At 59.5% G+C, this 57,671-nt stretch carries 45 protein-coding genes and 1 pseudogene; 20 read left to right on the forward strand and 26 right to left on the reverse strand.

The window, feature by feature from the left end; genetic code table 11:
* Positions 1-77 precede the first annotated feature (77 nt).
* Both FOY56_RS21675 and istB read left to right on the forward strand, forming a co-directional pair.
* Positions 78-881: pseudogene (locus FOY56_RS21675) on the forward strand (Mu transposase domain-containing protein); the annotation flags it as partial.
* Positions 878-1,630, forward strand: a complete 753-nt coding sequence (gene istB, locus FOY56_RS21680; protein WP_146348247.1) for an IS21-like element helper ATPase IstB — start codon at positions 878-880, stop codon at positions 1,628-1,630. The pseudogene FOY56_RS21675 and the gene istB, both read left to right, overlap by 4 nt.
* A gap of 338 nt (positions 1,631-1,968) precedes the next feature.
* Here istB and FOY56_RS21685 read toward each other — a convergent pair whose 3' ends face one another.
* Positions 1,969-4,245 carry an adenosylcobalamin-dependent ribonucleoside-diphosphate reductase gene (locus tag FOY56_RS21685; protein ID WP_146348248.1) on the reverse strand — a complete coding sequence of 759 codons (2,277 nt, stop codon included), beginning with the start codon at positions 4,243-4,245 and terminating at the stop codon, positions 1,969-1,971.
* Positions 4,246-4,312: 67 nt separating this feature from the next.
* Here FOY56_RS21685 and FOY56_RS21690 point away from each other — a divergent pair, with 67 nt between their 5' ends.
* Positions 4,313-4,771 (forward strand): DUF1489 family protein, encoded by a 459-nt coding sequence (locus FOY56_RS21690; RefSeq protein WP_425468382.1) that lies wholly within the window; start codon positions 4,313-4,315, stop codon positions 4,769-4,771.
* A gap of 16 nt (positions 4,772-4,787) precedes the next feature.
* On the opposite strand, the gene hisG is transcribed toward FOY56_RS21690, so the two are convergent.
* From hisG to FOY56_RS21710, 4 genes are all read right to left on the reverse strand, one after another.
* Positions 4,788-5,477, reverse strand: a complete 690-nt coding sequence (hisG, locus tag FOY56_RS21695) for an ATP phosphoribosyltransferase (RefSeq protein ID WP_146348250.1) — start codon at positions 5,475-5,477, stop codon at positions 4,788-4,790.
* The gene (locus tag FOY56_RS21700; protein ID WP_146348251.1) at positions 5,474-6,559 is read right to left on the reverse strand and encodes an ATP phosphoribosyltransferase regulatory subunit; all 1,086 of its coding nucleotides are present in this window, start codon (positions 6,557-6,559) and stop codon (positions 5,474-5,476) included. Before FOY56_RS21700 ends, hisG begins: the two co-directional genes overlap by 4 nt.
* Positions 6,559-8,031 (reverse strand): histidine--tRNA ligase, encoded by a 1,473-nt coding sequence (hisS, locus tag FOY56_RS21705; RefSeq protein WP_146348252.1) that lies wholly within the window; start codon positions 8,029-8,031, stop codon positions 6,559-6,561. Before hisS ends, FOY56_RS21700 begins: the two co-directional genes overlap by 1 nt.
* Before the next feature lie 94 nt (positions 8,032-8,125).
* Positions 8,126-8,929: a crotonase/enoyl-CoA hydratase family protein gene (locus FOY56_RS21710; protein WP_146348253.1), complete on the reverse strand. Its 804-nt coding sequence runs from the start codon at positions 8,927-8,929 to the stop codon at positions 8,126-8,128.
* Between the two features lie 105 nt (positions 8,930-9,034).
* On the opposite strand from FOY56_RS21710, the gene FOY56_RS21715 reads away from it, so the two are divergent.
* The 3 genes from FOY56_RS21715 (at position 9,035) to FOY56_RS21725 (ending at position 11,563) form a co-directional block, all read left to right on the forward strand.
* Positions 9,035-9,229 carry a SlyX family protein gene (locus tag FOY56_RS21715; RefSeq protein WP_146348254.1) on the forward strand — a complete coding sequence of 65 codons (195 nt, stop codon included), beginning with the start codon at positions 9,035-9,037 and terminating at the stop codon, positions 9,227-9,229.
* 377 nt (positions 9,230-9,606) lie between these two features.
* Positions 9,607-9,993: an NUDIX hydrolase gene (locus FOY56_RS21720; RefSeq protein ID WP_246139560.1), complete on the forward strand. Its 387-nt coding sequence runs from the start codon at positions 9,607-9,609 to the stop codon at positions 9,991-9,993.
* 85 nt (positions 9,994-10,078) lie between these two features.
* Positions 10,079-11,563 (forward strand): inorganic phosphate transporter, encoded by a 1,485-nt coding sequence (locus tag FOY56_RS21725; RefSeq protein WP_146348256.1) that lies wholly within the window; start codon positions 10,079-10,081, stop codon positions 11,561-11,563.
* A gap of 83 nt (positions 11,564-11,646) precedes the next feature.
* Here the strand turns inward: FOY56_RS21725 and FOY56_RS21730 are convergent, their stop codons facing one another.
* From FOY56_RS21730 to dnaE, 3 genes are all read right to left on the reverse strand, one after another.
* Positions 11,647-11,988 (reverse strand): EF-hand domain-containing protein, encoded by a 342-nt coding sequence (locus FOY56_RS21730; RefSeq protein ID WP_146348293.1) that lies wholly within the window; start codon positions 11,986-11,988, stop codon positions 11,647-11,649.
* Positions 11,989-11,993: 5 nt separating this feature from the next.
* Positions 11,994-12,230 carry a glycine zipper 2TM domain-containing protein gene (locus tag FOY56_RS21735; RefSeq protein WP_246139561.1) on the reverse strand — a complete coding sequence of 79 codons (237 nt, stop codon included), beginning with the start codon at positions 12,228-12,230 and terminating at the stop codon, positions 11,994-11,996.
* A 111-nt stretch (positions 12,231-12,341) separates the two neighbouring features.
* Positions 12,342-15,866, reverse strand: coding sequence for a DNA polymerase III subunit alpha (gene dnaE, locus FOY56_RS21740; RefSeq protein WP_146348258.1), 3,525 nt, complete (start codon positions 15,864-15,866; stop codon positions 12,342-12,344).
* Between the two features lie 380 nt (positions 15,867-16,246).
* Between dnaE and xdhA the strand changes: the two genes are divergently transcribed.
* The 7 genes from xdhA to FOY56_RS21775 are packed head-to-tail and all read left to right on the forward strand — an operon-like array spanning position 16,247 to position 25,558.
* Positions 16,247-17,620 carry a xanthine dehydrogenase small subunit gene (xdhA, locus tag FOY56_RS21745; RefSeq protein ID WP_146348259.1) on the forward strand — a complete coding sequence of 458 codons (1,374 nt, stop codon included), beginning with the start codon at positions 16,247-16,249 and terminating at the stop codon, positions 17,618-17,620.
* A complete protein-coding gene (gene xdhB / locus FOY56_RS21750; RefSeq protein WP_146348260.1) occupies positions 17,617-19,962 on the forward strand; it encodes a xanthine dehydrogenase molybdopterin binding subunit in 2,346 nt (781 codons plus the stop codon). Before xdhA ends, xdhB begins: the two co-directional genes overlap by 4 nt.
* Positions 19,952-20,884 carry a xanthine dehydrogenase accessory protein XdhC gene (gene xdhC, locus FOY56_RS21755; protein ID WP_146348261.1) on the forward strand — a complete coding sequence of 311 codons (933 nt, stop codon included), beginning with the start codon at positions 19,952-19,954 and terminating at the stop codon, positions 20,882-20,884. The genes xdhB and xdhC overlap by 11 nt, the downstream gene beginning before the upstream one ends.
* Positions 20,881-22,398, forward strand: coding sequence for an ABC transporter ATP-binding protein (locus FOY56_RS21760; RefSeq protein WP_146348262.1), 1,518 nt, complete (start codon positions 20,881-20,883; stop codon positions 22,396-22,398). Before xdhC ends, FOY56_RS21760 begins: the two co-directional genes overlap by 4 nt.
* 57 nt (positions 22,399-22,455) lie before the next feature.
* Entirely contained in the window at positions 22,456-23,535 is a 1,080-nt protein-coding gene (locus FOY56_RS21765; protein ID WP_146348263.1) for an ABC transporter permease, read from the forward strand.
* 1 nt (position 23,536) lies between these two features.
* Complete coding sequence (locus FOY56_RS21770) at positions 23,537-24,457, forward strand: ABC transporter permease (RefSeq protein ID WP_146348264.1); 921 nt, start codon at positions 23,537-23,539, stop codon at positions 24,455-24,457.
* Positions 24,458-24,487: 30 nt separating this feature from the next.
* Positions 24,488-25,558 (forward strand): BMP family ABC transporter substrate-binding protein, encoded by a 1,071-nt coding sequence (locus FOY56_RS21775; RefSeq protein ID WP_146348265.1) that lies wholly within the window; start codon positions 24,488-24,490, stop codon positions 25,556-25,558.
* 71 nt (positions 25,559-25,629) lie between these two features.
* On the opposite strand, the gene FOY56_RS21780 is transcribed toward FOY56_RS21775, so the two are convergent.
* The 3 genes from FOY56_RS21780 to FOY56_RS21790 form a co-directional block, all read right to left on the reverse strand.
* Positions 25,630-26,574: an FkbM family methyltransferase gene (locus tag FOY56_RS21780; RefSeq protein WP_146348266.1), complete on the reverse strand. Its 945-nt coding sequence runs from the start codon at positions 26,572-26,574 to the stop codon at positions 25,630-25,632.
* Between the two features lie 320 nt (positions 26,575-26,894).
* Positions 26,895-28,130 (reverse strand): HlyD family secretion protein, encoded by a 1,236-nt coding sequence (locus FOY56_RS21785; protein WP_146348267.1) that lies wholly within the window; start codon positions 28,128-28,130, stop codon positions 26,895-26,897.
* Complete coding sequence (locus FOY56_RS21790; protein ID WP_186766427.1) at positions 28,123-28,578, reverse strand: hypothetical protein; 456 nt, start codon at positions 28,576-28,578, stop codon at positions 28,123-28,125. Before FOY56_RS21790 ends, FOY56_RS21785 begins: the two co-directional genes overlap by 8 nt.
* A 169-nt stretch (positions 28,579-28,747) precedes the next feature.
* On the opposite strand from FOY56_RS21790, the gene FOY56_RS21795 reads away from it, so the two are divergent.
* From FOY56_RS21795 to FOY56_RS21805, 3 genes are all read left to right on the forward strand, one after another.
* The gene (locus tag FOY56_RS21795) at positions 28,748-29,407 is read left to right on the forward strand and encodes a DUF938 domain-containing protein (protein ID WP_146348268.1); all 660 of its coding nucleotides are present in this window, start codon (positions 28,748-28,750) and stop codon (positions 29,405-29,407) included.
* A gap of 79 nt (positions 29,408-29,486) precedes the next feature.
* The gene (locus FOY56_RS21800; protein ID WP_146348269.1) at positions 29,487-29,825 is read left to right on the forward strand and encodes a carboxymuconolactone decarboxylase family protein; all 339 of its coding nucleotides are present in this window, start codon (positions 29,487-29,489) and stop codon (positions 29,823-29,825) included.
* A gap of 38 nt (positions 29,826-29,863) precedes the next feature.
* A complete protein-coding gene (locus tag FOY56_RS21805) occupies positions 29,864-30,310 on the forward strand; it encodes an EF-hand domain-containing protein (RefSeq protein WP_146348270.1) in 447 nt (148 codons plus the stop codon).
* Positions 30,311-30,346: 36 nt separating this feature from the next.
* Here the strand turns inward: FOY56_RS21805 and FOY56_RS23705 are convergent, their stop codons facing one another.
* The 4 genes from FOY56_RS23705 to FOY56_RS21825 form a co-directional block, all read right to left on the reverse strand.
* The gene (locus FOY56_RS23705) at positions 30,347-31,183 is read right to left on the reverse strand and encodes a hypothetical protein (RefSeq protein ID WP_186766428.1); all 837 of its coding nucleotides are present in this window, start codon (positions 31,181-31,183) and stop codon (positions 30,347-30,349) included.
* Entirely contained in the window at positions 31,146-33,638 is a 2,493-nt protein-coding gene (locus tag FOY56_RS21815; protein ID WP_146348272.1) for a GcvT family protein, read from the reverse strand. Before FOY56_RS21815 ends, FOY56_RS23705 begins: the two co-directional genes overlap by 38 nt.
* A 155-nt stretch (positions 33,639-33,793) precedes the next feature.
* Positions 33,794-34,318 carry a DUF4166 domain-containing protein gene (locus FOY56_RS21820; RefSeq protein ID WP_146348273.1) on the reverse strand — a complete coding sequence of 175 codons (525 nt, stop codon included), beginning with the start codon at positions 34,316-34,318 and terminating at the stop codon, positions 33,794-33,796.
* Complete coding sequence (locus FOY56_RS21825; protein ID WP_146348274.1) at positions 34,315-34,776, reverse strand: thiol-disulfide oxidoreductase DCC family protein; 462 nt, start codon at positions 34,774-34,776, stop codon at positions 34,315-34,317. Before FOY56_RS21825 ends, FOY56_RS21820 begins: the two co-directional genes overlap by 4 nt.
* A gap of 560 nt (positions 34,777-35,336) precedes the next feature.
* Between FOY56_RS21825 and FOY56_RS21830 the strand changes: the two genes are divergently transcribed.
* The gene (locus FOY56_RS21830) at positions 35,337-36,893 is read left to right on the forward strand and encodes a sialate O-acetylesterase (RefSeq protein ID WP_186766429.1); all 1,557 of its coding nucleotides are present in this window, start codon (positions 35,337-35,339) and stop codon (positions 36,891-36,893) included.
* Between the two features lie 45 nt (positions 36,894-36,938).
* On the opposite strand, the gene glpD is transcribed toward FOY56_RS21830, so the two are convergent.
* Positions 36,939-38,525, reverse strand: coding sequence for a glycerol-3-phosphate dehydrogenase (gene glpD / locus FOY56_RS21835; RefSeq protein ID WP_146348276.1), 1,587 nt, complete (start codon positions 38,523-38,525; stop codon positions 36,939-36,941).
* Positions 38,526-38,787: 262 nt separating this feature from the next.
* Here glpD and FOY56_RS21840 point away from each other — a divergent pair, with 262 nt between their 5' ends.
* Both FOY56_RS21840 and FOY56_RS21845 read left to right on the forward strand, forming a co-directional pair.
* Positions 38,788-39,546, forward strand: coding sequence for a DeoR/GlpR family DNA-binding transcription regulator (locus tag FOY56_RS21840; protein ID WP_146348277.1), 759 nt, complete (start codon positions 38,788-38,790; stop codon positions 39,544-39,546).
* A 348-nt stretch (positions 39,547-39,894) separates the two neighbouring features.
* A complete protein-coding gene (locus FOY56_RS21845; protein ID WP_146348278.1) occupies positions 39,895-42,876 on the forward strand; it encodes an H-type lectin domain-containing protein in 2,982 nt (993 codons plus the stop codon).
* Between the two features lie 156 nt (positions 42,877-43,032).
* On the opposite strand, the gene FOY56_RS21850 is transcribed toward FOY56_RS21845, so the two are convergent.
* The 6 genes from FOY56_RS21850 to FOY56_RS21875 form a co-directional block, all read right to left on the reverse strand.
* A complete protein-coding gene (locus FOY56_RS21850) occupies positions 43,033-43,983 on the reverse strand; it encodes a LysR family transcriptional regulator (RefSeq protein WP_146348279.1) in 951 nt (316 codons plus the stop codon).
* 500 nt (positions 43,984-44,483) lie between these two features.
* On the reverse strand, positions 44,484-46,154 hold the full coding sequence (locus FOY56_RS21855) for an amidohydrolase (protein ID WP_146348280.1): 1,671 nt from the start codon (positions 46,152-46,154) through the stop codon (positions 44,484-44,486).
* A gap of 62 nt (positions 46,155-46,216) precedes the next feature.
* Positions 46,217-47,248, reverse strand: a complete 1,032-nt coding sequence (locus FOY56_RS21860; RefSeq protein WP_146348281.1) for an ABC transporter substrate-binding protein — start codon at positions 47,246-47,248, stop codon at positions 46,217-46,219.
* Positions 47,249-47,280: 32 nt separating this feature from the next.
* Positions 47,281-48,084: an ABC transporter permease gene (locus FOY56_RS21865; protein ID WP_146348282.1), complete on the reverse strand. Its 804-nt coding sequence runs from the start codon at positions 48,082-48,084 to the stop codon at positions 47,281-47,283.
* Positions 48,077-48,988 (reverse strand): ABC transporter permease, encoded by a 912-nt coding sequence (locus FOY56_RS21870; protein ID WP_146348283.1) that lies wholly within the window; start codon positions 48,986-48,988, stop codon positions 48,077-48,079. Before FOY56_RS21870 ends, FOY56_RS21865 begins: the two co-directional genes overlap by 8 nt.
* A 3-nt stretch (positions 48,989-48,991) precedes the next feature.
* Positions 48,992-50,071, reverse strand: a complete 1,080-nt coding sequence (locus FOY56_RS21875; RefSeq protein WP_146348284.1) for an ABC transporter ATP-binding protein — start codon at positions 50,069-50,071, stop codon at positions 48,992-48,994.
* A 120-nt stretch (positions 50,072-50,191) separates the two neighbouring features.
* Between FOY56_RS21875 and FOY56_RS21880 the strand changes: the two genes are divergently transcribed.
* Positions 50,192-50,839 carry a TetR/AcrR family transcriptional regulator gene (locus tag FOY56_RS21880; RefSeq protein ID WP_146348285.1) on the forward strand — a complete coding sequence of 216 codons (648 nt, stop codon included), beginning with the start codon at positions 50,192-50,194 and terminating at the stop codon, positions 50,837-50,839.
* 22 nt (positions 50,840-50,861) lie between these two features.
* Here FOY56_RS21880 and FOY56_RS21885 read toward each other — a convergent pair whose 3' ends face one another.
* From FOY56_RS21885 to FOY56_RS21900, 4 genes are all read right to left on the reverse strand, one after another.
* Entirely contained in the window at positions 50,862-51,800 is a 939-nt protein-coding gene (locus FOY56_RS21885) for a carbohydrate kinase family protein (RefSeq protein WP_146348286.1), read from the reverse strand.
* A 4-nt stretch (positions 51,801-51,804) separates the two neighbouring features.
* The gene (locus tag FOY56_RS21890) at positions 51,805-53,031 is read right to left on the reverse strand and encodes an ROK family transcriptional regulator (protein ID WP_146348287.1); all 1,227 of its coding nucleotides are present in this window, start codon (positions 53,029-53,031) and stop codon (positions 51,805-51,807) included.
* Between the two features lie 227 nt (positions 53,032-53,258).
* The gene (locus FOY56_RS21895) at positions 53,259-56,180 is read right to left on the reverse strand and encodes a FecR family protein (protein WP_146348288.1); all 2,922 of its coding nucleotides are present in this window, start codon (positions 56,178-56,180) and stop codon (positions 53,259-53,261) included.
* A 3-nt stretch (positions 56,181-56,183) separates the two neighbouring features.
* Positions 56,184-57,479: a tetratricopeptide repeat protein gene (locus FOY56_RS21900; protein ID WP_146348289.1), complete on the reverse strand. Its 1,296-nt coding sequence runs from the start codon at positions 57,477-57,479 to the stop codon at positions 56,184-56,186.
* Between the last annotated feature and the right edge of the window lie 192 nt (positions 57,480-57,671).

Consider the following 57,671-nt stretch of genomic DNA (forward strand, 5'->3'; position numbering starts at 1 on the left):
CATAAACCACAACGCATAACTAACGGTGGGTCAAATCTCGGTGAAAATACCGGGTCAGTTCTCAGTGACATTCAACAGGTAATGACAAAGGCAATGTCGAAGGGGTGATCGGCTACGGGCGGCGGAACTTCCTCGTGCCCGCTCCCCGGTTCAACAGCTTCGATGATCTCAACGCACCGCTGGAAGAACGATGCCTGAAGCGTCAGGAAGATACCGTCCGTGGCCACGCCGAGCCCATCGACGATCGCCTGATGCGCGACCTGGATGCGCTGATGGCTCTGCCGCCCACGCCTTATGATGCCTGCGACAAGGTCAGTACCCGGGCGACGTCAATCTCGATGGTCCGATACCGCAACAACGATTATTCCGTCCCGGTCGCCTACGCACACCACGAGGTTCAGGTCCGGGGCTATGTCCATGAGGTGGTCATCGGCTGCGGCGCAGAGGTGATCGCCCGCCACAACCGGTGCTACGAGAAGGCCGACATGGTCTTCGATCCGATGCATTACCTGCCTTTGCTGGAGCAGAAGGTCGGGGCATTGGATCAGGCGGCGCCGCTACAGGGCTGGGAGCTGCCAGATGAGTTCGCCACCCTGCACCGGTTGCTGGAAGCGCGGATGGGAAAGAAGGGCAAGCGGGAGTACGTGCAGGTTCTGCGCCTGCTGGAGACCTTTGAGATGGCCCATGTCCATGGTGCCATCAAACAGGCGCTCGATCTCGGCGCCATCGGCTACGACGCGGTCAAGCATCTTGTGCTGTGCCGGATCGAGAAGCGGCCACCGCGGCTTGATCTCGACATCTATCCCTATCTGCCCAGGGCACAGGTCAAGACGACGGACCCGGCCAGCTACAAGGTGCTGATGTCCGGGGCAGCGTCATGACAGATACCCCACAGGTCCTGTTGCAGCATCATCTCAAGAAGCTGCGGCTGCCGACCTTCAACAGCGAGTACGACAAGCTGGCCCGGCAGTGCGCGGCAGAGAACAAAGATCATGTGCAGTATCTGCTGCGGCTCTGCGAACTGGAACTGATCGAACGCGAACGCCGGATGATCGAACGCCGGATAAAAGCCGCGAAGTTCCCGGCGACCAAAAGTCTTGACAGCTTTGACTTCAAGGTCATCGCCTCTCTCAACAAGACCCTGCCTATGGAACTGGCCCGCTGCGCCTTTGTGGAACGGCGCGAGAACGTCATCGCTCTGGGTCCAAGCGGCACCGGCAAGACCCATGTCGCTCTGGGGCTCGGACTGGCGGCCTGCCAGAAGGGTCTGAAAGTGCGTTGCACGACAGCTGCCGCCCTGGTCCACGAACTGATCGAAGCTGCCGACGAACGGCGCCTTCAGCGTATTCAAAAACTACTGGCCAGTCAGGACCTTCTGATCATCGATGAACTGGGCTTCGTTCCCCTCAGCAAAACCGGCGCCGAGTTACTGTTCGAGGTCATCTCCCAGAGATACGAGCGTGGTTCAATCATCATTACCTCGAATTTGCCATTTGACGAATGGACAGAGGTCTTTGGCTCAGAACGTCTCACGGGGGCCATTCTCGACCGTCTGACCCACCATGTGCACATCCTGGAGATGAACGGCGAAAGCTTTCGTCTACGACAGAGCCGCAAAGCCCAAAACTGAAATCCCCGAAAATACGGCAGACGTGCCGGCCTCCGGCCAGCGCGCCTTGGCACGCGTCAGCTCTATGGAAAGCACGCGCGCAAAGGCGCGGCTCAAACTGAAAACTGGCCAATATCTCTCCGGGAAACTGACCGATTTTATACCGGGATTGACATATCCCGTCAACAGCTTTTCAAAATGAGGGGGGCGCCAGATCCTGAAATCTGGCGCCCCCTCATATCATTTAAAAACAAAGACTTAGGGACTCATGGGCACTAATGACCTTGTTTTTGGGCGTTAAAACCGCCCAAATGGGTCTCAATTACCTTGCGGATCACACACAAACACACCCGGTCCAATCACCCACACTTGGAATGTCCGCAACTGGCGCAGGTCATGCAACCTTCGATCATCCGCATCTCGAACTGACCACAACTGGGGCACGCTTTACCGAGCGGCACATCCAGATTCACCACTTGCGCTTTCGGGTCAGATTTCAATCCCATGCCTTCCCCCTCGATGAAGTCAATGGCGATCATGTGCTGTTCGATCACCCCGCCGATGGCGGCAAGAATTGACGGGATGTACTTCCCTTTCATCCAGGCGCCGCCGCGCGGATCAAACACGGCTTTGAGCTCTTCGACGACGAAAGACACATCGCCCCCGCGCCGGAAAACTGCCGAGATCATGCGGGTCAACGCCAGCGTCCACGCATAGTGTTCCATGTTCTTGGAATTGATGAACACTTCGAACGGGCGCCGATGCCCGCCCATGACGATGTCATTGATCGTCAGATAAATCGCATGTTCACTGTCCGGCCATTTCAACTTGTAGGTATTGCCTTCCAGCGATTGCGGCCGGTCCAGCGGTTCGGACATATACACCACCTCGGCCCCGTTTCCAGCCTCGGTCGCGATGTGCTCGGGCGGCACGCTCTCTGTCTCACTCACACTCAGCACCGACCCGGTCACGTCATTGGGGCGATAGGTTGTGCAGCCTTTGCAGCCCAGATCCCAGGCTTGCATGTACACATTCTTGAAATCGTCGAACGAGATATCCTCGGGGCAGTTGATGGTCTTGGAAATCGAACTGTCGACCCATTTCTGGGCGGCCGCCTGCATCTTGACGTGATCTGAGGCCGGCAAAGTCTGCGCGTTGACGAAGTAGTCCGGCAGGTCGACGTCACCAAACTTGTCGCGCCACATCTGAACCGCGTAATCCACGACTTCTTCTTCGGTCCGCGATCCGTCTTTCTGCAAAACCTTGCGCGTATACGCATAGGCAAACACCGGTTCGATCCCGGACGACACGTTCCCGGCATACAGCGAAATGGTGCCCGTCGGCGCGATTGACGTCAAAAGCGCATTGCGGATTCCATGTTCTGCAATGGCGTCGCGCACATCGGCGTCCATCTCGCGCATGGTGCCGCTGTCCAGGAATTTCTCGGCGTCGAACAACGGGAACGCCCCCTTTTCCCTGGCCAGTTGAGCCGACGCCAGATACGCGGCGCGGGCGATCGCGTGCAGCCAGTCTTCGGTTTGACGCGCCGCCCGGTCGGACCCATAGCGCAGCCCCAACATCAACAGCGCATCCGCCAGCCCGGTCACTCCCAGCCCGATGCGTCGCTTGGCCTGCGCTTCGGCCGCCTGTTCCGGCAGCGGGAATTGCGAGGTGTCGACGACGTTGTCCATCATGCGCACCGAAGTGGCGACCAGTTTGTTCAGCACATCCAGATCCAGTGCTGCCTCAGCACCAAACGGGTCTGTGACCAGCCGGGCCAGGTTGATCGACCCCAGCAGGCAGGCGCCATAGGGTGGCAACGGTTGTTCCCCGCAGGGGTTCGTCGCGGCAATGGTCTCGCAATAGCTGAGGTTGTTCAGCTGGTTGATCCGATCGATAAAGATCACACCCGGTTCGGCGTAATCATAGGTCGCCTGCATGATCTTGTTCCACAAGGTCCGTGCATCAACCGTGTGATAGACCTTTCCATCAAAGACCAGTTCCCATGGGGCATCGGCCTTGACCGCATCCATGAACGCATCCGTCACCAGCACCGACATGTTGAACATGCGCAGGCGGGCGGCGTCGGATTTGGCCGTGATGAACTCTTCGATATCGGGATGATCGCAGCGCATCGTCGCCATCATGGCCCCCCGGCGCGAGCCCGCCGACATGATCGTGCGGCACATTGCATCCCAGACATCCATAAAGCTCAGCGGGCCGGACGCATCCGCCGCAACGCCAAGCACATCCGCGCCGCGCGGTCTGATGGTTGAGAAATCATAGCCGATGCCGCCACCCTGCTGCATGGTCAGCGCCGCTTCTTTCAGCATCTCGAAAATGCCGCCCATGCTGTCGGGGATCGTGCCCATGACAAAACAATTGAACAGTGTCACCCGCCGTGCCGTCCCTGCCCCGGCCGTAATCCGACCCGCTGGCAGGAACTTGAAATCCTCAAGGGCGTGATAAAACGCCTCTTCCCAAACCGATGGATCGTCCTCGACCTGCGCCAGATCACGGGCGATGCGCCGCCAGCTGTCTTCGACCGTCAGGTCAATGGGTGTTCCATCCGCTTCCTTGAAACGGTATTTCATATCCCAGATCTGTTCAGCAATCGGGGCAGCAAAGCGGGTCATGGCGCGATTCCTCGGATCAATGCGGATCACCACAATACCTTGAAGCTTGCTCCATTTCCACTACCATATGGGCCTCAATTTCGGGGGTGAGTCCGTGAGCACGTTTGTACATCTGATCAAGCTGAGCGTCGGGTCGGAAAGCATCGAAACGCTGGCCGAGTGGCAGGAAACCGGTGCTGTGAGAACGGCGGACGGCTATCCCAGTCATGTCACCCGGATGTGGCCCAAGCGCGAACCCGAGATCATCAATGGCGGTTCGATTTATTGGGTGATCAAGGGCAGCATCCAATGCCGCCAGCGTATCATTCGACTGGACGAAGTATTCGGGTCAGACGGCATCCGCCGTTGTGCCATCGTGCTGGACCCCGACGTGCATCGTACACAAAACGCCCTGAAACGTCCGTTTCAGGGCTGGCGGTATCTCAAACCAGAAGACGCGCCCCGCGACCTGCCGAAAGGCCGGGTACAGGACGACGCGATCCCGGATGAGCTGAACCAGGCCTTGGCTGAAATCGGGGTCCTCTGACCCGCCAGACAGGGTCTCAGGCCAGCCTGTCCAGCAGGTCTCTGAGCGTCGCCTTTTCGTCACTGTCACAATCAGCCACCCGGCTGCGCCACAGGGTGGCCTGTGATTTCAGGATCAGACCGTCGCTCAGGATCTTCAGGTGGTTGGCGCGCAGGGTTTCCCCGGTCGACGTGATATCGGCGATGGCCTCGGCCGTTTCGTTCTTGACCGTGCCCTCGGTCGCGCCCTGACTGTCGACCAATTGGTAATCCGCCACGCCGCCATAAGTCAGAAATTCGCGCACCAGCCGATGATACTTGGTCGCAATCCGCAAGCGGTGGCCGTGGCGCGCCCGAAACGCCGCCGCCGCCGCGTCCAGATCGTCAAGCACATCGACATCAACCCAGAATTGCGGCACGGCAAGGATCAGATCGGCCTGACCAAACCCCATCAGCGCAACTTCCTCGACCTGTTGTTCCCAGCGCGGCAGCTTTTCCTGCACCAGATCGGTTCCGGTGACGCCAAGGTGAATGCGCCCGGCGGCCAGTTCCCGCGGAATTTCACCCGCAGACAGCAACACCAGCGACACGCCGTCGATCCCGGCGACAGCGCCGGAATACTCCCGGTCAGACCCGGTGCGCGCAAGCTGAATGCCGCGCTTGCCGAACCAGTCAAAGGTCTTTTCCATCAACCGGCCTTTGGACGGAACTCCAAGTTTCAGGCTCATTGCGCGGCCTCCAGTTCCAGCATAAGGCCCGGACGCAGCACGCCACCAACAGCCGGAATTTCGACCCCGCGCCCCAGTTCGCGGGTCAACGCATCGTATCGCCCGCCCGTCGCTACGGGCGGCAGATCGGCGCGCGAGGCTGCATAGAATCCGAACACGAACCCATCGTAATACTCCATCGATGTGCGGCCATAACTGGTTTCAAACTCAACGTTCTCAACGTCGACGCCACGCGCCGCAAGCGCGTCAATCCGATCATTCAAACGATCCACCGCCGGAGCGATCTGTGGCAAGTCCACGGCCACGTCCTTCAATTGCTCCAAGGCAAAAGGTAACGTCTCGCGCACCGCCAACAACGTATCCAGCCCGACCATTTCGTGATCCGAAATCGGAGGGGTTTCTGCATCCGCACGCAAAGCCTCAATCCGGGCCGCAATCTCGGCCCGGCTGCGCACTCCGATTTCGGTTGCTGTGGTGGCCAGAGGGTCAGCTGACGCCAGCAAAGCCGTGCGTGTGGCCGGGACCGGAGTCCGCCCCGCAAACCGATCCAGCAAAACCCGGAACCGGCGCGGGCGCCAGATATGGCGCATCAGGGCCGCCTTGCGACGCTCGGTCGTTTTCAATCCCCGCACCGCGGCCATCAGAATGCCGATATCTCCGGTCGAGGACCGCACATGCAGCCCGGACAGGATCTCTGCGATCAGGGCATAGACCTCGGCGTCGGCAGCGGCCGGGTTTTCGCGGTCAAACACCTCGTACCCGACTTGCAGGTATTCGTTGGCGCGGTCCGGATCGTGTTCCTGACGGCGAAACACTTCACCGGAATAGGTATAGCGGGCGGGTTCAGCCCCCTGTTCCATATGCATCTGGACAACCGGAACCGTGAAATCCGGGCGCAGCACCTGTTCACCGCGCAGCGCGTCCGAGGTGACATAGGCGCGGCCCCGGATGTCTTCACCGTAGAGGTCCAGCAACGTGTCGGCGGGTTGCAGAATGGGCGTTTCAACGGGGATAGCCCCCTGCCCTTCGAAGAAGCCCCGCAGCCTTGCGGCGCGGGCAAGAATGTCAGCGCGTGTTGGCATCAGCTTTGGCTTTCAAGGATGGCCCGCACACGCGCAACCAGATCACCGCGCGGCACTTCAAACTGATTGGTGCGCTCTTTCCACTCTTCAAGCGTGGCGTTTTCAGCGATCTTCGCACCCAGGATCAAATCCTTGATCTGCACGATCCCGTTGGCTTTTTCGTCACCACCTTCGATGACGGCCATCGGGCTGTTGCGGCGGTCCGCATATTTCAGCTGATTGCCGAAGTTCTTGGGATTGCCCAGATAAACCTCGGCCCGGATCCCGGCATTGCGCAGCTCGGCCACCATCGCCTGATAATCTGCCATGCGGTCGCGATCCATCACCGTAACCACGACGGGGCCATGTTCGTGCGCGGTCAGACGGCCCTTTTCGCGCAAAGCCGCCAACAGCCGATCAACGCCAATAGACACACCTGTCGCAGGCACTTCCTGACCGGTAAAGCGTTTGACCAGATCGTCATAACGCCCACCACCGGCAACCGATCCGAACTGCCGCTTGCGGCCTTTTTCGTCAAAGATTTCAAAGGTAAGCTCGGCCTCATAAACCGGGCCAGTGTAATACCCAAGGCCGCGTACTACGGAGGGATCCAGTTCGATCCGATCCGCGCCATAGCCCTGCGCGCTTAGCAGAGCCGCGATCTGTTCCAGTTCGTCGATACCCTTGCCGCCAATGTCGGACGTGCCGACCGCGTCGCGCAGGTTGGTCAGGGTCGCCGTCGCATCAGCCCCTTTTGAGGTCAGAAAGGCGACCACGGGGTCGGCCTGGGTATCGGTCAGACCAATGCCGTCGATAAATGCGCCCGACGCGTCCAGCCGACCCTTGGTCAACAACTCGCGCACGCCAGCCTCGCCGACTTTGTCGAACTTGTCGATCGTGCGCAAAACGTCGTGGCGCTGCGCCTCATCGGCCAGCCTCATTGCTTCGAGCACCCCATTCAGAACCTTGCGGTTGTTGACGCGGATCAGATAATCGCCGCGCGGGATACCGACCTCTTCCAGAGTGTCGCTCAGCAAGGCACAAATCTCGGAATCTGCGGCCATAGACGCGCTGCCGACAGTGTCTGCATCACATTGATAAAACTGACGATATCGTCCCGGACCCGGCTTTTCATTGCGCCAGACCGGCCCCATCGCATAGCGGCGATACGGCGTGGGAAGGTCGTTGCGATGCTGCGCAAACACCCGCGCCAGCGGGGCTGTCAGGTCATAACGCAGCGCCAGCCAGTCGCTTTCATCCTCTTGCCAGGCGAACACACCTTCGTTGGGGCGATCGACATCCGGCAGGTATTTTCCCAGTGCCTCCACCGTCTCCACGGCGCTGCTGTCCAAGGCGTCAAAGCCATAACGATGATAGACCCCGGCGATGGTGTGCAGCATTTCGTTGCGTTGGGTGACTTCTGCACCGAAATAATCGCGGAAGCCCTTTGGCGTCTCGGCCTTGGGGCGGGGTTGTTTTTTGACTTTGGCCATGGCGGCCTCCTGGGGGAACGGGGTTCGCGGCGGGGTCTAGCCCAAGGCCGCCGCCGGGGCAAGCAAAGCCATGGTTAACGCGAGGCCTTCTGCCTTAAATCTCGGAGAAATCACCGGAGCGACCTTTGCCAGCGGCAAAGCGCGCGGCACCCTCGCGGCCTTCTTTCACAAACGCCGAGGCCGAGACCCATTCGCGGCGCAAACCGGCGGCCAAATCGGAGGGTGCGGGTCGGGCCGAAAGATGATCCGCGCGCATACAGGCTTGTGGAAACCGTGTCAGGTCGCGGGCTAAACTTTGTGCCATTGCAAGGGCTTGCCCCTCGACGCTGATCCGGTCGGCAAAGCCCATCTGCTGTGCTTCGGACGCGTCCACGGGGCGGCCTGTGAGGATCAGATCATTGGCGCGACCCTGTCCAAGGATGCGCGGAAGTCGCACGGTTCCGCCATCAATCAATGGAACGCCCCAACGGCGGCAAAAGACGCCTGTGACGGCGGTTTCAGCCATAACGCGCATGTCGCACCAGGCTGCAAGTTCCATCCCGCCTGCGACGGCGTGACCTTCGATCGCAGCGATAACAGGCTTGGACAGCATCAACCGGCTTGGCCCCATCGGGCCGGGAATCGGCTGTGTTATCGGGTCGGTCCAATCGTCCGGTATGGCGACCTCCTGAAACCAGCCGTCCGCTGTCCCTGCGCCCGCTGCTTTCAGATCGAACCCGGCGCAGAAATAGCCATCTGCCCCGGTCAGGACCGCAACCGAGGATGCACTATCTGCCTCAAACGACTGAAAAGCCTTGAAAAGTTGGCGTGCTGCTTCCGGATCAACGGCATTGCGCGCGTCGGGCCGGTTGATGGTGATCGTGGTCACGGCATCAACGGTCTGTGATGTAACGGACATGACAAATCCTCCCTTAACTCCAGTCTGCGACGGTGGCCGTCGTCGTCGCAACCCGGTTGGCGCGGTGACGTAACGACGATATGAGCGCAGGAAAGGAGACCGAACATGCAGGTTCTGGAAGAACGCATCGCGCATCTTGTGCGCACCGTGGACGAGTTGAGCGACGTAGTTGCCCAGCAGCAAACCGAGATCGACACTTTGACGCGTCGGGTCCACATGCTGATGCAGCGCGAGGGAGAGCGCGAGCAGTCGGGTACTGGCGGTGTGGTGCTGGGCGACGAAACGCCCCCCCATTACTGAGAGCGGGTTGTGAATTGTCCGTTTTGTACAGACCGTTTCAGCCCCTTTGTCCGTTTTGTACATCGCTGAACAAGGCGGAAACAGGCGGTGACCGGTGCTGTTCTTCACAAGGCATTCCCGAGCGGGTCACAGACCTTGCGGTCCAAACTCCACGTTGGCCTGACAGCCCCTGAACGGCGGCTTAGTCGCCAGTAAAAAGCGCGTCTTGGACGTCATCAAACGCTCGTGACTGTGTGAGATTTGTAGTTTCCGACTTTATCATTTATAAACCTATGCATCAGATAAACAATTTAAGTGGAATGTTGATGAGCGTTGCCCTTCAAACAATCTGGGAGTCCTTCTTAGGACCCCTGCTAAGTCGCCCCAAAAGACTGCAGATGGCTGCCCTGTGCCATCGTGGCGAGGGGGACGGAAGGGAATACCTGCTTGTCACCAGTCGCGGCACCGCGCGGTGGATCATTCCCAAGGGGTGGCCAATCCGTGGGTTGAAGGCCAACGAAACGGCGTTGCGAGAAGCCTGGGAAGAGGCTGGCGTCAAAAAGGGCAAGGCGACACGTGATCCTGTCGGAACCTATACCTATCAGAAACGACAGGATTCCGGGTGGGAATTTCCTGTCGAAACTCTGGTCTATTCGGTTGCCGTCAATGACCTGTCGGATGACTTTCCCGAAGCCCATGAACGCACCCGCAGATGGGTCAAGGCGGATACCGCTGCCGAGCTGGTCAATGAACCCGAACTGAAGTCTATTTTCCGCAGTCAGTAAGTAAATTCTGTCGACCTGTATTGTATGGTTGATTTTATCGTCATGAGGGCTGTAGTCGTCTTCCCCGAATTGGGGGACGACACATATGACTGACCAAAAGGGCGATCCAAGCCATCTTGAAACGCTGGATCGCGATCTGGCACGGTATTCTACGCTTGAAATGGCGACCAGTTATGTGTCGAGACCGATGGTCGGTCCGGGCATTTCGCTTGTCTTTGTTGTGCTGGCCGGCCTGAGCGCAATGCTGTTTTTCGGACAGACCAGCAATTCCATGATCGTGGTCGTGGCGGCCTGTCTTGGCGCGTACATGGCGCTGAACATCGGCGCCAATGACGTGGCCAACAATATGGGCCCTGCGGTTGGAGCAAATGCACTGACCATGGGCGGGGCGATTGCCATTGCGGTGGTCTTTGAAAGCGCCGGGGCGCTGATCGCGGGCGGAGACGTGGTTTCGACCATCGCCAAGGGCATCATTGCGCCCGAAAGCATGGGCACCGCTTCGGTCTTTGTCTGGGCGATGATGGCAGCCCTTTTGTCTGCTGCGCTTTGGGTCAACCTTGCCACCTGGATCGGCGCGCCGGTTTCAACGACGCATTCGGTTGTTGGCGGTGTCATGGGGGCCGGTATCGCTGCGGCGGGGTTCGCGGCTGTCAGCTGGCCCACCATGGGCAAGATCGCGGCCAGCTGGGTGATTTCGCCCGTTCTGGGCGGGGCCATCGCTGCCGCCTTTTTGTGGCTGATCAAATCCCGGATCATCTATCGCGATGACAAGATTGCCGCTGCGCGCGTCTGGGTGCCCGTGCTGGTGGGCATCATGGCAGGCGCGTTCGCCTCATATCTGGCGTTGAAAGGCTTGAAAAAGATCATCAAGATCGACCTGCCGACAGCGTTGATGATCGGTGCCTTTATCGGTGGGCTGGTCTGGCTTGTGATGATCCCGGCGATCCGCAAGCAATCGCAGGGGCTGGAAAACCGCAACAAGTCGCTGAAAATCCTGTTCGGTATTCCGCTGGTGGTTTCCGCCGCGTTGCTGAGCTTTGCGCATGGTGCCAATGACGTCGCCAATGCTGTTGGTCCGCTGGCCGCGATTGTTCAGGCGTCGCAATCGGGCAGCTTTACCGATGCTGTCAGCATCCCGTTCTGGGTTATGGTGATCGGCGCCTTCGGGATTTCGTTTGGCCTGTTCCTTTTCGGCCCCAAGCTGATCCGGATGGTTGGTGGCCAGATCACCAAGCTGAACCCGATGCGGGCCTATTGCGTGGCTTTGTCTGCGGCGATCACGGTGATCATCGCAAGCTGGCTTGGCCTGCCCGTCAGTTCGACCCACATCGCAGTTGGCGGTGTTTTCGGGGTCGGGTTCTTTCGCGAGTGGGACGCCGAGCGGCGGATCCGCCTGGCCCGTCTGGAGATGCCGGATCGCGCAATCTATGCCCCCGAAGAACGTCGGCGTCGCAAGCTGGTCCGGCGGTCGCATTTCATGACGATCATTGCCGCATGGATCATAACCGTCCCTGCTGCGGCGATCTTGTCCGGGGTGATCTTCTTCCTGATCAATTCGGCCATGGGCTAGGCCATCGTCACGCAACATGAATGCGCCCTCATCCGATGGATAAGGGCGCATTCACAGGTCCGATGTATTTCGATCCTGAAAGGTTAGTCCAGCACACCGTTGCCGTCGGTATCCGCGCTTTGGAAATCGCGAACCATCTGCGCTGAGTATTCAGACGACGAAATCATGCCGTTGCCGTTGGTGTCTGTGGCATCGAATGTCTCAGGATCAAGAAAGGTTTCGACCTCGGCAGGGTCAAGTTGACCATTGCCGTTCGTGTCCATCGGAGCGAAGAACACGCCCATCTGCTGGACGAACTCATCCTGGGTCACCTGAGAATTTGCGTCGACATCCAGATGGATCAGTGCCGATCCCGGCATCGTATCTGACAAGGCCAGCGTTGCGGTGCAGGTCAACGCGGCGGCGCAGAGAAGGGTATGTTTCATGGCGACTACCTCACACAGTTCATGGATGTGGCTGCGGTGACCGCACCAGTTCCGGCACCGGCGGCTGTCATGATCGTATTGCCCCGACCGCCGCCGAACTGATTTCCGATTGCAGCCCCGATAACCGCGCCTGCGAGCGTGCCGCCGACACAGGCGACTTCATGCTGCGCTTCGGGGGTCGCGGTGCAGGCACCGAAACCCAGAAGAAGGGGAAGAAGGCTTAACTTTGCCAGCTTGATCATTGCAGACCTCATGTTTTTCTAACTGAAAGTTATGCGGATCAGCTGCCCGTCTGTCCAGATAGACAGCCACGGGGAAAGCGGAAGTTGGCCGAGCGATTGCTGCGCGGTGCATCACAGCTCTTCTACGGCCAGAACCCCATCCAGCGATTTGATGGCGCCCTTGATTTGCGGATTGATGGCGAAATCCTGGCCCAGATCCATCTCGACCTCGCCCGGGAGTTCGGGGTTCAACAGGCACAACTGTATCGGCCCCTTGCCTGCCCCGCGCACCGCCGTTGCGGCGTCTTCCAGAACGCGGCCCACCAGATCGACGGTGTTCAGGTCGTCAAGGAAGATGCGCAGGCCGGTGGCACCAGCTTCGGCAACGGTCAGATCGACCGGCCCGACCGAACGGCCCAGCAGTTTCAGCTGATCGCTTTCCATCGCGGCCTCTGCCATGATGACGACCTTGGCCCCGGTTTCCAGAAAGTCGCGGCTTTTCTCAAGCGCTTCCGAGAACAGGGTGACTTCGAACGCGCCGGTCGTGTCCGACATCTGCACAAAGGCGAACCGGTTGCCACGGGCCGATTTACGTTCCTGACGGCCTGCCACGACGCCGGCCAGTTTGGCCAGAAACGGTCCGCGCCGGGCTTTTTCAGTGACCTCGTCCAGTGTCAGCACGCCCTTGCGCTTGAGCGCTGTCATATAGTCATCCAGCGGATGCCCGGAGAGGTAAAAACCGATGGCGCGGAATTCTTCGGCCAGACGTTCGGCGGGCAGCCAGTCGGCAACGGGCGAGAGGCGCGGTTCGGGCAGGTCTTCACCTGCGTCGCCGAACAGCGACACCTGCGCGCTGGCTTTTTGTTCGTGGATCGCCGAGGAATAATTGACCAGCGGATCAAGGCTTTCGAACATGCGGCGGCGGTTGGGGTCAAGCTGATCGAACGCCCCGGCGCGGGCCAGCATTTCGAGAGGGCGTTTGCCGACGCGTTTCAGATCGACCCGGCGGGCCAGATCGAACACCGTGGCAAAGGGTTTGTCGACACCATCGATCTTGCGCCCTTCGGTGATCAACCGCATCGCTTCGACGCCAACGTTCTTGAGCGCGCCCAGCGCATAGACCAGCGCACCATCGACCACTTTGAAGGTCGCATCCGAGCGGTTCACGCAAGGTGGAACATAGGGCAGGCTGAGCCCTTTCCGGACCTCTTCGAAATAGGTGGCAAGCTTGTCAGTAAGGTGGATATCGCAGTTCATCACACCGGCCATGAATTCGACCGGGTGGTTCGCTTTCAGCCAGGCGGTCTGATAGCTGACCACGGCATAGGCGGCGGCGTGGGATTTGTTGAAGCCGTAGTTGGCGAATTTTTCCAGAAGATCGAAAACCTCGGTCGCCTTTTTCTTGTCGACGCCGTTTTCCTTGGCGCCTTTTTCGAACTTCGGGCGTTCGGCGTCCATCGCCTCTTTGATCTTTTTACCCATGGCGCGGCGCAACAGGTCGGCGCCGCCAAGCGAATAGCCCGCCATGACCTGCGCGATCTGCATCACCTGTTCCTGATAGACGATGATGCCCTGGGTTTCGGCCAGAATATGGTCGATGGACGGGTGAACGGATGTGATTTCCTTGAGGCCGTTCTTGACCTCGCAATAGGTCGGGATGTTCTCCATCGGGCCCGGACGATAAAGCGCCACTAGGGCCACGATGTCTTCGATACAGGTGGGTTTCATGCGCTTGAGCGCATCCATCATGCCCGAACTTTCCACCTGGAACACGGCGACAGTCTTGGCTGCGGCGTAGAGCTTGTATGACTTTTCATCATCCAGCGGGATCGCGTTGATCTGGTTGGTCGCGCCTTCGGCGGGTTCGTACAACTGTGTGCCATCGGCCGCGATATGCAGATCGCGCCCGGATTTGAAAATCTGATCCATGGCGTTCTGGATCACGGTCAGGGTCTTCAGGCCAAGGAAGTCGAACTTGACCAGCCCAGCCTGTTCCACCCACTTCATGTTGAACTGGGTCGCGGGCATATCGGATCGCGGATCCTGATAGAGCGGCACAAGCGCGTCCAGCGGCCGGTCCCCGATGACCACACCGGCGGCGTGGGTCGAAGCGTTTCTGAGCAGCCCTTCGACCTGCTGGCCATAGGTCAGCAGGCGTTCCACCACCTCTTCTTCGCGGGCGGCGTCGCGCAGGCGCGGTTCGTCTTTCAGCGCCTTTTCGATCGAGACCGGTTTGACGCCTTCCACCGGGATCATCTTGGACAAACGATCCACCTGGCCATAGGGCATTTGCAGCACCCGGCCCACATCGCGCACCGCGGCCTTGGACAGAAGCGCACCAAAGGTAATGATCTGCCCGACCTTGTCGGTCCCGTATTTGTCTTGCACATATCGGATCACCTCTTCGCGGCGATCCATGCAAAAGTCGATGTCAAAGTCAGGCATCGAGACCCGTTCGGGGTTCAGGAACCGTTCGAACAGCAGCGAATAGCGCAGCGGGTCAAGGTCGGTGATCAAAAGCGCATAGGCCACAAGGCTGCCCGCGCCCGAGCCCCGCCCGGGGCCAACCGGGATTTCGTGATCCTTGGCCCATTTGATAAAATCGGCAACGATCAGGAAGTAACCGGGGAAGCCCATCCCTTCGATAATGCCCAGTTCGAAATCCAACCGCTCCTGATATTCTTCCACCGGTACGGCGTGCGGAATCATCGACAGACGATATTCCAGCCCCTCTTGCGCCTGCCGACGCAGTTCAGCGACCTCGTCATCGGCGAATTTCGGCAGGATCGGGTCGCGCCGATACGTCATGAAGGCGCAGCGTTTGGCGATTTCAACCGTGTTTTCAATCGCCTCGGGCAAGTCGGCGAACAGCGTGACCATTTCCTGCTGGGATTTGAAATAATGCTGCGCGGTCAGGCGGCGGCGGTCTTCCTGTTGATCGACATAGGCCCCGTCAGCGATGCAGATCAGCGCATCATGCGCCTCGTACATCTCGGTTTTGGGGAAATAGACATCGTTGGTGGCCACCAGCGGCAGGTTCATGTCATAGGCGATTTCGACATGGCCGCGTTCGGTCAGACGCTCGGCCTCGGGCTGGCCGTCTTCGCCCGGATGGCGCTGCAGTTCGATATAGAGACGGTCGGGAAACGCGGTTGCGAGGCGTCGCACCAGTGTTTCAGCGTCGTCCCGCTTGCCCGATTGCAGGTGGCGCCCCACGGGGCCGTCCGGCCCGCCGGTCAGGCAAATCAGGCCATCGGCGTGTTGCTCCAACTCGGGCAGCGTGACATGGGGTGGCTTGCCGTCCTTGCGCAGATAGAGGCACGAGTTCAGCTTCATCAGGTTTTCATACCCGGCCTCGGTCTGCGCCAGCAGCACCAGACCCGCAATCGGCGGCACATAGGTCCGGCCCGGCGCGGCGACGGTCTCTTCCTCGAACATCAGATCGACCTGACAGCCGACGATGGGCTGGATGCCTGCATCGCTGGCCGTGACACTGAATTCCAGCGCCGCGAACATGTTGTTGGTATCCGTGATGGCGACGGCGGGCATATCCGCATTGGCGCACAGACCGGGCAGCTTCTTGAGGCGCATGGCACCTTCCAGAAGCGAATACTCGGTGTGGACGCGAAGGTGGATGAATCGGGGGTCACTGCTCATCCCGGCACCCTATCCTGCGGCCGGGGGCCTTCGCAATCGGGGCCAGACCCGGCACGACAAATTCAGCGGATCCACGTTTCACCTGATCGTTTGCACAGAAACTGGTCACGATTGTTCGTAAAAACCGAAAGGACCTTCTGTGGACTGAATCGGGCAAAATGGACTTACCATATTGTTAATACACGTTTTTTAAGGTCACCGAGACGGATGACCCAAAACGGAACGCCCAAAAACACCGCACTCGTCGTGTAGTTTCGCTTGCCACAGGCAAGCCGGTCTTTCTAACCTCTGGGGCGGAATGACGGCCTGCTCCTCTTTCTACGTCGCATCGAAGGGGGACATCAAAGGGCACAACGGGGTAACGCGACGGGTTTCAAAATATGGACATCACGTTTCTTCTGAATGGAGAGACCGTGGACCTGACGGGGGTCGCACCGACGGTGACCCTGCTGGACTGGCTGCGCGAAGACCGTGGGCTGACCGGAACCAAGGAAGGGTGCAACGAAGGCGATTGCGGTGCCTGTACGGTCATGGTGACGGATCAGGGCGGGCCAAAGGCGTTGAACGCCTGCATCCTGTTCCTGCCACAACTGCACGGCAAGGCGATCCGCACGGTCGAAGGTGTCAGTGGGCCAGAGGGAGATCTTCACCCGGTCCAACAGGCGATGATTGATCATCACGGGTCGCAATGCGGGTTCTGCACGCCGGGGTTCATCATGTCGATGGCCGTGGGGCACCAGACCGGTGCGACCGATCATGACACCCAACTGGCCGGGAACCTGTGCCGCTGCACGGGATATGCGCCGATCATCCGGGCCGCGAAGGCTGCGGCGGATGTTCCGGCACCCGATTGGCTGAGGGACGCCCCGGAGGCGCGAGCCGACGCGAGTGCGGAGGCGGGCCGGGCTTTGCCCGGCTCCTCCGACGCGCTCGCCCGTGCCTATGAACAGCATCCCAATGCGACGCTGGTGGCGGGGGCGACGGATGTGGGGCTCTGGGTTACCAAACAACTGCGCGATCTGGATCCGGTGATCTTCCTCAACCGCTGCGATGATCTGAAAGGTGTCGAGATCGACGCAGACTGCGTGAGGATCGGGGCCATGACCGACATGGAAGATCTGCGCGCCGTGATGGCGGATCTGCATCCGTCTTACGGCGAAATGATCCGCCGCTATGCCAGCGTGCAGGTGCGCAATGCCGCAACCATTGGCGGCAATATCGCCAATGGATCGCCCATCGGAGACAACCCGCCCGCCCTGATCGCCCTTGGTGCCAGCCTGCATTTGCGCAAGGGCGACACGCGGCGCGAAATGCCGTTGGAGGCGTTCTTTCTGGACTATGGCAAACAGGACCGCCTGCCCGGCGAATTTGTCGAGGCCATCAGTTTTCCGCGCCAGCCCGACCGGCTGAAATGTTACAAGCTGTCCAAACGGTTCGATCAGGACATCTCGGCCGTGTGTGGATGTTTCAACATCACCGTGACCGATGGCACCGTGGCTGAGGCGCGGGTCGCCTTTGGCGGCATGGCCGGCATCCCGAAACGCGCGCGCCACGTCGAGGTCGCCTTGGAAGGACAACCATGGGAGGCCGCGACAATCACCATGGCGCAGGCCGGGTTTGAACAGGATTTCACCCCCCTTGGCGACATGCGCGCCTCGGCCGCCTACCGGTTGGAGACAGCAAAGGCGATGCTGGAGCGTTACTTTGCCGAAGACATCGGCGGCGCACAATCTGTGCTGGAGATAGCCCCATGAGCGTCACCATCCCCCTGCCCCATGACGCCGCGCGCATGCATGTCACCGGGACTGCGCGCTATGTTGACGATATTCCGACACCTGCGGGGAGTTTGCATCTGGCGTTCGGGTTAAGCCCGATCGCACGAGGGCGGATTACGGGTCTTGATCTGGACGCGGTGCGCGCAGCCCCCGGGGTTGTCGCGGTGATGACCGCCAAGGATCTGCCCTTTGCCAACGATGTCTCCCCTTCTGCGCACGACGAACCGCTGTTGGCCGAGGACGAGGTGTTTTATGCCGGTCAGCCGGTGTTTCTGGTGGTCGCCACATCGCATCTGGCCGCGCGCAAGGCCGCGCGGTTGGGAGATATGCGCTTTGAAGACCTTCCCGCGATCCTGACAATCGAACAGGCGCTGGCCGCCGACAGCCGGTTCGAGGACGGGCCGCGCGTCTATGGCCGTGGCGATGTCGGCCCGGCAATTGCAGCGGCCCCCCGGCAGGTTGAAGGTGAGTTCGAGCTGGGCGGACAGGAGCACTTTTACCTTGAGGGTCAGGTGGCCCTAGCGCTGCCGCAGGAAGGTGGCGATATGGTCGTGCATTCCTCGACCCAGCATCCGACCGAGATTCAGCACAAGGTGGCCGAGGCGCTGGGTGTGCCGATGCACGGTGTGCGGGTTGAAATCCGGCGCATGGGCGGCGGGTTTGGTGGCAAGGAAAGCCAGGGCAATGCGCTGGCGGTGGCCTGTGCGGTGGCAGCGCGGGCGACGGGCCGGACCTGCAAGATGCGCTATGACCGCGACGATGACATGACTATCACCGGCAAACGGCACGCGTTTCGCATCGCGTATCGCGCCGGGTTCGAGGACGACGGGCGGCTGATCGGGGTCGATTTCACGCATTACGCCATCTGCGGCTGGGCGATGGATTTGTCGCTGCCGGTGGCGGATCGCGCGATGCTGCATGCCGATAACGCCTATTACCTGCCAACAGTGCGGATCGAGAGCCATCGGCTGAAGACCAATACCCAAAGCGCCACCGCCTATCGCGGGTTTGGCGGGCCGCAAGGCATGGTCGGGATCGAACGGGTGATGGACCATATCGCGCATGATCTGGGGCTGGACCCAGTTTTAGTGCGACAGCGGAATTATTATGCGGCTCCCGTCGGGGGGGGCGCTGCCCCCCGGCCTTCGGCCTCCCCCCGGGGTATTTCGAACAAGAAAGAAGCAGGGCGCGTGACGCCTTACGGGATGGAGGTCGAGGATTTCGAGCTGCAAGGGATGACCAACGCTTTGATGGAGTCTTCGGGCTATGCGGCACGGCGCGCGGCCATTGCGGCGTGGAATGCCGACAATGCGGTGATCAAGAAGGGAATCGCATTTTCGCCGGTGAAGTTCGGGATTTCCTTTACCCTGACCCATCTAAATCAGGCGGGCGCCCTGGTGCATGTGTATCAGGATGGGTCGGTTCATTTGAACCACGGTGGCACCGAGATGGGGCAAGGCTTGTTCCAGAAGGTGGCGCAGGTGGCGGCAGATCGGTTCGGGATTGGATTGGAGGCGGTGAAGATCACCGCCACGGACACAGGCAAGGTGCCCAATACCTCGGCCACGGCGGCGTCGTCCGGGTCGGATCTGAACGGGATGGCGGTGAAGGCCGCGTGCGATACAATCCGCGACCGCATGGCGGCGTTTCTGGCCGAGCGGGCGCAGGCGGATGTGAGCGATGTGCGCTTTGCAGATGGTCGCGTATTTGTCGGGGCGGATGAGATGAGCTTTGCCGAGGCGGCAGCGGCGGCCTATCAGGGCCGGATCAGCCTGTCGGCCACCGGGTTCTATAAAACACCCAAGGTGGCATGGGACCGGATCAAGGGTGAGGGTCGGCCGTTTTTCTATTTCGCCTATGGCTGCGCGGTGACCGAGGTGGCCATTGATACGCGCACCGGGGAAAACCGGATTCTGCGGGCCGATCTGTTGCATGATGCAGGCGCGTCATTGAACCCGGCTTTGGACATCGGACAGGTTGAAGGCGCTTATGTTCAGGGGGCCGGGTGGCTGACGACCGAAGAGCTGGTCTGGGACGACGCGGGACGGCTGCGCACCCATGCGCCGTCGACCTATAAGATCCCCGCCTGTTCGGATCGCCCCGACGTGTTCAACGTGGGTTTGTGGGGCGCTGTTAACCGGGAAGATACGATTTACCGGTCAAAAGCCGTGGGAGAGCCGCCGTTCATGCTGGGGATCTCGGCGTGGTTGGCGTTGAGCGATGCCGTGGCAGCCTGTGGCACGGCGTACCCGGCCATGGATGCGCCCGCGACAGCGGAAGAAGTCTGGCGCGCGGTTCGGAGGGTTCGGGATGGGGTTTGACCTGACCGCCTTGCGCGCGGCTGTGGCCGCGCATGGTCGCGTGGTTCGAATCGTTGTGGCCTCGGTCCAGGGATCGACACCGCGTGAGGTCGGCGCGGCGATGCTGGTCTGGGCGGACGGGCAATCGGGCACGATTGGCGGTGGCACGCTAGAGTTTGAGGCGGTTGGAACCGCACGATCGGGGGTTTTGGGGCTGTCGCGCCATGCCTTGGGGCCGGATCTGGGACAATGCTGTGGCGGTGCGGTGCAGGTGTTGAGCGAAGCCTATGACGCCGACGCGGTGGCCAGGTTGACGGGGGACGTTGTGGCCCGATCTGTGACCGGCGCGGCGGAGATGCCATTGTCGGTCAGGCGCCTGATGGCAGAGGCGCGCGGTCAGGGCGTGCGGCCCCCTTCCCGGCTGATTGAGGGTTGGATGGTGGAACCCGTGGCGCGGGCCGAGCGGCCCCTTTGGGTCTGGGGCGCGGGTCATGTTGGGCGCGCATTGGTTGATGTGCTGGCGCCGTTGCCTGATCTGGCGATCACCTGGGTCGATACCGGGTTTGATCGGTTTCCGGCGGATGTGGCGGAGGATGTGACGGTGTTGCCCGCAGCCAACCCGGCGGATCTGGTGCGCCATGCCCCTGCAGGGGCCGAACATCTGATCGTCACCTATTCTCATGCGCTGGATCTGGAGTTGTGTCATCGGCTTTTGTCGCATGGCTTTGATTTTGCCGGGTTGATCGGGTCGGCGACAAAATGGGCGCGGTTCCGGTCGCGTCTGGCAGCCCTTGGCCATGGGCCGGAACAGATTGCCCGGATCACCTGCCCGATTGGCGATCCGTCTTTGGGGAAACACCCCCGGGCAATCGCCCTTGGCGTTGGGGCTGCATTATTGCAGGGTGCCCGCGCCGCTGAAAACAGAAAGGACCGTCACGCGTGACAGATACGCTTTTGAGCATCCGGGGGCTGACCAAAGCTTATCCCGGGGTCGTCGCCAACAACGACGTGTCCTTTGATATCGGCGTCGGCGAAGTACATGCCTTGCTGGGTGAAAATGGCGCCGGCAAGTCGACGCTGGTCAAAATGATCTATGGGCTGGTCAAACCCGACACCGGCGAGATGGTGTTGCGTGGTCAGCCCTTTGCCCCGCCCGAGCCCCGTGCGGCGCGGGCTGACGGGATCGCGATGGTGTTTCAGCATTTCTCGCTGTTTGACGCGCTGAACGTGGCCGAAAATATTGCGCTGGGAATGGAGACTCCGCCCCCGATGCGGGATCTGGCGGCGCGCATTCGTGAGGTGTCAGAGACCTATGGCCTGCCCTTGGACCCGTTTCGCACGGTTGGCGATCTGAGTGCCGGCGAACGCCAGCGGGTCGAGATTATTCGCTGTCTGCTGCAGGACCCCAAGCTGCTGATCATGGACGAACCGACCAGCGTGCTGACCCCGCAAGAAGTCGAGATCCTGTTTCAGACGCTGAACAAGCTGCGCTCGGAAGGGACGTCGATCTTGTATATCAGTCACAAGCTGGAAGAGATCCGCACGCTGTGTGACACCGCGACGATCCTGCGGCTGGGTCAGAAGGTCGGTACCTGTGTGCCTGCTAAGACCACGGCGCGCGACATGGCTGAGATGATGGTGGGATCGACCCTGCACACCCCGGAACGCGCCGGGCGCGATCTGGGCGAGGTGGCGTTGGACGTCAGCGGGCTGTCGGTGCCCTCCCCGTCGGCCTTTGGTACGGCGTTGAAAAATGTGCATCTGGTGGTGCGGCAGGGCGAAGTGTTGGGCATTGGCGGCGTGGCCGGGAACGGGCAGGACGAATTGCTGAACGCGCTGTCCGGCGAAGTGCGTTCGGAAAACGGTGCGATCAAGATGCTGGGTGATCCAATCGGGAAACTGGGTCCAAAGGCGCGGCGCGGCTTGGGCCTGCTGACCGCGCCTGAAGAACGTCTGGGCCATGCGGCGGCACCGGATATGAGCCTGACCGAGAACGCCTTGCTGACCGGGTCTGTGCGCGAAAACCTGGAAACACGTGGCTTTCTGAAATGGGGCGCGGCGCAGGATTTTGCAGAGCGGATCATCAATGCGTTTGACGTGCGCACGCCGGGTCCGTCAAATGTGGCACGGTCGCTGTCGGGGGGGAATTTGCAGAAATTCGTCATCGGCCGGGAGGTGTTGCAAAACCCGAAAGTTCTGGTGGTGAACCAGCCGACTTGGGGCGTGGATGCCTCTGCGGCGGCGTCAATCCGGCAGGCCATTCTGGATCTGGCGGCTGAGGGCTGTGCGGTGGTCTGCATCAGTCAGGACCTGGACGAATTGATGGAAATCTCGGACCGGTTTGCGGCCTTGAACGAGGGCCGATTGAGCGCGCCCAAGCCGACGCAGGGGCTGTCGGTGGATGAAATCGGGTTGATGATGGGCGGCGCCCACGGGATGGAAGTGGCACATGTTTGATATGGTGCATCGCCTGCGGCGCGAGTATTTGGAAAGAGAAGAACGGGGGGCGGCATCATGATCGTGATGGAGAAGCGCCCTCAACCATCGCGCGCCTGGTCTCTGGCCACGCCTGTGGTGGCCGTGCTGGCGACCATGGTGTTTGGCGGGTTGTTGTTCGGGGTTCTCGGGACCAACCCGTTTGTGGCGATCAAGACGATCTTCTGGGATCCGATCTTTGGGGAGTTCGCGTTTTATTACCGACCGCAATTGCTGGTCAAAGGCGCGCCTTTGGTGCTGATTGCGATTGGCTTGTCGCTGGGCTTCAAGGCCGGGATCTGGAACATCGGCGCGGAAGGCCAGTACATCATGGGCGCGCTTGTGGGGGCGGGTGTCGGGCTGGCATTTTACCCGCTGGACGCCTGGTACATCTTTCCGCTGATGGTGATCGCCGGTGCCTTTGGCGGCTGGATCTGGGCGATGATCCCGGCGGTGTTGAAGGTCAAGTTCGGCACCAATGAGATCTTGGTGTCTTTGATGCTGGTCTATGTGGCCGAACAGCTTTTGGCGTCTATGTCGTTGGGGTTGCTGAAAAACCCGGAAGGATTTGGATTTCCCGGCAGCCGGAACCTGAATGAATATGCCAGCGCCAACAGCTGGATTTTACAGGATGCGGGCATGCATTGGGGCGTTGTCGCAGCGCTGATCGCGGTGATCTTTGCCTATGTGCTGCTGAACCGGCACATGCTGGGCTTTCAGATCCGCCTGACCGGTGAGGCCCCGCGCGCGGCACGGTTCGCCGGTGTCAATCCGGCGCGGCTGATCCTGTTTTGCCTGGGCACATCGGGGATGCTGGCCGGGCTAGCGGGCATGTTCGAAGTGGCGGGCCCGTCGGGTCAGGTGAGCATCGATTTCAACGTCGGCTATGGCTTTACCGCGATTATCGTGGCGTTCCTGGGCCGCTTGCATCCGGTTGGCATTTTGCTGGCCGGGGGGCTGATGGCATTGACATACATTGGTGGCGAGATCGCGCAGGGCAATCTGGGTCTGCCGGCAGCGGCGATCCAGGTGTTTCAGGGGATGTTGCTGTTTTTCCTGTTGGCGTTGGATTTGCTGACCAGCTATCGCATTCGGTTTGCCAAGAAAGAGGTGGCTTGAGATGGATCTGAGCGCAATCAATCCGATCCTTCTGATCGCTTCGCTGATGGTGGCGGCGACTCCGTTGTTGCTGGCCGCCGTGGGCGAGCTGGTCGTTGAAAAGGCCGGTGTGCTGAACCTGGGCGTCGAAGGCATGATGATCGTGGGCGCGATCAGCGGTTTCTCCATTGCGGTTGAGACCGGGTCGCCGTGGCTGGGGTTTCTGGCCTCGGCCGTGGGCGGCGCGGTGCTGTCGCTGCTGTTCGTGATTCTGACGCAGGTGGCGCTGGCCAATCAGGTGGCGAGCGGGCTGGCGCTGACGCTGTTCGGGTTGGGAATCAGTTCGCTGATGGGGCAAAGCTATGTCGGGGTGAAACCGCCTGCGACGCCCGATCTGTACATCCCGATCTTAAGCGATATTCCGGTGATCGGGCCGATCGTGTTTTCGCATGATCTGATTCTCTATCTTGGGATAATGATTGTCGCGGCGGTCTGGGCCACGCTGAAATACACGCGGGTGGGCCTGATCCTGCGCGCTGTGGGGGAAAACCACGATGCCGCCCATGCGCTGGGGTACAAGGTGGTGCGAATCCGGATCATGGCGATCATGTTTGGCGGGGCCTGTGCGGGGCTGGGTGGTGCCTATATCAGCCTGATCCGGGTGCCGCAGTGGACCGAAGGCATGACGGCCGGAATCGGCTGGATCGCGTTGGCGCTGGTGGTGTTTGCCAGCTGGAAGCCATGGCGCGTCCTGCTGGGTGCCTATCTTTTTGGCGGTATTACCGTTTTGCAGCTTAACCTTCAGGCAGCGGGCGTTGCCATTCCGGTCGAGTATCTGGCAATGTCGCCCTACATTATCACCATCCTCGTGCTGGTGATCCTGTCTGCAGATAAAAGCAGCGCACCGGCCTCGCTGGGGCGCATATTCCATGCCTCGCACTAGGGGCCAAAGAAACCAACAAAGGGGATCTTAATGAAACGCACTTCTCTTCTTGCCGGCGTCGCGCTGGCGCTGGGTCTGGCCACCGGGGCCATGGCTGACACGACCAAGGTCGGCTTTGTCTATGTCGGGCCCGTCGGCGATGGCGGCTGGACCTATGAGCACGATCAGGGCCGCAAGGCCGTTGTCGAAGAATTCGGTGACAAGGTCGAAACCGTCTATGTCGAAAACGTCGCCGAAGGCCCCGACGCCGAGCGCGTGATCACACAGATGGCGCTGCAGGGCGCGGACCTGATTTTCACCACCTCGTTCGGATACATGGATCAGACGGTCAACGTCGCTAAGAAATTTCCGAAAGTGAAATTTGAGCACGCCACCGGGTACAAGACTGCCGACAACGTGTCGGTCTATTCGGCACGCTTTTATGAAGGCCGCGCCGTTCAGGGCCATATCGCCGGAAAAATGACCAAGTCGAACATCGTCGGCTATATCGCGTCGTTCCCGATTCCCGAAGTGATCCGGGGCATCAATTCGGCCTATATCCATGCCAAGAAGGTGAACCCTGACGTTCAGTTCAAGATCATCTGGGCCTACACATGGTTTGATCCGGCCAAAGAGGCTGACGCAGCCAAGGCGTTGATCGAACAGGGCGCGGATGTCGTTCTGCAACACACTGACTCGACCGCACCACAGGCAGCGGCCAAGGCTGCGGGCAATGTCATCACATTCGGTCAGGCATCGGACATGTCCGAATACGCGCCGTTCCCGCGGGTAAGCTCGATCATTGACGACTGGGCCCCCTATTATATCGCGCGCACCAAGGCCGTCATGGATGGCACCTGGACCAGCACGAACACATGGGACGGCATCGGCGCTGGCATGGTTGGCATCGGCGAGATTTCGGATGCGGTGCCCGCAGACGTCAAAGCCGAGGCGCTGGCCCTGAAAGACGCGATTGCGTCGGGTGAGTACAGCCCGTTCACCGGCCCCCTGAAAAAGCAGGACGGCAGCGACTGGCTGGGCGACGGCGAGACCGCAGATGACGGCACGCTGGCTGGCATGAACTTCTATGTTGAAGGCCTTGAAGGCGACATCCCGCAGTAAGCTTCGGGACTGTGGAAACGAAAAAGCCCGGCGATTGCCGGGCTTTTTTTATGGGTCCGTGAGTGGTGGTGTCAGGCCGAGAACCCGGAGGGGTCGAACGTCGTCTGGTCTTTGTGCAGCCACAACAGGTCTGGTGTGCCGTCGATGGCATGGAACGCCGCAAGGTCTGGCACCGGGCCAAGGGTCAGCCGATGACCGGTCAGTGTGCTGTGAGTGGTGGCGACGTCCCAGGCTTGGTAACCGCGATCCTGCAGCCATGTGAACAAGTCGCGAACCGACGTACCGGCGCGTTTCAGATAGCGGTCTTCGACTTCCAGCAGGATGGCGGGTTTGTGGCGGGTGATGGTGTCACTCATCCCCATCATTGCAAACAATTCAAAGCCTTCGACATCGATCTTCAGCAGCACGTCGCCCGACAGATGCTGCGGCAGGACATCATCGCCCCGTGCAACCGGCACTTCGATGGTTTCGCGTATGTTGGTGTCGACTTCCGGGTCAATGGCCAGCGTTGCCATGATCGACCCTCCGCCCAGCACGTGAAGCTCAAGGCTGCCGGGCATGGCGCCAAGTGCGAGGTTGTGCAGATCGACATTGCTCAGATCGTTGATGGCAATGTGGCGGTCAATCTTGCGGCAACAGTCGGGCTGCGGTTCAAAGGCGATCACATGGCCCGTTGAGCCGACGCAGTGCACGGCATACATCGCGAAATTGCCGATATTGGCCCCCACATCGATGCAGGTGTCGCCAGGTTTCAGAAGCACGTCCAAAAGCATCTGGATTTCGATGTCGTAATAGCGGCCCAGAAAATAGGACTCGCGTTCGACGTCATCGCTCAGATCCAGTTCCATCAACATCCCGGTCCGCTTGTTGCGGGTCTGGCGGGTTCCGGCCTGACGCCATTGCGGGTCCGTGTTGTCGACGCCCAGAATCCCAAGGCTGTGCGACAAGGGCCCCCAACCGGGGAATTCGTGGCGCACATAGGGGCGGAAGAGGAAGGGCAGTATTGGCTGTGTCATGGTTCAATCGGGTCTGGCTGTTGGCAAAATCAAATTGGCGACAGGCCGACGCGTGCAGGTGTCAGATTTAACATGGTCGCCACCGAACAAAATACTTCATCAGACAAATTTGGACGAACAGATCCGGCACACAACAAGGTGACGCCTCAAAAACTGCGTCGACTTAACGAGGTGTTAACACATTTGGGCGGCTTGTAGTTGATTCGTTTCTACGATTTGACCGCGAAACACACTGTTGTGTACCCATCGAGCGCTGAAACCGGCAGTTTCACGCTATAGTTGCGCGCCAATCCCGTTTAACGAGATTGGCGCACATAAGATTAATGACTGCCAGAGAACACCAATGTCGTCACTGGCAGCAGCAGCATACGCAAGCGCAGGCCAGCAGCGTGCACCACGCCAATGGTGTCGATCACATGCAGGAAAATTCGCCGACCCCCACTGACATCGCCGCTTTCAAGCAGCTCATAATTTGAGGTATAGGCGTTGGCGATACAGGTGCTGCCGGGTGGCAGATGGCCGATGCCGTCTTTGTAGAGCGGCTCAAGAAACGCGGTGATTGACCCCGGCTGGACGTTATTCTGCGGATCCAGCAGGCGGTCGCTGGGGCGGAACTGGCCCGACGGGATCACGTCTTGTACGGCCACCACGATCATCGGAATGATCTGATAGGGTTTGGCAAGGCAGCCCATCTCGGCCACCATTCCGGGCTTCAGAACCCCCGCGGCAAGCTGGTTGAACCCGGCCTGAAACCTTTGATGCCCGGATTCGGTCGGCACAAGGATGCCCGCCGGGCGCAGGACCGGGCTGACAAAGTCGCCGACCTGCAGGTTGAACTGCTCAACACGCCCCGTAACACCGGCGACCACCAGGGTTTTATCCAACTCGGCCTGAGCCTGCTCCAGTGTGGCTTCGGCGCTGGCCTTTTGTGCAGGCAACAGGATTTCAATGTTCTCTTGCACCGCTTCCAGATTGGCGTTGGCAGCATCAAGCTGGCCTTCGCGTTCCTGCAGGCGGCTGGCCTGACGATCCACCTCGGCCGGGTTGGCGGCGGGCGAGTTCCGGTCAAGAAGTTCCTTGTTGCGTTTGTAATCGGCTTCGACCAGATCATAGGCCGCCTGCGCCTGATCCACCGCCGCCTGCGCCGCAGTGATCTGGGAATCCGAGATTTCGATCGACGCTTCGACCTCTTCCACCTTGCGCTGAGCGGCATCCACCGCCGCTTGCTGACTTGAGGCATCGAGGCGGAAGATCTTATCGCCCGCCTGAACGACCTGATTGTTGATGATATAGACTTCGTCCACGCGCCCCCCCGCCTGCGGCAGGATGGTGACGGTCCGGAAATAGGACGCAACCGACGTGGTAGAGGGGTGGAAGTAGAACAACAATGTGATGACCGTGGTCGTGGCCATGAAACAGGTCACAAGGCCCCAGCGCAGTTCGTACCACATGGTAAAGAAGGTGATTTCATGCCCGATGCGTTTGCCCTGCCCATAGCGGCGGAACAAATAGTCGGGCAACAGCGTGAAGCAGGCACAGATCAGGGTCTCAAGCATCGGAGCGTGCCTCCGTTTCGGTCTCGGATTCTGTGGCAGGCGTTGGCGCTGGTGGTTCCTCCACTGGCATGGATTTCGCAACAGGCTCCATCGGGGTGGTCAGTCGTCCGGCCATGGAGGCCAGCGATTGCGAAATCGACGTGAGCGGTGTCATGAAGTCCGGCGCGCGGAAGGCCGCGACCAGAATTGCGATGATCCAGAACATGTTATTATGGGTAAACAGCGCCAGCAGCGCGAGAATACCCACCACCTGCATCTGGGAATGGTTGGAGTCATGCGCCATCCGTTCGGGCATCGCATGCAGAGTCATGTAAAGAATACCGATCCCCAGGATCAGGGCGATGGTGAACACCGTCATGAAGGTGAACAGATGATCGCTGCCGTCTGCGGCAGCAATGTAGCTGGGTAAGTGCTCGGGCGCGAGCGGGTGGATGGTTGTGCTGTCCACTGGGGTCTCCCTGCGATGTGCCGCAGCGCGAAATATGCGCGGGCTTTCCTCTGGCGTAGGAAGTTTGGCGCGACTTGGCAACATGGCAATTCCCCGGCGGGCCAAGTTCCGGTCTTTCCGGTTCTGCAGTGGCATGGCACAGTGCCGGAACTTCCAAAGGAATGACCCGATGACCGATGCCCCCAAGACCGAAATCGCCAGCCTTGCCCTGCCCGGTGAGGGCGTCAAACTGGTCGCGCCATCAGCGGAACGGAACATGGTGCCGATCTGTGACCTGATCGCCGATGTGGCCCCCGCCGGGGGCCGCGCGCTGGAAATCGCCAGCGGCACAGGGCAGCATATCGTTGAATACGCGCGGCGCTTGCCCGGCGTTCATTGGCAGCCCACCGAACTGGCCGCAGACCGGCGCGCCAGCATCGACGCCTATGTGGCCGAGTCCGGTTTGAGCAACCTGTCGCCCGCCGTGGCGCTGAATGCCGCCCGTCCGGGATGGGCCAATGACCTTGGGCCGCGTGATCTGATCGTGCTGGTCAACCTGCTGCACCTGATCCCGATGGCGGATGTGCAAAGCCTGATCGCCGAGGCCGCACAGGCCCTGACCCCTGAAGGACGGTTCGTTGTCTATGGGCCGTTCATGCGCGGCGGTGAGCTGACCAGTGATGGCGATGCGCGGTTCCATGCCAGCCTGTCCGCCAGTGACCCTGCCATCGGGTACAAGGATGATTTCGACATCATGGATCTGATGCAGGCGGCCGGGTTGGATATGGTCGAAGTGATCGAAATGCCGGCAAACAATCTGGCGCTGATCGCGAAAAAACCGGGTTTCTGATCAGGATCAAAGTCTCGTCCGCGGTTGCGTGGTCTTTAACCTGCAAATAACTGAATATTTGCAGGACAAGGATCTGACGATGAGCTGGAAAGACAAGCTGGACACCACGCGGGCCGGGTTGAAAAATCTGAACGGGGCCATCCCCGACACGGCCCGCGCCTTTGGTGGTCTGGGCAAGGCCGTCAAGGACGGCGGCACGCTGGACCTTAAGACCAAGGAATTTGTGGCGTTGGGCATTGCGGTCGCAGATCGCTGCGAACCCTGTATCACGTTGCATATCGCGACGCTGATCAAGGTCGGCGCCACCCGCGAAGAGATCGCTGATGTGCTGGGTATGTGCATCCAGATGGGCGGTGGCCCGTCGATGATGTATGCGGCCAAGGCGTTGGAATGCTTTGATGAACTGACGCAGGCCTGATTGCCCCCAGCCCCGCTGCCGTTTTGGAGGATGACCGAATGAAGACTTTGCTTATCACCACCGCTGCGCTTGCCTTTGGTGCTAGTGTTGCCCTTGCCGACAGCCATGGCGCTGGAAAACCCGGCGCGCATTTTGTCGAAAACTGGGATCTTGACGGGGATGGTCAGGTGACCCTGGCCGAGGCCGAAGAAAAGCGCGCGGATATCTTCTATATGTTCGATCAGGATGAAAACGACACGCTGGACAGTGCCGAATACGACCGGTTTGACGAAACCCGCAAAGCCGATATGGACGCCAATGCCGGTGGTCATGGGGCGGGACATATGAAGACGGTCGGCGCGGGCTTGCAGCGTGGCTTCAATGACGTAGACGGCGACGGAGCAGTCTCAAAAGCTGAATTCGTTGAAAGGACCGCCGATTGGTTTGCGACAATCGACACAACCGGCGACGGCGCGATCTCGACGGATGATTTCGGGCGCAAGTAACAGCTGGGGCGGGCGACCTTTGATCGCCCGCCTGCGCTAGCGTGACGTGTCCTGCCCGGCGAAGAACCGCGCCGCGATGAAGAAGGCGCCGGTCAGCAAGAGCGGTAAAACCATGATCTTGAACAGAAATACCGCAAGGATGGCGATATAGCTGCCGATCAATGCGTCGGCCCGTTCATAGATATTTTTGGCCAACTCGCGATAGTCGTCAGCGGTTTCGACAACCTGCCAAAGCCCGCTGGTTGCGTCCGCGTCCTCTAGATCAATCGGGGCCGTGATCTCTTGGATGATGACGTTATTCTCGGCCCAGACTTGCTGGGTCAGGCTGTCCGCCACCAATGAGCTGAGCAGGAAGGCACCGGGCAAGGCAATCGCCAGAAATGCCCCGTACCAGCTGAGCCGTCGCGCCATCACAACGATCAAATCCTTCCGCCCGATCAGCCGGTCTGCAATCCACAGGGTCAGAGCCCCGAAAATAAGCGCTGCCCCCACTGCGGACACCGGCCCCATCGCCACGGCCAGCAAGCCGGTGAAGACCATGGTCGTGAACACCAGCGAAGCGATGCGTTCGATTGTGTCGTCAATGGGTTCCAACGTTTTGAGCGGCTGCACGGTGCCCGAAACCACCAGTGATCCCCCCACTTCGACCTCTTGCGCGGCAGAGAGGAAAGCGTTCACCGTGCGCAGGGATACATAGATACCCGCGCTTGCGGTGGCGACTTGCCGGGCATAATCCGCCGCCTTTTCAGGCAGCGGATTGGTGCGCCATGATACCGTGGCGGCCAGCGCCAGCCCTGCGATCAGGGCCAGCAGCAAGACGCCAAGGCCGCGCCGGTCAACCGTCTTTTCGGATGGTTTCGTTCTTTGGATCATAGGGGCTGTCCTGCACGATTTCGGCGTCCCAAAGCTGATTCAGCATTTTGACTTTCAGCTTTGTACCCGGTTCGGCGAGGTCAGGCGAGACATAGCCCATCCCAATCGATTTCCCGAAATGCACCGAATACCCGCCCGAGGTCAGCCGGCCAACTTTGGTGTCACCATCATACAGCGCCTCGCGGCCCCACGGGTCGGCATCGTCCGGCCCATCGATCAGCAGGGTGACGCATTTTGAGCGCACGCCTTGCGCCTGCATTGCGTCTTTGCCGTGAAACTCTTTGGACAGGTCGATAAAGCGCGGCAGGTCGGCTTCGACCGGGGTGGCGTCGCGGCCCAGTTCGGTGCCAAAGGCGCGATAGGATTTTTCCTGGCGCAGCCAGTTCTGGGCGCGGGCCCCGACCAGTTTCATACCGTGTTTTTCGCCGGCAGCGGTCAGTTGGTCCCACAGGTAATTCTGCATCTCGATCGGGTGGTGCAGTTCCCAACCCAGCTCACCTGTATAGGCCACACGGATGGCGCGCACCGGGCACATGCCCAGTTCGATGTTGCGCATGGTCAGCCATGGGAACCGCTTGTTCGACAGCACGGTGGATGGGTCGGCATCCTTGACGATCTCGTTCAGCACGTCGCGCGATTTTGGCCCGGCGATGGCAAAGACGCCCCATTGGGTGGTGACGTCCTGAATCTCGATATAACCGAATTCGCCAGCCTTATCTGCAGCCGCCTTCTTAAGGAAATCTGCATCGTAAGCCGTCCACGCACCGGCCGAGACAAGGTAATACTCATCCTCATCCAGACGCACGATGGTGTATTCGGTGCGCGTGGTGCCAGCGGCGGTCAGCGCATATGTCAGGTTGATCCGGCCCACTTTCGGCAGCTTGTTGCAGGTGAACCAATCCAGAAACGCAGTCGCGCCGGGGCCTTTGACCACATGTTTGGTAAAGGCGGTGGCGTCGATCAGGCCGACGTTTTCGCGGATCGCCTTGGCCTCGTCCACGGCGTATTGCCACCAGCCGCCACGGCGGAAGCTGCGGCTGTCGTGGTCGTTAAAGCCCATGGGCGCGTAATAGTTCGGACGTTCCCAGCCGTTGACCAGACCGAATTGCGCGCCCAGCGCCTTTTGGCGGCCATAGGCGGGGGCAGTGCGCAGCGGTCGGCAGGCGGGGCGTTCTTCGTCCGGGTGGTGCAGGATATAGACGTGGTCATAACATTCTTCGTTCTTGCGCGCGGCGTATTCGGTGGTCATCCAATCGCCGTAGCGCTTGGGATCAAGCGACGCCATGTCGATCTCGGCCTCGCCATCGACCATCATCTGGGCGAGGTAATAGCCGGTGCCGCCCGCCGCCGTGATGCCAAACGAAAACCCTTCGGCCAGCCACATGTTACGCAGGCCCGGAGCCGGGCCAACCAGCGGGTTGCCGTCAGGCGTATAGCAGATCGGGCCGTTAAAGTCGTCCTTTAGGCCGCTTTCCTCGCAGGAGGGCACGCGGTGGATCATCGCCATGTACTGGCTTTCGATCCGTTCCAGATCCAGCGGGAACAGATCGGCGCGGAAGCTGTCGGGCACGCCATACTCAAAGCAGGCAGGTGCGTTTTTCTCATATACACCCAGAATCCAGCCGCCGCGTTCTTCGCGCACGTAAGATTGCGCATCGGCATCACGGACAACGGGATGTTCGATGCCACCTTCGGCGCGGTATTTGATCAGCTCGGGGTCCTGATCCATGACGATGAACTGATGTTCGACCGGGATCGCGGGCATCTTGATGCCCAGCATCTTGGCGGTGCGCTGCGCGTGGTTTCCGGATGCGGTAACAACATGTTCTGCCGTGATGACGATCTGTTCGTCACTGGCCACAAGGTTGCCGCCCTTTTCGACCATCTTGGAACAGGTGACCTCCCACGCAGAGCCATTCCAGTGGAAGGCATCGGCCTGCCATTTGCGTTCGATCATCACGCCGCGCTGGCGCGCGCCCTTGGCCATCGCCTGCGTCACATCGGCGGGGTTAATATAGCCATCGGTGTGGTGATACAGTGCACCCTTCAGGTCATCGGTGCGGATCAGCGGCCAGCGTTCCTTGATCTGATCCGGGGTCAGCCATTCATAAGGCACTTCGCAGGTTTCGGCGGTCGAGGCATAGAGCATGTATTCATCCATACGCTCGTCCGTCTGCGCCATGCGCAGGTTGCCGACAACGGCGAAGCCGGCGTTCAGACCGGTTTCTTCTTCCAGCGATTTGTAGAAATCGACCGAGTATTTGTGAATGTGCGTGGTCGCAAACGACATGTTGAACAGCGGCAGCAGACCGGCGGCGTGCCATGTCGACCCCGAGGTCAGCTCGTCCCGCTCCAGCAGCATCACATCGTCCCAGCCAGCTTTGGCCAGATGATAGGCAATCGACGTACCAACGGCACCGCCGCCGACAACAAGCGCTTTGACTTGGGTTTTCATGGGGCCGCTCTCCGGTCTTTGAGTCTCTTTTGAAAGCTTTATGACAAAGGCGCGCTTTTCGGCCCAAGGTCATCCGACGCAATTGGGAACAAAACCGACCTGCGCCAGAGTTTGGCGTCGGGCCAGACCAGATCGGCACGCCGCGCCTGCGCGGATCAGATTGACAGGTGGCCCCTGTAGTGCACCAGATTTGACCGCAGGATCGGCAATCCGATGGCGACATCAAACCGATAGGCCCCACCTTGCCCGCGTTCGGTGGCACGCACCCGGGGTGCCGCTGCAAAGGGGATTGGGCAGCCCAAAGCCTGAAAACGCCTCAGTTGCAGAGCCAACCCGCCGTCAGGCGTGATCAGGAGCGCTGAGATCGCTGTGACCGCACCCATTTTCTCTGCAAGCAGACCGTCATCGGTGATCCACAATCGCGAGGTCATGACGGTTGCTCCGATCTGGCGGGTCCAGATATCGGCTTTCCCGTCGGGATGCGTCGAAAAGACAAACGGTGCATCGTCCGTGGCGGGCGGAAACCCGGCCAGCCCGGCGGCGTGACGCAGTACCGGGTTCTGCGAAACCGACACGGTGATGCGCCCGCAAAAGCGTCCGTGCGTCATGTGAACGGCTTGCAGGTCATCCGACAGCTGTGCCAGCCGCGTGCCCAACAATCGGGCATAGACCGTGGTCATTCGATCAGCCGATGCCTGAGGTCGGCGTCTGGCAGGGCGCACAGATCGGCCTTGCCGAACAGTCGATAACGGTTACGGGCCAGCCGGGTATACAGCCAGTCTTGAACCGGCAGCGGAAGTATCCGCATGACCTTCATCACCCCGAGCGCAGGATGCAATTGGCCACCCAGCCGTATCATGGCGTCCAATGACCCGAAGGCGCGCCCGTCGCGGATCATGAGCCAGCTTTCCGGGTCGTCCGGGTCCAGGCCATAGTGAACAAGCAACGCCCGACCCAAAATACTGTTGGCCGGGGTGATGCGTATCTGATCCTCGCGGTCCATTGCGGCGATCCGGCGTGCCGCACCGGAACATAAGGCACATGCACCATCCATGACCAGCAGGATACGTGCATCATCAAAAGTCGGCACCGAAGTATCGTCGTGAAAGGAGTAGTCGGACTTTTTGTCAGGTCGCATGGCCAGAGTCCCAGATATGATGTCAGACTGTATGCCTGTGACCAGGCCGGTCAATGTGGCGGATCGATACAACAACAAATAGGGCGACCCACGGATGGGCCGCCCGATGTGTTGAAAAGCCCGAATTCAGGCGTTGGTGACAATTCATAAGTGACCGGCACAGGGCGGTGGCTGCCGATCATTGCAAAATTTTTCGAGAAGCTTTCAACCTGAATGTTGGCTTTGCAGTACGCCTCCAACGTTTCAAATTTGTGACGGTTTATTAGACCCTTGATGACGCGTCTGGCCCCGCTGATGCGCCTTGATCATGGCCTGGAGGCGGGTCATGGGTGACGCCGGTTTCAAAAAATGCTCAAAAAATGCACTCAAAGTGATCCGCGCCTCAAAAGCCCGCGTACCACCACCAATCAGGGGTGTAGCACCACCAGGACAACAGGGTTTTCGGGCCGCGTTATCGCCTTTGGTTTGGGGAAAATTCAAAAGCACTCCGGCGTTGTGCACACGCCCGGCGACAGTCGGGTGCGCAAGGTTGGATGTCGGTAAGAGTACGAGGGCAGAGCATGGCCGATCCGAACGAAGTCAAAATTTACATATTCGCGGGACAGTCGAACATGTACGGCAAGCAGGTTGCCGAGACATTCCAAGACAGCGCCGAGGTCAAGGAAAGCATCTATTACAGTTATACCCGGCCGGCCAATCGGGCCGAAATGGGGGTGGATGTTGAAAATGAGGCCAACTTTGGCCCCGAATACGGGTTCATCAAGACCCTGCAGGCCAATGGAGTCGATAACTTTGTGGTTCTGAAAACCGCATGGGCCGGATCTTCGATCACTCAGGAACGTGAATTCGACTTCCCCGACTGGCATCCCGACTCCGAAGGTGAATTGTTCGAAGCCATGGTCAATGATTACTGGGCTTTGGCCGAGTCGATCATCGCCGACGGCGGCGTACCGGTGCTTGAAGCAATCATGTGGTCCCAAGGCGGTGGCGATCGCAAGTATCTGGACACCTACGAGGCCAACCTGAACTATTTCTACGATCAGTTGCAGGTCGAACTGCAACAGCAGATCGACATGTATTTCCTTGACGAAACCCATGCCACGGAAGAGCACCTGATCGAAGAACTGGATGGCGTGCGCGAGATCCAGCACAAGTTCTCGGAAGAACGCGACACCGTCACTTTGGTCCGCACCAAGCCCTATACCTTTGTCGACGGCCTGCATTTTGATGCCTCCAGCCAGTATGACATGGGCAACAAGCTGGCGCTTGATGTCCTGCAAAAGGCCCACGGTGAAGATGGCGACATGATGCTGGAGTCACCCGAAAACATCTTTTTCGATGGCGACAATGACAACGTTTTTGTTGGCACCGATGAGAACGAACTGGCGCTGGGGTTTGAAGGCGATGACGTTCTGGACGGGCATGGCGGCGATGATCACTTGATCGGCGACGGTGGCAACGACACCCTGTATGGCCGCGGCGGCAACGATTATCTGGACGGTGGCGTAGGACAGAACACGCTGTATGGCGGGTTTGGCGATGACACGCTGATTGGCCGGTTCGGATCGATCACGGGCAACGGTGGTGCGGGAAATGACGTTCTTGTCGGTTGGAGCCTTGACGACGTGTTGAACGGTGGGATCGGCGCGGATGACATTTCGGGCGGCGACGGAAATGACACGCTGCGCGGCGGTCTGGGCAACGATGCCATCAATGCCGGTTCTGGTGATGATTTCATCTTTGGTGCGGGCGGCAACGACACGATCCGCACCGGCAGCGGCGACGATTATGTCCGTGGCGGCGCAGGCAGTGACACGATTATCCTGGGCGATGGCGCGGATCGGGTCGCGATCCACACGAACGATATCGCGTTTGGCACGGACAGGGTGAACGCCTTCGACATGTCCGAAGACAGCATCGTCTTCATTAAAGGAGCCGCGTCGACAGACAGCGACGATGATCTGCTTGGCCGCATCACGACGCAGTCAGTGGATGGCGATCTTGAGTTCCACCTGCAGACCGATACCGGCGCTGTCCATTTCCTGACGCTTGGAAATATCGACCTGGATCTGTCAATCGCCGACATGTATGCGGACGGAACTTTCGTCTTTCTGTGATGCGCGCGCGCGCGGTGCCGGGCAGACCTGCACCGCGCGTTCTGCTTATTCCGCAGCCGCGTCGGTGCACGACACGTCTTGGTCAGCCATCCATGTTCTGAATGTTTCGATCTGATCATCGGACATGTGCAGACCCAGCTTGCTGCGCCGCCACAGAACATCGTCGGCCTGGGTCACGAATTCTGTGTCGATCAGCCACCGCACTTCGCGTTCGGTCAGCGAGGCACCAAACTCCGTTCCCATGTCCAGCGCCGACGCCGCATCGCCCAGCATGCTATGCGCCTCGGTCCCATAGGCGCGAACCAGACGAAGCGCCCAGCGTGGGGTCAGGAACGGATAGCTGGCAGACAGCTCGGCCACCAGATCATGCACCCCATCGACTTCGAAATCGCCGCCCGGAAGCGGAACACCTGCGGTCCAGTTGCCCGGCAGACCATCGAATACCGCGCCCAGTTCGCGCAACGCGCCCTCGGCAAGGCGACGATAGGTGGTGATCTTGCCGCCAAAGACGTTGAGCACCGGGGACCCGCTGCTTTGGTTCAGCTTCAGCACATAGTCCCGCGTCGCCGCCGTGGCGCTGCTGGCACCGTCATCATACAGCGGGCGCACGCCGGAATAAGTCCACACAACATCCTCTGCGGTGATGGGCGCTTTGAAATACTGGTTCACGAAATCGATCAGGTAATCGCGCTCGGCCGGGGTGCATTCGGGTTTGACGGATGGATCGTGATGTTCGGCATCGGTGGTGCCGATCAGAGTGAAATCGGTCTCGTAGGGAATTGCAAATGTGATGCGGCCATCGGTGCCCTGAAAGAAATAGCATTTGTCATGCGGGTACTGGCGTTTGACAACGATATGGCTGCCGCGCACCAGACGAACCTGCGCCTGATGTGTCACGTCCAGAGCTTCGTCCATCACGTCGGCCACCCAAGGACCGGCGGCGTTAACCAGCGCCTTGGCGGTGAGAGTGGTCCGATCACCGGTCTGCGTGTTTTCGATATCAACTGTCCAACCGCCCTGCCCCGGCGTGGCTTTGACAACCTTGTTGCGGGTCAGGATGGTCGCGCCGCGCGCCTGCGCATCGCGGGCGTTCAGAACAACCAGCCGGGAATCCTCGACCCAGCAGTCAGAGTATTCATAGGCCTTTTCGTATTTGTCCTTTAGCGGTGCGCCCTCGGCGCTGGTGCGCAAATCAAGGCTGGAGGTGCCCGGCAGAATGTCACGCCCGCCCAGGTGGTCATACAGGAACAGGCCCAGACGGATCAGCCAGTCAGGTCGCCGCCCTTTCATCCATGGCATGACCATGCTTAGCAACCGCGAGGTCGGCGTGGTGGTTTCGAACCGCATGTCCTGATGCAGGGGCAGCACAAAGCGCATCGGCCACGAGATATGCGGCATCGCTTTGAGCAGCGTTTCACGCTCGATCAAGGCCTCGCGAACCAGACGGAACTCAAAAAACTCAAGATAGCGCAGGCCGCCGTGGAACAGTTTTGTCGATGACGACGACGTTGCGCTGGCAAGATCGTTCATTTCGACCAGCGCCACCGACAGCCCGCGCCCGGCGGCGTCGCGGGCAATACCGCAGCCATTGATACCGCCACCGATGATCAGCAGGTCATAATCCGTTTGCATTTGAATCTCCCGAACGCGGCGCGTGTTTGGGCGGAAAATCGCAGAAATGGCGCCCAAACGAAAGCGAATATGTTCATTTATTTTCGTTATCGAATACTGCATTGATATAATAGGTGATTTCAGATCGACACAGCGTCTCAACTGGCACTTTATCGCACATCCAGGGCTTGCAAACTGGTATCCAGATTCGCATAACCATCTTCAACGCACGCTGTGCGAGTGCGAATTTTCGCAAACGAACCTACAGACAGGGCCACCCAGGATGAGCCAGACCCTTCGCAAACCCGAGATCATCCGCCTTGCGCGGCGCGAGGGGCGTGTCACGGTCGACGGGCTGGTCGCACATTTCGGGGTGACCCCCCAAACGATCCGCCGCGACCTGTCCGAGCTGGCGGAACAGGGCAAGCTTGAGCGGATGCATGGCGGCGCGGTGCTGCCATCGGGCACCACGAATATCATCTATGACGAACGGCGCGCGCTGATGCATGACGTAAAGGCCGACATTGCCCGCGCCTGTGCGCGCCACATCCCGAACGACTGTTCGCTGTTTCTGAACATCGGCACCACGACCGAGGCTATTGCCGCTGAATTGCTTGGCCATACCGGGTTGCTGGTGGTGACCAACAACATCAACATCGCCACCACTCTGGCCGACAACCCCGATATCGACGTGATCGTGACGGGTGGCACCTTGCGCCGGTCTGATGGCGGGCTGATCGGGTATCTCGCGACCAAAACCATCGAACAGTTCCGGTTCGATTTCGGCATCATCGGCTGTTCGGCGTTAAACACGCAGGGCGACATTCTGGATTTCGACCTGCAAGAGGTCGAGGTCAGCCACGCCATCATCCGGCAAAGCGACACGGTATGTCTGGCCGCCGATTCATCCAAGTTCAAACGTTCGGCCCCGGCCCGGATCGGGTCGATATCGGACGTCGATCTGTTCTTTACGGATGCGACCTGTGCGCCCGGATTCGAGACCGTTTGTGCGCAGGGTGGGACACGGATCATCCGCACCTGAACACGGCCTTTTTGGCCCACAACCAGCGCACGATTCGCACCAGACGATTCGCCCCCTCTGGGTCGAGCAAATTTCAGTCAACTTCATCGATAATCGACACCAAAGGGGAATCCACCCCCTTGGCCTTTGGGACGAGGCATTGGGCGGAAGAGCGCCGCTGACGTAATAATGCACTGATTTAAATACATATTTAGAATTCGAAAGTATGAATATAAAAACTTGACCTATGTCAAATAAGACATTCTATTTAACCGATACATTCACCTTGAGAATGTTGCTGTTGGAAGGGCGTACCAGATTTTTAGGTGCCGTTTCTTGCAACAGTTTGGTGTACGAGAGGAGATCCCCATGGCGATACAATTTCAATCACTGCTGCATACTTTCAGCCTTGACGACATAACGGCGACGTTTGAAGGGCTGACATATGCAGATGACCCGTCATTCATTGATACAGACGGGGCCGTTGTCGAACAGATGGTGGACAAGGACGGCAACGTCCTGTCGGGAATCGACAGCGAATTCGGCTTTTACGTGTCTGACTTCCTGGGGGCCGAAGACAAGGTTCTGGACGGCGATTTCGGCGAAGGCTTTGCAGGCAACATTTTTAGCACAGAAAATCCGGATGAAGTTGTCGGTCTGGCGTTGTCGAATGCTGCAACTGATGTGTTCCTGTCCGGCCTGCCGTTGGGCACATGGTCATTGGGTCTTGGCGGCGCGACCGTGAAAGCGTCGACCGAACATTATGTGACGATGGCAAGCGTTCTGTCCGACCAGATGTATCCTGGCGACCCGGATGCCCTGGGATCTTTGGATGACGAACTTCGCCTGCGCGACCTGCATCTGAGCGAGGTTGACGGGTCTTTGGTCGAAGGCGTCAAGCACGACCTTTATGTCGAAGAAGTGACCGAAGCGCTGCAGCGGGCCATCGACAACAACGAAGCCGGCACCAACCCCGCCATTTATGGCGATATCGATTTTGACCGCGACGGCACAACGGACTCGTTCCGCACCCTGTCCGTTGGCGTCGAGTATGACGCAGACGGCGACGGTGTTGCCGAGACCATTCAGGTCGGTGCAATCGATCTGGACATGGATGGACAGGCCGACATCGTTGATGGCTGGCTGAACGGATATGGCGGCGAAGCCGATCTTACAGACCTGATGGCCCCCAATGAATCAACCGTGCTGAGCGACATCGCCTATAGCTCGGATTATTCGGTGACGGTCAAGGACGACGGCAAACTGCTGTATCGCTGGGGCACAGCCGTGAAGCGGCCCAATGACATCCGCATGGAAGTGCATCTGGACCTGCCGGAAGAGTGGACAGCCGATGCTGACGACAATGGCATCGCAGACAGCCTGGAAGGCGACGCCGAAGGCTTTATCGTCACCAAGGCGCATCTGGTCATCACCCACGACATCACCAACAACCCGAACGATCAGGTTCGTCCCGAAGATTATGAAAACGAAGCCGCGATTGGCCGGTTGCCGTCCTATTATATCGTGACCGACCCCGATGATGCCGAAAACACACTTTGGGTGTCGATCCGGGATTCTTACAATGGGGAAGGCGATGCGCTGCCCAGCTATTTCAAGCTGACCGAAGCTGGCGAAGTCGACATGGCCGCCGGTGGCATCGCGGTGTTCAACCCGGACGGTGTTCTTGTCGGGTATCGCAACGAAGACGCAGACGGCAATCCGATTGGCACGGTCTTTAAAGATGAATCGCTGGCCGAACTGAATGCAGCCGCCGATCTGCCATTTGACACTGCAGACTTGGCCGAAGGCTATACCGTCGATTGGTACACCACCATTGATCGTGAGCCCTTCGAATGGTCCTATGACAAGTATTCGGATGATCCATACAAGCAGGACTTCGTCAGCTTCCGCAGCGCAGAAGAAGCCGCGCAAGAAGGTTATCACGAATCCGATCTGGTCTCGGGCCCGCGCTGGCGCCTGACGCCGAACAAGTTCGGTCAGGATCTGCCCGGTCTTGAAGTGCCGCTGATTGAGAACAGCCAACCGCCGTTCCAGCACGACAACATCAAGTATGAAACCGGTGAGTTCATCACCACCACCCTGAACCTGCTGGACTGGGAAGGCGATTCACCGCTGGCCAACAGCATGGGCTGGATGTCGATTGACCCGACGCGTCTGGACGAGAACGCCGATGGCATCATCGACGAAGGCTGGTCCGACGTGAACGGCATGTACGGCTCTGGCGATGCGATGCCCACAGGTCTGATCCTGTCCGCTGTATCGCCAAATGGCGTGAACCTGACACAGGATTATTTCGATACATCGGTCTATCTGAAAGGCGACCGCAGCGACTCGGCCAAGATCTATGACATCCAACTCGTGATCGAATACATCTCGGACTATATCGGCACGGTTCAGCAGGTTGACGGCGTCAGCAGCAATGGCGTGACGGTCGGCTTCCAGGATGGCGCGACCTTCAGCAACGCTGTGGTCTTTGCGTCACCGATCTCGATGAACGGGAACGATGTGGCAACCGTGACGATCACCAATGTCACAAGCTCTGAAGTCTCGATGTATGCCGAAGAGGCCGACTATCTTGATGGCGGACACGTTCCGGAATCTGTCAGCCTGTTGACCTTCGAAGAAGGCAACTGGACGCTGGATGACGGCACCCGTGTTGAAGTCGGTGAAGTTGATGTCACAGCCGGTGCAACCAGCCGTGTGCATACCGTTACGTTCGATCAGGAATTCGACGAAATCCCGAACGTTATGGTGCAGCTCCAAACCGCAAACGGCATGGACTGGGCAATTGTCCGGGCTCGTAACGTCACCTCGACCGGGTTTGAATTCGCGGTTCAGGAAGAAGAAGCCAGCGACGGCTTCCATGACGCCGAAGTGGTTGGCTGGGTGGCCATTGACGCCGCCAGTGCTGACAACCTGATCGACTGGGGCGGCGTTGCTTCGCAAGCCTTCTCGATGGAAGACGCGGTTGGCCATAATGGCGACTCGTTCACGTTCGACGCAAGCCTGGGCACCGATGTGCTGGTCTCGGCTTCGATGAACACCATGAACGGTCGGGACCCTGCCGTGCTGCGGATCACAGAAATGTCGGACGACGGCACCTCGGCAACTGTGGAATTCGTCGCACAGGAAGAACAAAGCCTGGACGACGAAGTTTGGCACAAGGCTGAAACCGTCGCCGGTCTGGCATTCGGTGGTGCCGGGATCCTGATTGGAAGCGAAACTGTTGCGGCCCCCATGTCGCCTTTCGATTTCCCGCTGGCAAGCGCAAGCGAACCTGCATCAGCGCCGGAACTTACATTCTATCAGGACGAACTGCTTTTCGCCTGATCCCTTTACCATGCTAACTTTGGGCCGGTCCTGTTTCAGGGCCGGCCCAATGCGTTTAAACCTTCCCCGATATGTCAGACGTCACATGAACACGTCCGGCCGCCATGCCGTCGCGCTGACAGGCAGGGCTGAATGCTCACCACGTCTGGTCCACGATCACGGCAGCGGCGCTTCGCCTGCGTTCAGGGGCAGCAGCAGATCAAACACACGGTTGCGCATCCAGGCGTGGAACGGCGCGTTGCTGACCCGTTTGTGCCAGCACGCGATGATCAGCGGCGGTTCAAGCGGTATCGGGGGAAGATACGTATCGATCCCGAATTGTATGCAGACCCGCTCGGCCAGTTGGCGCGGGATCAGACCTATCAGATCGCTGTTGCTGACCACCCGGCAGACCCCGGAAAACACCGGCAGGGTGACCGACACATGGCGCGCCCGGCCAACCTGTTCCAGCGCCGCATCGCCCATCGCGCCCAGATTGCCTTCGGGGGAAAACAAAACGTGGCCAAGGTCGCAGAACAGATCCAGCGGTAGTGTCGCACCCGGTTTGATGCCGCTTTCGGCGATCTGTGGATTTCCACGCCGGGCGATGGTGACAAAGGTTGAGTGAAACAACGGGCAACTGTCGATCCAGTCGGGCAACGTCTGATCCGGGATCAACGCCAGATCCGCACTATAGCGTTCAAGGCTGCTCAGGTAATCATTGGGGACAAGATCAACCAGTTGCACCCGCACATCCGGCGCGACCTGCCCGATCTCTGCGGCAAGATCCGGCATCAGAAGATCGGCGAAAAAATCGCTGCCGGTGATTTTGAAGTTTCCGGATTCCGTCGCCGGATCAAAGGGTTGCGCCGGGGACAGCAGAGACTGCAGGCGGTTTAGTTCGTCCTCTAGCGGGCGAGCAATGTTCCGGGCAAAGTCTGTGGCCACCAGCCGGTTGCCCTGACGCACGAACAACGGATCCTGCAAAGCGTGCCGCAATCTCGCCAGCGCACCGGACACTGCCGACTGCGACAGGCCCAGCCGTTCGCCCGCTTTCACAGTCGATCCCTCACGCAAAAGCATGTCGAGCACACGCAGCAGATTCAGGTCAAAGGTCGCGAAATTCATTTTAACGATACCCTATATCACAAATAACGTTTTGATAGATCTGGCAATCACATTTCTAAAGAGCAACATATTTACCCATTCTTGAGACTCGCAAGGCTGTTTGAAAAAAAGGGGGAGTAAAATAAGTGCCTTATGCTTCACCTTGGGCCATGGATCACGATCAGATCAAGTCACGGAAACGTGATTTCAACTGTTGTGGTTCCATGCCATCTTCTGCCGTCATGGCCGCCAGTGCCAGACGTCCAACATGTCAGACCGACACTGAGTTTCTCATGATGGGTTGTAAGGTCGCTTTGTCGACAGGAACATCGGGCCGTACTCGTATCCCCAGCGAGCCCCTGTTCCAGATGTTTGCATCGCACCCCAGCCCGTCCTTCACCAGTCCCCCCATGGACTAAGGTGATGCCCGGCCATCGCGCATACAGGATTGTCCGGTAGGTCCAAATGTGCGGTGGTCGGGACTTAAAGTCTCACCGCCCCCGCGCTGTCCCTTCGGATTCTCAGGGTTGATAGGTAACCTCGCCCGCACAAATCGTGGCCAGCGGCCGGGCGTTTGACAGGGTGTCGGCATCGGCCTGAAACAGATCGCAATCCATCACAGCGATATCGGCGAAATAGCCCGGGATCAGGGCGCCCTTGCAGCCTTCGTTAAACTCAACCCATGCGTTGTCATGGGTATAGGACGCCAGCGTGTCGTGCAGCGACTGGCGGTTGTCCAGCCAGGGCGCGGGAAGGTCGGCGCCGAACACCGCGCCTGCGACGGATGGCATCACATCAACGGGCACAACCGGCCAGTCCGTCGAGAAACACATGCGAGCGCCGCTGTCGCGAATGGCGCGCCACGCAAAGGCGCGGGCGATCTGGTCTTCGGTCAGGATATCGCCTGCGGCATAGGGGTCGAACAGCCCCCCGGCAGGCGAGTGCAAAGGCTGCATGGACGCAACAGCGCCCAGTGCGGCGATGCGAGGCAGATCGGCAGGGTCGATCACTTCGACATGTTCGATCCGATGGCGACTGTCGCGCGGCCCGTTGGCGTTGCGCGCGGCCTCATAACCGTCGAGCGTCCGACGCACGGCCCCGTCTCCGATGGCATGCACGCTGATCTGCAGACCCATCGCATCGGCGCGGATGCAGGCTTCGTTGAAATGATCGGCCTCGAACACGGCATCGCCAAGCGACTCCGGTTTGCCGGGATACGGTGTCAGCATCAGGGCGGTATAGCTGTCCAGAACGCCGTCCATGAACATCTTGACCCGGCCCGACCAGACCTTGTCCGAGGTGAAGCGCCGCCGCATTTCATCTGCTTCTGCAAGCCGGTCCAGCGGGTCGAAATTCTTCAGATGCATCGGCACCTGCACGCGCATTGGCAGACGACCGTCGGCCTCAAGTTCGGCCAGCAGTTCCAGCTGATAGAAATTGCCATCCATGTTGTGCAGGCCGGTGATACCATGCGCGGCGCAATGGTTCAGCCCGCGCAGGATGACCTCTTTGTCATGGGCGCGTTCTTTGGCGGTGGCCGCCGGTTCGGGATCGGCCCCGGTCACATAGCCCAGCAGATCACGCCCGCCCATCGCGGACAGCGACAGGACGGGGCCGAACGCGCCTGCCTCGTTCAGTTGTCCATTGGCGGTGCCATCAGCAGCCATAACGATCTCGGCCCCTTCGGGCACGTCGCCACCCTGCAGGATGCCGGCCTTTTCCAGGGCAGCCGTATTGGCCCAGACCGTGTGATGATCCGACGCCATCAGCGCCAGGGGGCGGTCGGGCATAACCCGGTCCAGATCGTGACGGGTGGCGGCAACGCCGGGTTCCATGATGTCATAATAGGCCGCGACGCACATGATCAGCGGATCATCCGGGCGGCCAGCCGCGTATTCGCGCACCGCGGCTTGCAGGCGGTCCGCGCCGCGCAAGCCCATAAGGTCAAGCATCTCAAGTTCGGCCGCGCCGCCGAACAGATGCACATGGCTGTCGATGAACCCGGGCAGAACCGTGCCACCGGCAGCATCAATGACCTGCGTGTCCGGACCTGAAAGCGCGCGAATGTCAGACGTGTCGCCCAGCGCCATAATGCGCCCGCCGGATATGGCCAGCGCCTGGGCCGAGGGCCGGGTTGGGTCAAAGGTCAGCAGCGATCCGTTCAGGATCACGAGGTCGGGCGCGATGGTCACGGGGCAGGCTCCTGTCAAGGTGGCAGCGGCCCCGGGTACCCCGAGGCCGCTGCGGTCGGTCTTTACTTCTGAAGTTCCAGCCAGATCTTGGTGTAGATCTTGGTCACCTCAGGCGGGCAGGTCTTGCCAACTTCGCCAGCGGCAGCAAACTCGGCCGGGATTACCACTTCGGGTGCCGTGCCCATGTCGGCTGGCATGAAGTCTTCCGACCCGGTGATGCCGTTGGCATAACGCGCAAAGGACGAAATCAGCGCGGCGTTTTCAGGCGTCATGATGAAGTTCTGGAACAGCTTGGCGTTCTCGACGTTTTTGGCGTCGGCCAGCACCACGACGTTGTCCATCCAGATCGGAAAGCCCTCTTTCGGATAGCCAAACGCGATGTCTTCGTTTTGCAGGCGCGAGCGGAAGGACGATCCGTTCCAGTTCACACCGGCGGCCAGATCGCCCTTGGCGTATTTCTCGACCGTGCCATAATCCAGCGAAATCCAGTGCTCTTTCGCGGCGACCAGCGTGTCGCGCACCTGGCGCAGAATGGTCTTGTCAGTCGTACACTGCTCGCCCCCGGCGTATTTGATCGCCAGGAACATGACGTCCGACATCTCGGGCACCACGTTGACCTTGCCCTTCAGTTCATCCGGTGGATCAAGGAAGATCGCCGAGGTGTTGATATCGCCGCCATAAACGCTGGTGTTCACAGTCAGACCCACCGTGCCCCACTGCCACGGCACCGAGTATTTGCGACCCGGATCGAAGTCCACATCAACCCAGTTTGGCGCGACGTTGGAAAAATTCGACATCTCGTCCGGGCGGGTCTCCATCAACAGACCTTCGCCGATCCAGATCGGAATATAGGTGGCCGATGGCACCACGATGTCAAAGCCGTGGCCGCCCGCGCGCACCTTGGCCAGCGCGGTATCGTTGCTGTCATAATCGGTGATCGTGACGGCAACGTCGTGTTCTTTTTCGAACTTTTCGATCAGCTCAGGGTTGGTGTAGTTGCCCCAGTTATAGATGTTCAGCGTGCCTTCGGCGAAAGCTGGGGCCGCGACGGCCATTGCCAGCGCGGTCAGGGTTCCGGTTGCAGTTTTCTTCATGGGAAATCCTCTGTTGGATGGGTGGAGGTTGGTCAGTTCTTGCGCTGACTAAGGATGAAATAGATGACGACCATCGTGACCGAGATCGCCAGAAGAACGGTTGAAATGGCATTCACCTCGGGCGTGACCGACCGTCGAAGCTGGCCCAGCATATAGGTCGGCAGTGTATCCTGACCGGCAGCTTTTACAAATTCGGTGATGACCACGTCATCCAGCGAGATCACAAACGCCAGCATCGCCCCGGCCAGAATACCCGGCCACAGCAGCGGCAGCGTCACCTTGCGAAACACCCGCAGCGGGGTTCCGTAAAGGTCCGCCGCAGCCTGTTCCAGCGTCAGATCCATCCCCTGCAGACGGGCGCGGATCGGCATATAGGCAAAGGGGATACAGAAGGCCGAATGGGCGACAAACAGAAACGCGCCGCCGGTATAGCCGGTGAAGGATTTGATCAGCGCAAAGAAGATCAGCAACGCCACCGCCGTCACGATCTCGGGCACCATCAGGGGCTGGTTGATGATGGCAAAGACCACGGTTTGACCCCGGTATGCCGGGCGGCGCGTGGTGGCCAGTGCCGCCAAAACGGCGGCCGAGGTCGCCACGAAAGACGCGACGACCGCCAGATAGAGCGAGCGCAAAGCCGCCACCTTGACCTGTTCGTTTTCCCAGGCCGAGACGTACCAGCGCCACGAAAACCCCTCCCAGATCGCGATCGAGGTGCCGACGTTGAACGAATACATCACCAGCAGCACGATGGGGGTGTACAGCAGCACGAAACAGGCCAACGCAATGGTGGTAAAGCCGCGCTGTTTCTGAACGTCAAACCCGCGATCAGCCATGCCCGGCCCCTTCTTTTCCGGCGGCCCGAACGTAATAGATCATCGAGGCCGTCACGATGATCAGCAACACGATGGCCAGTGCGGCCCCAAGCGGCCAGTTGCGCCCCTGCCCGAACTGCAATTCGATCAGGTTGCCCAGCATCATCCGCTTGCCACCGCCCAATACGCGCGGGGTCACATAAGCCCCCAGCGCCGGGATCATCACAAGGATCGACCCGGCGATAATGCCCGGTTTGGTTACCGGCAGGATCACCCGCCACAGCACCCGCAACCGGTTGGCGTACAAATCATAGGCCGCTTCGACCAAGGCAAAATCGAACCGTTCAAGCGAGGCATAGATCGGCAGCACCATCAGCGGCAGATACACGTACAGCATTCCGATCATGATCGCGAAGTCGGTGTACAGCATCTGGATCGGTTCATTGATCACGCCCATCGCCATAAGCAGCGAATTCACGACACCTTCGTTGCGGATCAGCTCCATGATCGCAAAGGTGCGGATCAGCAGGTTGGTCCAGAACGGCACCATGATCAGCAGCATCCACAGGTTGCGCTGCTTTGGCGGTCGGGTCGCAATGAAATAGGCCGTGGGAAAACCGAATATCAGCGCCACCACCGTGGTCACGGCGGCCAATCGGAACGACCGCCAGAAAATCGCCAGATGGGCATCGGCAAAGCCAAGCGTGTCGTCGAACATGTCGCGTTCGGCGAAGACGTTGAACCACGCGTCGGTCGAAAAGCTCCAGACGACGCCGCCATAGTCACCAGCTGTCAGGAAGCTATAGATCAGGACGATGAACAGCGGGCCAAAGGCCGCGACAAACAGGATCAGCAGCGCCGGTGACAGCAAGATCCAATGTGAATACCGTTCACTGAAGGGTCGGGTATACGTCGCGTCGGCCATCCCTTAATCCTTCAGAACCTGCGCGACACCGGGCGCGATTGCGATGCCGATGCGGTCGCCGACCTTTTGCTGAACCGAATTGTCCGGCGTGTTCTGAAGCCGCAGGGCAAAGGGATTGCCATCATCCAACGTCAGGTGAAAATGCGTGTCGGTGCCAAGGTACACAACGTTCGACACCGTGCCCGATACGGTCGCCTCACCGCTGTCAGGCGCGCAGAACGTCGCCTGCTCGGGCCGAACGGCAACGGTCACCTGCCCCATGCCGCCTTCACCTTGCGGCAGACGGGCCACAATATTGCCTCCTGCGTCCAGCGCGACACTGCCTTGCGTCTCATCTGCTTGTGTCACCGTGCCGATCAGGAAATTGGTTTCCCCGATGAATTCGGCCACAAAGCGTTCCGAGGGATGTTCGTAAATCTCATGCGGGCTGCCGACCTGCAGGATCTGCGCGTGGTTCATCACGGCGATCCGGTCGGACATCGACAGTGCCTCTTCCTGATCATGGGTGACGAACACAAAGGTGATGCCGGTTTCGTTCTGCAACCGCTTCAGTTCGACCTGCATCCCCTTGCGCAGCTTGTAATCCAGCGCCGACAGCGGTTCGTCCAGCAACAGGACCTTGGGCCGGGGCGCCAGCGCACGGGCCAGAGCAACGCGTTGTTGCTGACCACCCGAGATTTCAGACGTGCGCCGCCCGGCCATCGCGGTCATCTGCACCAGATCCAGCATCTGATCCACGGTCGATGAAATCTCGGCCTTTGGCCGGTTCAGCATCTCAAGCCCGAAGCCGATGTTTTCAGCCACGGTCATATGTGGAAACAGCGCATAATTCTGGAAAACCGTATTCACCGGGCGCTTGTAGGGCGGCAACGAGACCAGATCCTGCCCGTCCAGCCGCACCGCGCCATTGGTCGGGGCATTGAACCCGGCAATCGTGCGCAGCAGCGTGGTCTTGCCACAGCCTGACGGCCCAAGCAGCGTAAAGAATTCGTTTTCGCGGATCGTGACACTGACATTGTCCAGCGCGGTAAAGGCCTGAACCCCCGATCCGAAGACCTTGGAAACGCCATCAATTTCGATCATGTCTTGCTATCCCGAAAGGAATCCCACGCTGAAAGCCTACGGTCGGCGCGAATTCAGTCAACATAATTTTTTATTCCAGTAAAAACTTTACTTCGTGCTCAAGAAAAATATCCTTGATCCATGGCAGCCGTTGAAAGCACCCCAACCGGACTACGCGAACGTCAAAAATCACGCCGTCGGCGCGAGATTCTGGATGCTGCGAAAGATCTATTTGAAACAGATGGTTACGAAGAAACGACCGTCGCCAAGATCGCCGAAATGGCCGAAGTTTCGGCGCCAACCGTGTTCAATTATTTCGGTTCAAAAGACGAACTGATCGTGGCGTTGGTGTTGGAGATTCATGAAGACGGCCGGGTGTTCATGCAGTCGTGGCGCCCCGAACCAGGCGTCGGCGTGGGTGAATTGTTGGGCGATATGCTGTGCATCTACGCTGAGCTGACAATGAAACTGGCCGGGAAACGGATCTGGCGGTACGCCGAGGCGACGAATATCCGCAACCCCGACAGCCCGGTTGTCAGGATGTTCGCCGAAATCGAAGCCTATCATGTGGATGAGATCGGCAAGTTTCTGTGTGCCGCCATCGGGGCCGACACAGCCGAGACCCAGCGCAACTGCGCGTTCCTTGCCAGTGTCGCCTACAGGTGTTGGAACGCCCGTTTTCACGACTATATCCGGGACAGCGACATGTCGCTTGAGACCCACAAACAGCGGGTGCGCGCAGAAATGCGTAAGCTTGGCGATCTGGTGTCATTGACCCCGGGCACATGACCCAAAGGCTTTTGACCTGTGATCAGTCGCCCCCGGCGACCTCTCCGGCCCATGGCGGATTTGCCCCGGCGCGCGATACGGTGACCGCAGCAACCCGCGCGCCAAAACCCAATGCGGCGCTGGCGTCCTGAGCCGACAGGCCAGACAGCGCAGGCTTGGACAACAGCCCCAGTTCGGACAGTTTCGCCATCACCCCGGCATTAAAGGTATCGCCAGCCCCGACCGTGTCGACGATCTCAACCCGCTGGGCGGATACATTGACTTCGGTCCCGTCCGACAGGAAACCGGTTGCCCCTGCCCCGCCGCGCGTCAGGATCAACAGCGCGGGGCCCATCTCAAGCATCTTCTCGACTTTTTCGTTCAGGGACAGCGGCTCGGACACGATCCAGTTCAGATCCTCATCCGACATTTTCAGAATGTCGCTCTTGCGGATCATCCGGTCCAACCGTGCGCGATATCGCGGTTCGTCGGCGATGAAGCCGGGTCGGATGTTCGGATCGATCATGACAACCCGGGTATCGCCTTCGCGTTCCAGCAGCGCCAGATAGGCGTCGGCACCCGGCTCGCATGCCAGGCTGATCCCGCCGAAATACAGCGCCGAAACCTCGGATGACAGCTCTGGCATGTCATCTGGCGCCAGCATCCGCCCGGCCGAGTTTTCGTCGAAAAACGAATAGGTTGCGTGCCCGTCGGTCAGTTGCACAAAAGCCAGCGTCGTGGGTCGGTCAGACGTGATGATATGCGCCGTGTCCACATGGCTGGCCGCCAAAGCCGCAGACAGCTGTTGACCAAACACGTCTGTCGATACGCCGGTCAGCATCCCGGTCCGCACGCCCAACCGACCCAAAGCGATGGCCGTGTTGAACACCGCTCCGCCCGAATGCGGCACGAACCCGTCGCGCCCGCTGTCGGTGGGGGACGGGATCATGTCAATCAGGGCTTCTCCACAGCACAAAATCATTGCGCTATCCTTTCAGAATGGCGTTTCGGTTGACCAGAAAACGGTCAGACAAGGGCAGGCTGGCCGCACCAAGGCACCGGGCATCGCTGCCGATTGTGCCTTCGCGCATGTCCGGCACTTCAATTCCGGCAACCTGGGTCTGGTCCAGCATCCGGGCCGTGCGCGCGGTAAGTTCGGCCCGCACATCGGCAGGCATCCAGCCGTCGATCACCACACATTCGAAATCGATCAGACAGGATGAAGACACGATGGCGCTGGCCAACCCCGTGGCGGCGTTGGTCAGCCAGATGTCCAGAATGGCATCGGGAATTGCCCAGTCCGTCGGTCCGCCCCAGATCAGTTTGGCTGGAAGCCCGTGTTCGATCAGTGATTTTTCCAGCACCGCCAAAGACGCGACATCGACAAGTTGCTGCATCCCTGCCCCCAACCCGCCAATCGGCATCGACCCCAGCGCCGCCGCGTTTCCGGTGCGCCCCGAGTACAGCGTGTTGTCAAGCACCAGACCGCCCCCGACAAAGAACCCGACATAAAGATACAGAAAATCCTCGGGCTTGTTCTGATCTCCGAACACCAGTTCGGCCCCGCAGGCAGCCGAGGCATCGTTGCGCATGTAGACCGGGAAATTCCAGCTCTGTGCGATCTCGGCGGCGATGTCGCAATCGCGCCAGCCTTCCATGTTTGACGTCTCGACGCTCAGCATGGCAGGCCAGTCCCACAACCGGAACGGCAGCGCGATGCCAAGACCTGCGACCCGCGCCTGTTGCTTGGGCAACAGTTGGCCCGTCAGTTCGGTGATGGCCGCATTTGCAAACTGTACGACATCGTCCGGCGACGGAAACCGAAGCGCGTTGCGCACACGCCCGATGACGTCGCCAAGGAAGTTGGTCAGAACCAGTTCAAGACTGCCGCGCCCGATCTTCAGTCCAAGGAAATAGGCCCCGTCCGGCGACAGATCCATCGGGATCGACGGCTGCCCGATCTTGCCGCGGATCGGAGCGCCTTTCTTAAGCAACCCATCGGCCTCCAACGCGCGCATAATGACAGACACCGTCTGTGCTGACAGCCCGGTCAGCCGCGCAATTTCAGCCTTGGCCAAAGGGCCCATCCGGCGGATCAGCGTCAGAACCAGACGTTCGTTATGGGCCCGCAATCCGCTTTGGTTCGATCCCCGCGCCGAGTCGGTCGAAACGTGGATTTCGTCCCAAGCGCTGTGTCGTTGATCATGTATCATTGGACGTCCGGAGGGTTGGGGTGATGGGGTAATCCCGTCTCTCGCCGAGATTGGCCCCTTTTGTCAATAATAAATCACTTTAATTGATTTAGTCGACTGATTTTCTGATCGTGCCTTAGTGACAGGGTCTCTATCCGCCATAGAACAGGCACCAAGCCTGATGAACAGACTTGGACCTAGTTGGGCATGGTTTGCCCTGATATCAAGGGGTGAGCCGGTGCTGCGGCTTACTGCGAGCCCATGAAAGTGCCGGTGGCGCTATAGCCGCCGCTTCCGACGTTGAACGTGCCCAGAACGCCTTGCGCCACGCTGGCCGGGCCGCGTGCAAACGATCCGGCGGCCTGCCCGGCCAATCCTGATCCGGACAATGCACCGCCGAACCGGTTGTCGGCAGCGGCCCCTGTCATGGTGCCCGAGAAGCTTCGATTGTCGAAGTTGTCGATACTCAGCAAGCCGGTGCGCTCTCCGAAATCATAGGTCATCGCCAGATCGCCGACCGCGACATACTGCGCAACGCCGCCTTCCGTAGATCTGGCGACATTGCCGATGGCATGGCCCTGGAACGTGCCCGACCCTGTTGTCGGCAACTCGGCCGCAGTCGGAATGTCACCGGTGGCCCATGTTCCCAGATGTACGAAATCTGTCCGGCTGCCCCCCGGAAGCGAGGCATCCTGGAACTGGGTCTGCGTGCCCCACCAGCCCCAGTTCATGTAGTCACAGTTGCAGGGCGTGACATCCGCCGCGCTGAACAGTTCGGGCTGCGGGGCAAGCCCGGACGACACCACATATGTGCCCGGATCGGCCGGTGTGAGCGAGGTTGTCGGCTGATGCGATATGGCCGGGCCATCTTCGGTGAACAGAAGGGTGGTATTGCCCCCCTGGCTGTTCCCCGGACCGGTCGAGTTCGCAGCGAACCGGTCATCGTCCAGATAGACCGCGCGACCGGATGCGGCTTCGAAGAAAGTGTCAGTCACATCAAACCCGAACGCATACTGATAGCCAGCGACCAACGGATCTGCATTTGTGACGTCCGCCGTCGCGATAAGACCGCCGAATTCGGAACTTGCGGCGTCAAACTGCATTTCAACATCGGTATAGGTACGCGAGCGGAACGGAGTGATCGATCCGTCAGCAGATTCCGTCATTCCAGCGGCATAGCCAAAACGTGTTTGGTTGTCCAGTTGCCGGTCAAAGCCTGACAGGGCCTCTTGGCTGGACAGAATGGTCGGCACCATCATTGAACTGTATTGATCGCCAAACGTCGGTGCCAAAAGCGGATCCGACAAGGTCACATCAATAAATTCTCTTTCGTCCCGGAAACTGTTGCGCGCAAGACCAATGCTGATACCCGAAGAATACACGAAAACTTCGGCATTCGTACCGGTGATCGCGGTCGTGATGTCGGCATTGTCAACCAGAACTGATCCGGTGCCGCCGCGCATGAAAACGGACTCGTCGGTCGAGGACAACCGGTAAGATCCACGGCGCGTCCCGCCAACGCCCAGGGCATCTTCACCGGTATTGGCAAGGCTTCCGAACACAATGCCTGCGTCGCTCACGATCATCGACCGCTGCGCGGCCCCCTGCCCCTCAATGCGCAAGGCACCATACAGGGTATGTGTCGACGTCGTCACATTGGTTTTTTCGACCATATAAAACGGCGTCTCAGCCGCAGCAGACAAAAACGCATTGCCAAAGCTCAGCGCCACCTCGGGATTGAGCAAAGCCACATCCGACACGATTCCACGGGTGGTCCGGGCATAATCTTCACCCAAGGTATATGTTCTGACTTGGGCGGCACGCGAATTCGCGGTGGCAGGGTAAAACACTTCGCGCGAGGTTGGCGTGCCGACGACAACATACAGTGATGACGGATCTTCGGTCTCAACGTCGTCCAACGCCAGATAATACAGGGCAAAACCGCTTGGTCCGCGCAGGATGGTGCCACCATTCACGTTGACCTGATATTCTTCCGAGAACGTCGGTTCGATCGGTGTTTCGCCCTCGGCGGTCGGATAGGAAAATGTCAGATCCCCGATCTCGACCGCAACCGGATTCCCGGCCGAGGTTTCCAACAGTGTGACCGGCAAAACGGAGTCAGCCACACGCGTCACGATGCTTGCCGACCATGGTGAGCCGACCGTCGCTACACCATTGTCGGTCGTATAAAACGGAGGCGTCCCGAAGACGCCAGACAACGTGCCCCGTTCAAGGATCGGCTCTTCCGGATCCACCGGTTCACCCATTTCGATCTGACCCCGCACAAAATCGTTCTGCGCCTGTTCGGTCACAATTACCCCCAACGCCAGCGTCAGATCACCGATGCCCGGTGTGTCCTGATCGGGGGCCAGCGCGGTGGCCACAACCTCGGGCCGGGGACGGGGGCGGATCACAAACGGAGCACGCCCCGAGTTCTTCTCGGGGATCCGGCTTTTGACCACATCCTCTTCGGTCGGAATCCGGACCGCGCCGCCGCTCTGATTGGGATCACCGGCCAGACGACGCTGGACATTGCCGCGTTTCAGCGAAGCCAGCGGCACAATCTTGGATTTGCCGTTCTTGTAAACGACGATGGCATAACCCGCCTGATAGACCCGGCGCTTGCGCCCGTTGGTCTGGGTCAGCGTCATTTCATTGCCGAAAATCAGGCTTGCGATCATGACCGGACAATCTTTGCCAGACAGGCAATCCGGGCTCAGATCGATCTCGGAAATGGCGCCGCGCACACCCAGAATGCCCACCGGCGTCTTGAACTGCACGGGGGCCTTGCTCTTGCTCAGCTTGCCGCCAACGAACCGCAGCGCGCCGCGCGTTACTTCTGTGACCAACGACCCGCTGCCATTGGCCGGATTATAGACAAACTCATCGATCACAACGCGCGAATTGGACCCGACGGTAAAGGTCGATCCGTCGACAAACAACACCTGCGTCAACCCGGCCTTGCTGGTGATGATCTTGTCCTTGTGGTTGATATTGTCGCCCACAACGATGGTCCGCTGGGCCGACCCGCGTTCCAGTGTGGACGCGCGGTTCACCGCAGATGACACGCCAACCCGGGTTTCAGCCATGGCCGTCCCAAAGGCGGTGCAGGCGATCAGACCGGCCAGAATGATCGGATGAGCGGGGGATGTGGGGATCAATTTGAACATGTGTCAGAACCGCTTTGAAACGCCGAACGTCAGGATCGCACCTTCGTAATCCCGCGTTGCGTAGTTTGAATTTTGCCCAAGGTACTGGCCTGTAATATAAGCTGAAAAATCTTTCTCCAGCGGGATGCCAAGGCTGGCTTCTATCCAATAGGCATTGTCATCCTGCCGGTTCATTGGATCAATAAAAGGGTCCGGTCCGTCATAGTCGCGCATCAATCCGCCGGCGGCAAACGACAGGGTCCAGGGCGCGTTATCCGCCAGAATCCCGCCGGAATACCCGGTGAAGTAATAATTCGCCCGCGCCGACATCGCATAGGCCGCATAGCTTTTGAAATCCTGCTCGCCGTCGACAAGCCGGGCCTCCAGAGTGAACAAGGTCAACAGGTTGGTATTCAGAAGCGCCGTGAACTGCGCCTGAGCGCGATAGGCTTCGCCGGATTGCAAAGATGCTGTCGGATAATTCGGACCGTTCTTGTAATCGACGGACCGTCCTTCCAGCAGCACATCAAGGAACACACGCTCATTGATCTGCGACCGCAACCGTGTGCCCAGCCCCAGCGTGCTGCTGTAATGATGACCATCCAGCGTTGACGCGCCGAAGATGCCATAAACACCCAGGCGAGAGTTGTCCCAGCCGTACCGGCCCAGACTAAATGACGGGCCAGCGGCGACTTCGATCAGGTTCATGTCAAGCCGGTTAATGTCGAAGTAATTTGTCGTGTATAGCGTGGTGTCGACTTCAAACAGGCTGCCCTGCCCCGGAAGGTCATGGGTGAAATGCAGCTGGGCAAGCGCGAAGAAATTGGTGTCGGACTGACCTGATGCACCGGGGCCCAGCGTGATCGGCACGCCACCGATGATGATCGCTTCCTGGTTGGGGGCCAGATTGGCATTGGAATGCCCCTGAAACCCGGCCTGCACGGTGCCGCTGAACCGGTAAGGCCGCGACTGCTTGCCAATGATCGTTGCAAACTCGTCCACGCGGCCCCGCACCGATGGCGGCAATTCCTGCTGGCTGACCGCGTCCAGATAATACTGCGCCGTGTCCGTCGCGCCGATCCGATAATACAGAACCGCCAGTTCCAGCTGAACCCGCGGCAACCCCGGCGCAAAAACCAGCATTCGTTCCAGCGTGGAAATCGCCGCCTCGTAATCGCCGACTTCGGCCGATAACATCGCGTATTCAAACGCGATATCCAGATTGGTGGGGTCATTCAGTGTGGCGTCAAACAGGACGTCACGCCGCGCCTGAATCGCGGCGAATGAGGTCTCGTCTGCCTCGTTTGCGGTTGCCGGCACGGGGCTGAGCACCTGCAGGAAAACAACAGTGCAAAACACCAACGGGGCGACAAAAAAACCGAACGAAGTGCGGCCATTCAATATGTGCATTTATCTACCGTGAAAGGATTCGGAGCAAAGTAATTGCGGCCAAGTATTTACGGCTTTTCGAATATATCAATCCTTTTTCTGAGGGCCAAATGCTCAAATACC

The organism is Falsiphaeobacter marinintestinus (assembly GCF_007923355.1).
GTDB classification, from domain to species: Bacteria; Pseudomonadota; Alphaproteobacteria; order Rhodobacterales; family Rhodobacteraceae; genus Phaeobacter_A; species Phaeobacter_A marinintestinus.

Excerpts from the sequence above, each read along its gene's own strand:
- FOY56_RS21730 (WP_146348293.1), bottom strand. The coding sequence starts at position 11,988 with ATGAAACATACCCTTCTCTGCGCCGCCGCGTTGACCTGCACCGCAACG.
- FOY56_RS21685 (WP_146348248.1), bottom strand. The coding sequence starts at position 4,245 with ATGACCCGCTTTGCTGCCCCGATTGCTGAACAGATCTGGGATATGAAA.
- glpD (WP_146348276.1), bottom strand. The coding sequence starts at position 38,525 with ATGCAAACGGATTATGACCTGCTGATCATCGGTGGCGGTATCAATGGC.
- FOY56_RS21780 (WP_146348266.1), bottom strand. The coding sequence starts at position 26,574 with ATGACACAGCCAATACTGCCCTTCCTCTTCCGCCCCTATGTGCGCCAC.
- FOY56_RS21825 (WP_146348274.1), bottom strand. The coding sequence starts at position 34,776 with ATGCGACCTGACAAAAAGTCCGACTACTCCTTTCACGACGATACTTCG.
- FOY56_RS21815 (WP_146348272.1), bottom strand. The coding sequence starts at position 33,638 with ATGAAAACCCAAGTCAAAGCGCTTGTTGTCGGCGGCGGTGCCGTTGGT.
- xdhA (WP_146348259.1), top strand. The coding sequence starts at position 16,247 with ATGGACATCACGTTTCTTCTGAATGGAGAGACCGTGGACCTGACGGGG.
- FOY56_RS21715 (WP_146348254.1), top strand. The coding sequence starts at position 9,035 with ATGCAGGTTCTGGAAGAACGCATCGCGCATCTTGTGCGCACCGTGGAC.
- FOY56_RS21850 (WP_146348279.1), bottom strand. The coding sequence starts at position 43,983 with ATGAATTTCGCGACCTTTGACCTGAATCTGCTGCGTGTGCTCGACATG.
- FOY56_RS21885 (WP_146348286.1), bottom strand. The coding sequence starts at position 51,800 with ATGATTTTGTGCTGTGGAGAAGCCCTGATTGACATGATCCCGTCCCCC.
- hisG (WP_146348250.1), bottom strand. The coding sequence starts at position 5,477 with ATGAGCCTGAAACTTGGAGTTCCGTCCAAAGGCCGGTTGATGGAAAAG.
- xdhC (WP_146348261.1), top strand. The coding sequence starts at position 19,952 with ATGGGGTTTGACCTGACCGCCTTGCGCGCGGCTGTGGCCGCGCATGGT.
- xdhB (WP_146348260.1), top strand. The coding sequence starts at position 17,617 with ATGAGCGTCACCATCCCCCTGCCCCATGACGCCGCGCGCATGCATGTC.
- FOY56_RS21770 (WP_146348264.1), top strand. The coding sequence starts at position 23,537 with ATGGATCTGAGCGCAATCAATCCGATCCTTCTGATCGCTTCGCTGATG.
- FOY56_RS21720 (WP_246139560.1), top strand. The coding sequence starts at position 9,607 with ATGGCTGCCCTGTGCCATCGTGGCGAGGGGGACGGAAGGGAATACCTG.
- FOY56_RS21845 (WP_146348278.1), top strand. The coding sequence starts at position 39,895 with ATGGCGATACAATTTCAATCACTGCTGCATACTTTCAGCCTTGACGAC.
- istB (WP_146348247.1), top strand. The coding sequence starts at position 878 with ATGACAGATACCCCACAGGTCCTGTTGCAGCATCATCTCAAGAAGCTG.
- FOY56_RS21860 (WP_146348281.1), bottom strand. The coding sequence starts at position 47,248 with ATGAAGAAAACTGCAACCGGAACCCTGACCGCGCTGGCAATGGCCGTC.
- FOY56_RS21700 (WP_146348251.1), bottom strand. The coding sequence starts at position 6,559 with ATGCCAACACGCGCTGACATTCTTGCCCGCGCCGCAAGGCTGCGGGGC.
- dnaE (WP_146348258.1), bottom strand. The coding sequence starts at position 15,866 with ATGAGCAGTGACCCCCGATTCATCCACCTTCGCGTCCACACCGAGTAT.
- FOY56_RS21870 (WP_146348283.1), bottom strand. The coding sequence starts at position 48,988 with ATGGCCGACGCGACGTATACCCGACCCTTCAGTGAACGGTATTCACAT.
- FOY56_RS21775 (WP_146348265.1), top strand. The coding sequence starts at position 24,488 with ATGAAACGCACTTCTCTTCTTGCCGGCGTCGCGCTGGCGCTGGGTCTG.
- FOY56_RS21785 (WP_146348267.1), bottom strand. The coding sequence starts at position 28,130 with ATGCTTGAGACCCTGATCTGTGCCTGCTTCACGCTGTTGCCCGACTAT.
- FOY56_RS21840 (WP_146348277.1), top strand. The coding sequence starts at position 38,788 with ATGAGCCAGACCCTTCGCAAACCCGAGATCATCCGCCTTGCGCGGCGC.
- FOY56_RS21830 (WP_186766429.1), top strand. The coding sequence starts at position 35,337 with ATGGCCGATCCGAACGAAGTCAAAATTTACATATTCGCGGGACAGTCG.
- hisS (WP_146348252.1), bottom strand. The coding sequence starts at position 8,031 with ATGGCCAAAGTCAAAAAACAACCCCGCCCCAAGGCCGAGACGCCAAAG.
- FOY56_RS21735 (WP_246139561.1), bottom strand. The coding sequence starts at position 12,230 with ATGATCAAGCTGGCAAAGTTAAGCCTTCTTCCCCTTCTTCTGGGTTTC.
- FOY56_RS21895 (WP_146348288.1), bottom strand. The coding sequence starts at position 56,180 with ATGTTCAAATTGATCCCCACATCCCCCGCTCATCCGATCATTCTGGCC.
- FOY56_RS21890 (WP_146348287.1), bottom strand. The coding sequence starts at position 53,031 with ATGATACATGATCAACGACACAGCGCTTGGGACGAAATCCACGTTTCG.
- FOY56_RS21805 (WP_146348270.1), top strand. The coding sequence starts at position 29,864 with ATGAAGACTTTGCTTATCACCACCGCTGCGCTTGCCTTTGGTGCTAGT.
- FOY56_RS23705 (WP_186766428.1), bottom strand. The coding sequence starts at position 31,183 with ATGATCCAAAGAACGAAACCATCCGAAAAGACGGTTGACCGGCGCGGC.
- FOY56_RS21725 (WP_146348256.1), top strand. The coding sequence starts at position 10,079 with ATGACTGACCAAAAGGGCGATCCAAGCCATCTTGAAACGCTGGATCGC.
- FOY56_RS21710 (WP_146348253.1), bottom strand. The coding sequence starts at position 8,929 with ATGTCCGTTACATCACAGACCGTTGATGCCGTGACCACGATCACCATC.
- FOY56_RS21820 (WP_146348273.1), bottom strand. The coding sequence starts at position 34,318 with ATGACCACGGTCTATGCCCGATTGTTGGGCACGCGGCTGGCACAGCTG.
- FOY56_RS21690 (WP_425468382.1), top strand. The coding sequence starts at position 4,313 with ATGGGCCTCAATTTCGGGGGTGAGTCCGTGAGCACGTTTGTACATCTG.
- FOY56_RS21800 (WP_146348269.1), top strand. The coding sequence starts at position 29,487 with ATGAGCTGGAAAGACAAGCTGGACACCACGCGGGCCGGGTTGAAAAAT.
- FOY56_RS21880 (WP_146348285.1), top strand. The coding sequence starts at position 50,192 with ATGGCAGCCGTTGAAAGCACCCCAACCGGACTACGCGAACGTCAAAAA.
- FOY56_RS21765 (WP_146348263.1), top strand. The coding sequence starts at position 22,456 with ATGATCGTGATGGAGAAGCGCCCTCAACCATCGCGCGCCTGGTCTCTG.
- FOY56_RS21865 (WP_146348282.1), bottom strand. The coding sequence starts at position 48,084 with ATGGCTGATCGCGGGTTTGACGTTCAGAAACAGCGCGGCTTTACCACC.
- FOY56_RS21875 (WP_146348284.1), bottom strand. The coding sequence starts at position 50,071 with ATGATCGAAATTGATGGCGTTTCCAAGGTCTTCGGATCGGGGGTTCAG.
- FOY56_RS21795 (WP_146348268.1), top strand. The coding sequence starts at position 28,748 with ATGACCGATGCCCCCAAGACCGAAATCGCCAGCCTTGCCCTGCCCGGT.